The organism is Gordonia sp. 'Campus' (genome assembly GCF_022206305.1).
Taxonomy (GTDB): Bacteria; Actinomycetota; Actinomycetes; order Mycobacteriales; family Mycobacteriaceae; genus Gordonia.
Genome location: NZ_JAKOIW010000031.1, coordinates 1 through 40,394, shown reverse-complemented (window position 1 = coordinate 40,394; position 40,394 = coordinate 1). Strand labels below are relative to the sequence as shown.

The 40,394-nt window shown below is 69.0% G+C and carries 36 protein-coding genes and 1 riboswitch; of the genes, 16 read left to right on the top strand and 20 right to left on the bottom strand.

The window, feature by feature from the left end; translation table 11 throughout:
• Positions 1–273: 273 nt before the first annotated feature.
• Positions 274–678 (bottom strand): DUF3040 domain-containing protein, encoded by a 405-nt coding sequence (locus tag MAY35_RS22090; RefSeq protein WP_238423432.1) that lies wholly within the window; start codon positions 676–678, stop codon positions 274–276.
• Between the two features lie 165 nt (positions 679–843).
• Positions 844–1,317, bottom strand: coding sequence for an SAV_6107 family HEPN domain-containing protein (locus tag MAY35_RS22085; RefSeq protein ID WP_238423431.1), 474 nt, complete (start codon positions 1,315–1,317; stop codon positions 844–846).
• A gap of 395 nt (positions 1,318–1,712) precedes the next feature.
• Between MAY35_RS22085 and MAY35_RS22080 the strand changes: the two genes are divergently transcribed.
• The 3 genes from MAY35_RS22080 to MAY35_RS22070 all read left to right on the top strand — a co-directional run bounded on the left by MAY35_RS22080 (position 1,713) and on the right by MAY35_RS22070 (position 5,071).
• Positions 1,713–2,387 (top strand): N-acetyltransferase, encoded by a 675-nt coding sequence (locus MAY35_RS22080; RefSeq protein WP_238423430.1) that lies wholly within the window; start codon positions 1,713–1,715, stop codon positions 2,385–2,387.
• Between the two features lies 1 nt (position 2,388).
• A complete protein-coding gene (locus tag MAY35_RS22075; RefSeq protein WP_238423429.1) occupies positions 2,389–4,023 on the top strand; it encodes an NAD(P)/FAD-dependent oxidoreductase in 1,635 nt (544 codons plus the stop codon).
• 82 nt (positions 4,024–4,105) lie between these two features.
• A complete protein-coding gene (locus MAY35_RS22070; protein ID WP_238423428.1) occupies positions 4,106–5,071 on the top strand; it encodes a DUF3153 domain-containing protein in 966 nt (321 codons plus the stop codon).
• Between the two features lie 51 nt (positions 5,072–5,122).
• On the opposite strand, the gene metF is transcribed toward MAY35_RS22070, so the two are convergent.
• Entirely contained in the window at positions 5,123–6,100 is a 978-nt protein-coding gene (gene metF / locus MAY35_RS22065; protein WP_238423427.1) for a methylenetetrahydrofolate reductase [NAD(P)H], read from the bottom strand.
• A gap of 11 nt (positions 6,101–6,111) precedes the next feature.
• Between metF and MAY35_RS22060 the strand changes: the two genes are divergently transcribed.
• Both MAY35_RS22060 and MAY35_RS22055 read left to right on the top strand, forming a co-directional pair.
• Positions 6,112–7,299, top strand: coding sequence for a polyprenyl synthetase family protein (locus tag MAY35_RS22060; protein ID WP_238423426.1), 1,188 nt, complete (start codon positions 6,112–6,114; stop codon positions 7,297–7,299).
• Entirely contained in the window at positions 7,296–8,888 is a 1,593-nt protein-coding gene (locus MAY35_RS22055; protein ID WP_238423425.1) for an alpha-(1->6)-mannopyranosyltransferase A, read from the top strand. The genes MAY35_RS22060 and MAY35_RS22055 overlap by 4 nt, the downstream gene beginning before the upstream one ends.
• On the opposite strand, the gene MAY35_RS22050 is transcribed toward MAY35_RS22055, so the two are convergent.
• Positions 8,876–9,241 carry an Rv2175c family DNA-binding protein gene (locus MAY35_RS22050; protein ID WP_238423424.1) on the bottom strand — a complete coding sequence of 122 codons (366 nt, stop codon included), beginning with the start codon at positions 9,239–9,241 and terminating at the stop codon, positions 8,876–8,878. The two genes, MAY35_RS22055 and MAY35_RS22050, sit on opposite strands and share 13 nt — an antisense overlap.
• A gap of 145 nt (positions 9,242–9,386) precedes the next feature.
• Between MAY35_RS22050 and MAY35_RS22045 the strand changes: the two genes are divergently transcribed.
• Positions 9,387–10,625 carry a protein kinase gene (locus tag MAY35_RS22045; RefSeq protein ID WP_238423423.1) on the top strand — a complete coding sequence of 413 codons (1,239 nt, stop codon included), beginning with the start codon at positions 9,387–9,389 and terminating at the stop codon, positions 10,623–10,625.
• Between the two features lie 18 nt (positions 10,626–10,643).
• On the opposite strand, the gene MAY35_RS22040 is transcribed toward MAY35_RS22045, so the two are convergent.
• Both MAY35_RS22040 and MAY35_RS22035 read right to left on the bottom strand, forming a co-directional pair.
• Positions 10,644–12,035 carry a class II 3-deoxy-7-phosphoheptulonate synthase gene (locus tag MAY35_RS22040; RefSeq protein ID WP_238423422.1) on the bottom strand — a complete coding sequence of 464 codons (1,392 nt, stop codon included), beginning with the start codon at positions 12,033–12,035 and terminating at the stop codon, positions 10,644–10,646.
• A 44-nt stretch (positions 12,036–12,079) separates the two neighbouring features.
• Positions 12,080–12,562, bottom strand: a complete 483-nt coding sequence (locus MAY35_RS22035; protein ID WP_238423421.1) for a polyadenylate-specific 3'-exoribonuclease AS — start codon at positions 12,560–12,562, stop codon at positions 12,080–12,082.
• Between the two features lie 104 nt (positions 12,563–12,666).
• Between MAY35_RS22035 and MAY35_RS22030 the strand changes: the two genes are divergently transcribed.
• On the top strand, positions 12,667–14,241 hold the full coding sequence (locus tag MAY35_RS22030; RefSeq protein WP_308192489.1) for a mannosyltransferase: 1,575 nt from the start codon (positions 12,667–12,669) through the stop codon (positions 14,239–14,241).
• 66 nt (positions 14,242–14,307) lie between these two features.
• On the opposite strand, the gene MAY35_RS22025 is transcribed toward MAY35_RS22030, so the two are convergent.
• The 6 genes from MAY35_RS22025 to MAY35_RS22000 all read right to left on the bottom strand — a co-directional run bounded on the left by MAY35_RS22025 (position 14,308) and on the right by MAY35_RS22000 (position 18,938).
• A complete protein-coding gene (locus MAY35_RS22025) occupies positions 14,308–15,018 on the bottom strand; it encodes a 1-acyl-sn-glycerol-3-phosphate acyltransferase (protein WP_238423419.1) in 711 nt (236 codons plus the stop codon).
• Between the two features lie 207 nt (positions 15,019–15,225).
• Positions 15,226–16,209 (bottom strand): ROK family protein, encoded by a 984-nt coding sequence (locus MAY35_RS22020; protein WP_238423418.1) that lies wholly within the window; start codon positions 16,207–16,209, stop codon positions 15,226–15,228.
• A complete protein-coding gene (locus MAY35_RS22015; RefSeq protein ID WP_238423417.1) occupies positions 16,209–16,667 on the bottom strand; it encodes a hypothetical protein in 459 nt (152 codons plus the stop codon). Before MAY35_RS22015 ends, MAY35_RS22020 begins: the two co-directional genes overlap by 1 nt.
• A 122-nt stretch (positions 16,668–16,789) precedes the next feature.
• The gene (locus tag MAY35_RS22010) at positions 16,790–18,040 is read right to left on the bottom strand and encodes an ArsA-related P-loop ATPase (protein WP_238423416.1); all 1,251 of its coding nucleotides are present in this window, start codon (positions 18,038–18,040) and stop codon (positions 16,790–16,792) included.
• A gap of 20 nt (positions 18,041–18,060) precedes the next feature.
• The gene (locus tag MAY35_RS22005) at positions 18,061–18,498 is read right to left on the bottom strand and encodes an SRPBCC family protein (protein WP_238423415.1); all 438 of its coding nucleotides are present in this window, start codon (positions 18,496–18,498) and stop codon (positions 18,061–18,063) included.
• Complete coding sequence (locus MAY35_RS22000) at positions 18,498–18,938, bottom strand: hypothetical protein (RefSeq protein ID WP_238423414.1); 441 nt, start codon at positions 18,936–18,938, stop codon at positions 18,498–18,500. Before MAY35_RS22000 ends, MAY35_RS22005 begins: the two co-directional genes overlap by 1 nt.
• 107 nt (positions 18,939–19,045) lie before the next feature.
• On the opposite strand from MAY35_RS22000, the gene MAY35_RS21995 reads away from it, so the two are divergent.
• A complete protein-coding gene (locus tag MAY35_RS21995) occupies positions 19,046–20,854 on the top strand; it encodes a long-chain fatty acid--CoA ligase (protein ID WP_238423413.1) in 1,809 nt (602 codons plus the stop codon).
• A 57-nt stretch (positions 20,855–20,911) separates the two neighbouring features.
• On the opposite strand, the gene MAY35_RS21990 is transcribed toward MAY35_RS21995, so the two are convergent.
• The 4 genes from MAY35_RS21990 to MAY35_RS21975 all read right to left on the bottom strand — a co-directional run bounded on the left by MAY35_RS21990 (position 20,912) and on the right by MAY35_RS21975 (position 25,463).
• On the bottom strand, positions 20,912–22,036 hold the full coding sequence (locus tag MAY35_RS21990) for a glycosyltransferase family 4 protein (RefSeq protein ID WP_238423412.1): 1,125 nt from the start codon (positions 22,034–22,036) through the stop codon (positions 20,912–20,914).
• Complete coding sequence (locus MAY35_RS21985) at positions 22,036–23,427, bottom strand: hypothetical protein (protein WP_238423411.1); 1,392 nt, start codon at positions 23,425–23,427, stop codon at positions 22,036–22,038. Before MAY35_RS21985 ends, MAY35_RS21990 begins: the two co-directional genes overlap by 1 nt.
• Positions 23,428–23,436: 9 nt before the next feature.
• Complete coding sequence (locus tag MAY35_RS21980; protein ID WP_238423434.1) at positions 23,437–24,474, bottom strand: NlpC/P60 family protein; 1,038 nt, start codon at positions 24,472–24,474, stop codon at positions 23,437–23,439.
• Positions 24,475–24,779: 305 nt separating this feature from the next.
• Positions 24,780–25,463, bottom strand: coding sequence for a C40 family peptidase (locus MAY35_RS21975; protein WP_238423410.1), 684 nt, complete (start codon positions 25,461–25,463; stop codon positions 24,780–24,782).
• A 17-nt stretch (positions 25,464–25,480) separates the two neighbouring features.
• Positions 25,481–25,713, bottom strand: a riboswitch (cyclic di-AMP (ydaO/yuaA leader).
• A gap of 613 nt (positions 25,714–26,326) precedes the next feature.
• On the opposite strand from MAY35_RS21975, the gene MAY35_RS21970 reads away from it, so the two are divergent.
• On the top strand, positions 26,327–28,117 hold the full coding sequence (locus tag MAY35_RS21970; protein ID WP_238423409.1) for a DEDD exonuclease domain-containing protein: 1,791 nt from the start codon (positions 26,327–26,329) through the stop codon (positions 28,115–28,117).
• A gap of 23 nt (positions 28,118–28,140) precedes the next feature.
• Positions 28,141–28,419 (top strand): Lrp/AsnC family transcriptional regulator, encoded by a 279-nt coding sequence (locus MAY35_RS21965; RefSeq protein ID WP_238423408.1) that lies wholly within the window; start codon positions 28,141–28,143, stop codon positions 28,417–28,419.
• 83 nt (positions 28,420–28,502) lie between these two features.
• Here MAY35_RS21965 and trpD read toward each other — a convergent pair whose 3' ends face one another.
• On the bottom strand, positions 28,503–29,573 hold the full coding sequence (gene trpD / locus MAY35_RS21960; protein ID WP_238423407.1) for an anthranilate phosphoribosyltransferase: 1,071 nt from the start codon (positions 29,571–29,573) through the stop codon (positions 28,503–28,505).
• A 22-nt stretch (positions 29,574–29,595) separates the two neighbouring features.
• Complete coding sequence (locus MAY35_RS21955; protein WP_238423406.1) at positions 29,596–30,081, bottom strand: hypothetical protein; 486 nt, start codon at positions 30,079–30,081, stop codon at positions 29,596–29,598.
• Between the two features lie 152 nt (positions 30,082–30,233).
• On the opposite strand from MAY35_RS21955, the gene MAY35_RS21950 reads away from it, so the two are divergent.
• The 5 genes from MAY35_RS21950 to MAY35_RS21930 all read left to right on the top strand — a co-directional run bounded on the left by MAY35_RS21950 (position 30,234) and on the right by MAY35_RS21930 (position 36,306).
• The gene (locus MAY35_RS21950; protein ID WP_238423405.1) at positions 30,234–30,845 is read left to right on the top strand and encodes a heme-copper oxidase subunit III; all 612 of its coding nucleotides are present in this window, start codon (positions 30,234–30,236) and stop codon (positions 30,843–30,845) included.
• 104 nt (positions 30,846–30,949) lie between these two features.
• Complete coding sequence (locus tag MAY35_RS21945; RefSeq protein ID WP_238423404.1) at positions 30,950–31,846, top strand: c-type cytochrome; 897 nt, start codon at positions 30,950–30,952, stop codon at positions 31,844–31,846.
• Positions 31,843–33,003, top strand: coding sequence for a ubiquinol-cytochrome c reductase iron-sulfur subunit (locus tag MAY35_RS21940; protein WP_238423403.1), 1,161 nt, complete (start codon positions 31,843–31,845; stop codon positions 33,001–33,003). Before MAY35_RS21945 ends, MAY35_RS21940 begins: the two co-directional genes overlap by 4 nt.
• Positions 33,000–34,622 (top strand): cytochrome bc complex cytochrome b subunit, encoded by a 1,623-nt coding sequence (locus MAY35_RS21935; RefSeq protein ID WP_238423402.1) that lies wholly within the window; start codon positions 33,000–33,002, stop codon positions 34,620–34,622. Before MAY35_RS21940 ends, MAY35_RS21935 begins: the two co-directional genes overlap by 4 nt.
• 184 nt (positions 34,623–34,806) lie before the next feature.
• Entirely contained in the window at positions 34,807–36,306 is a 1,500-nt protein-coding gene (locus MAY35_RS21930; RefSeq protein WP_374238001.1) for a diacylglycerol kinase family protein, read from the top strand.
• A gap of 90 nt (positions 36,307–36,396) precedes the next feature.
• Here MAY35_RS21930 and MAY35_RS21925 read toward each other — a convergent pair whose 3' ends face one another.
• On the bottom strand, positions 36,397–36,813 hold the full coding sequence (locus MAY35_RS21925; protein ID WP_238423401.1) for a cytochrome c oxidase subunit 4: 417 nt from the start codon (positions 36,811–36,813) through the stop codon (positions 36,397–36,399).
• Between the two features lie 2 nt (positions 36,814–36,815).
• Positions 36,816–37,916 carry a cytochrome c oxidase subunit II gene (locus MAY35_RS21920; protein WP_238423400.1) on the bottom strand — a complete coding sequence of 367 codons (1,101 nt, stop codon included), beginning with the start codon at positions 37,914–37,916 and terminating at the stop codon, positions 36,816–36,818.
• A gap of 404 nt (positions 37,917–38,320) precedes the next feature.
• Here MAY35_RS21920 and asnB point away from each other — a divergent pair, with 404 nt between their 5' ends.
• The gene (asnB, locus tag MAY35_RS21915; protein WP_238423399.1) at positions 38,321–40,246 is read left to right on the top strand and encodes an asparagine synthase (glutamine-hydrolyzing); all 1,926 of its coding nucleotides are present in this window, start codon (positions 38,321–38,323) and stop codon (positions 40,244–40,246) included.
• Positions 40,247–40,394 lie beyond the last annotated feature (148 nt).

Below are 40,394 nucleotides of genomic sequence, written 5' to 3'. Positions count from 1 at the left end.
CAACAGCGCTGACCAGCGGTGCGGATGGGACCGATGAGCCGTATGAGGCGCACGAAATCAGCAGGTGGGGCGAAGTGGGGCAACCCGGTGGGGTGAAGTGGGGCAACCCGGTGGGGCGGAGTGGGGAGACCGCGGCCGCGAGATGGGTCCGCACGGGTGGAACGACGAAAAAGCCGCGCACCTCATGGCGCGCGGCTTGTTTCGGTTATGGGGATGACGTCTGCGGCGGTCGGCGATCAGCCGGACGTCGGAGGACCCGAGATGGTCAGGTGGTCATTCTTGTTCGAACCGGCGGTTGAACCGCTCTTCCATTCGTTCGGACAACTTGCGCTTGGACCCCGACCCAGCCGGGCCGGACTGCTTCTTTCCTCCGCGAGGCGTGGAGGCGGTGGCTTCGGACGAGCCGCCACCCCACAGCGCAAAGAGTCCGGCACCGAACATCACCAGGAAGCCCAGCAGACTGACGATCGGGAACCCGCCGATGCTGATGTCGACGATCAGTCCGCCGACGAGCATCACCAGTCCGACGACGAAGATCGCCGCCGCCTGCAAGCGACGACGACCGCTCGACCTGCCCAGGCGTCGACGTTTGACACTGGACGCAAACTTGGGGTCTTCCGCGTACAGAGCGCTCTCGATCTGTTCGAGCATGCGTTGCTCGTGCTCCGAAAGTGGCACCGACCCTCCTTCTACTGATCCGTGACGCCGACGAAGGTCACCCGCGACCGGAAAGGCGTCTGCGCCTATATCGTCCCATGATACGAGGTGAAACCGACCGCGACCACCATTCCTTGCTGTGGGAATCACCGGTCCGCGTCAGAAGTCGCAAAAGTGTGGCCGGATTCACGCCGTGGCCCCGATCTGCGGCAGCTCCGAACCCGACTTTCCTTGTTCGTACGCGATGATCATGGTCTCGACCCGACGCAGGAAGTCGAGGACGAGCATGCGCATCCCGGCAACGCTGTCGGGGTCGAGTGTGCGGATGATCCCGGACTCGATCTTCATCCGCACCGGCGACAGGGCCGCGAAGCGGGCCGCGATGGGTGCGAGTTCGGGCGCGACCACGCCGATCCGGGTCCAGGCGTTGGAGGTCTTGCGACGGACGGTTCCGACCGGCTCGTGCACGGCCAGCGCCGCACCGGACGCCCGCAGCGCCACGAGGTACAGCTGGCGGAACCGCTCGGCGTCGTCGGTGACACCGTCGGCATTGTCGAAGAGCAGGTGCGCACGCTCGAGGAGGTCACGAGCACGACCGACCATCATCGGGTCGACCCGTGTCGACGGGACGGAAGCGGTGGCGCTGCGATGCCTGGCCATGGCGACCTCCTCTGCGTTGTATGTGTCCGGCGGCAGACGCTTCCCTCGTCCGCCGCCGGACCGTGTCTCTGGATGAACGCGAACAGCTTGCGGAGGCACATTCATCGAACATCCGTTCGACACGTTCAATATAGCTAGGCTGGCGTGTGTCTTCAAGGCGTATGGGAGTCTTCGACGCCCACGGTGTCTCTCCGGACCCGCGGCGCCCGAATCCGCCGGCGAGATGTACAACAACGACCAGCGACGACCCCATTCCCGGCAGAGTCTGCATCATCGGAAGGACAATTCCCGGACGTGGCCCACGAAGCGATGCCTCTCGAGGCGAAGGTCGCGCGCTCGACCGTGCCGGGCGTGCGTGCCGGCGTGGTCGCGACGACACCGAGTACGGGCGTCCGTTGACCGTCCGCGTGGTGCGCCTGCACGGTCAGGACGCGCGAGTGTGGCTCGAACCCGCACTCGACATCTACGTGACGGCCATGAACTATCCGCGCGGCACGGAGATCCACCGTGCGGGCCTGTGGCGCGAGCACATCGCCCGGCCGGGCTGGCATGCGGTGGGCGCGGTGGCCACCGTGTCACCGCGGGAGGCACGCACGATGCCCGCCGCTCGTCGCCGGGTGGGACCCCCGGTCGGCGTCGGGCCCGACGACATCCTCCTCGGCATCGCCTACGGGTACACCGGCGCGACCGGACAGTGGTGGAACCAGCAGCTCCGCGTGGGACTGCGGCAGACCGGGCGGCCGCCGGAGCTGGTCGAGGCGATCGCGCGCGACTACTTCGAACTCACCGAGTTGCACGTACACCCGTCGGCACAGGGTCGCGGCATCGGGCAGTGGCTGCTCGCACGATTGCTCGCCGACCGCCCCGAACGTCACGTACTCCTGTCGACACCTGAGATCCCGGCGGAGGACAACCGCGCGTGGTCGCTGTACCGGCGCATGGGTTTCTCCGACGTCCTGCGCCACTTCACGTTCTCCGGCGACCCTCGCCCATTCGCCTTTCTCGGCCGACCGCTCCCGCTGGACCTCCGTCCGCCGGCAGCCGGCCCACGCACCGGAACGGGGGCATGACGTGCACGGCACCCGGCGCGATGCGATCATCATCGGCGCAGGCCACAACGGCCTGATCGCCGCGGCATATCTGGCGCAGGCCGGGCACGAGGTCGAGGTCCTCGAGCGGGACGAGATCCCCGGCGGCGCGGTGTCGACCGTCGAACGCTTCCCGGGCCACCGGATCGATCGCGGCTCCTCGGCCCACCTGATGATCCGGCACTCCCCCGTCCTCGACGACCTGGACCTGGGCGCCCACGGTCTGCGCTACGTCGACTGCGACCCGTGGGCTTTCGTGCCCGCCACCGCCAGTGCACCGGCCATCGTCTTCCGCACCGACCTCGACGCGACCTGCGCTTCCATCGAAAATGCTTGTGGCACAGCGGATGCCGAGTCGTATCGACGATTCGTCGCGACATGGACACCCCGCGCGTCCTCGGTCATGGACGCGTTCTACCAGCCCGCCACGATGGGTCGGTTCGGCCGCGCCTTCGGCGGCCTCGGCCACACCGCCTCCACTGCTCGCACCGGGTTCTTCGGACAACGCTCCGGACGGGTGGCGAACCTGACCGCCGAACTGATGTCCTCCGGCGACTCCCTGCTCGACGGGTACTTCCGCTCCGAACAGCTCAAGGCGGGCCTCGCCTGGTTCGGCGCGCAGTCCGGGCCGCCGATGAGCGCTCCGGGCACGGCTCCGATGATCGGTTTCGCAGCACTGATGCACCGCATCCCGCCGGGCCGTGCGATCGGTGGCAGCGGCGCGCTGACCGAGGCCCTCGTCCGTCGGATCGGCCACGACGGCGGACGCATCACCTGCGCCGACCCCGCGGTGTCGGTGGCCCGCTGCGGCGATCACTGGCAGGTCCGCACCGCATCCGGTGAACTGCGATGCGCCGCCACGGTCATCAACGCATGCCACATCCTCACGACGCTGGACATGCTCGCGGCGGGCGGCTTCGACGCCGGGGCCATCGACGCCTGGCGACGCACCATCGTCGTCGGCAACGGCATCGGAATGGCGGTCCGACTCGGGACGACGGCGCTCCCCGACTATCAGGGGTTGCCTGCCGACCTGCCGGCGCATGGTGTGCACTCGGCTCTCGGACTGCTGGTCACCGACCGGGCGCAGCTCGCCACCGCATACGGCTCGGCGTCCGCCGGCCTGCTGCCACCCCGCCCGGCCGTCGTCGCGATGAGTTACTCGGCGATCGACCCGACGCTCGCCCCGCCGGGACGCAGCGTCATCAACCTCTGGGCGCAGTGGCATCCCTACCGGCTCGCCGAGGGCGCCTGGTCGACGGCCGGCGCCCGTGCGGCGCAGGCGGTCTGCGACGAGGTCGACAGGTACGCACCGGGATTCGCCGCGTCGATCGATCATCGATACGTGCAGACGCCACAGGATCTCGCGGACGAGCTCGGTCTGATCGGCGGCAACATCATGCATGTCGAGATGTCCATCGACCAGATGTTCATGTGGCGCCCCACGCCGGACCTCTCCGGTCACCGCGTCCCGGGCGCGGACGGCCTGTTGCTCGCGGGAGCGTCGACGCACCCCGGCGGCGGGGTCACCGGCGCCAGCGGTTACATCGCCGCGCACATGGCCTTGAAGCGACAGGCCCGGGCACGCCGGCGCCGGTCGCCGTTCGGCCGTTCCTGACGGACGCGACACCACCGGGCTGTCACGAGCCGGACGCGGCGCGGGCCGCGGGTGCCCCGCGGGCCACACCCGGTCTGGCACGATGAGCACCGTGCGATCGTCGAATCCCCAACAGGGTGCGCCAGAATCCCGTCGAGTCCGGCGGCTGCTGCCGTCCGTGGTGGCCGTCGCGCTCGTCGCGATGTCGCCGCTGATGGCCGGTTGCCTCGAACGCTCCACGACGGTCGGTGACCGGTATTCGGGAAGCGTCATCGTCGCGACCACCCCGGACAATCCTCGCGGGGCCCCACAGCTCGACCTCCCGGAATCGATGGTCGGGCAGGTGTCGGTGACCGACTACCGCGACACGCCCGAACCGGCGGGGGCCTCCGGGTCGTCCGCACCGAGCGGCGCCCCGGCATCCGAATCGCCGGCGCCCTCGAACACCGACGAGGGGTCCGGGGACGGGAACGCCGACGAGGACGATCCCGCCACCAGGGTCGGCACCCGCGCGACGTTCAGCGACCTCACCGCCGGGCAGTTCGGTCAGCTCGGCGACATCATCGCCGACGCCTACGGCGACACCTCACTCACGATGGACCTCACCGCCAAGCGCAGCGGTGAGGTGGTGCGCTTCCGCGGCGACGCCGATCTGTCCGAGCTCGTCCCCGGCCGGGATTACGTCCAGCTCACCGTGACCTTCGGCGGGCCGGTGACGGCCACCAACGGTGACCAGATCGGGGAATCCACCGTCACCTGGACGCCCGCGCCCGGCGAACCGTCCGACTTCAGCGCCGACGCCACCTACCCCGATCCGGCTACCGCCGCCGTCAGCAGCTGGTCGTGGTTCGTCGTCCTGATGTGCGTGATCGTCGTCCTGGTGATCGTCCGCATCGCCTACACCAGGCGGTACCGGGGTCCGCGGCCCGGACGTCCGGTGGCCAACCCGACCACCCCGTCGAACATCTCCGGCGAAGGCCTCGCCGCCGCGGCCGACCCGGGAGCCGACGCTGCGCGCACCGCGTCCGGACCGGGGCAGACACCACCCCCGCCGCCCACGGCGCGGTAGTCCGCCACCAGGGCCGGGACCCCGCCGATCGGTTCGGTCGCGCGTCCCGGGTCAGGCCGGAACGTGCAACGCGGCGTCGATGTCGACGCCGAGCCGTCCGAGGACCTCGGTCGTGGCCTTGGCGAAGTTCAGGCTGCAGAAGTGCAGGCACGGAACGCCTTCGGAGACGAGCCGCTGCGCCATCTCGGTGGCGAAGTCGATGCCGACCGCCCGCACCGCGGCACGGTCCTCCTCCGCGCCGTTGCCCGCCGCCCGGGCGAAGCGCTCCTCCACGTCGGGCGGGATGACCGAACCCGACAGCTGCACCATCCGCCGGGCGGTGGCCAGCGAGGTGACCGGCATGATGCCCGGGATGATGGGTTTGGCGCCCTGCTCGGGGTCGGCCGCCTGGACGCGGTCACGCAGCCGCAGGTAGTGCTCCACGTCGAAGAACATCTGCGTGATCGAGTACTCCGCCCCGGCCCGCAGCTTGCTCACCAGCGTCCGGGTGTCGTGCTCCAGGTCGGGTGACCGGTGATGGGTCTCCGGGAACGACGCGACACCGACATGGAAGTCGCCGAGTGTGTCGATGAGGCGGACGAGCTGTTCGGCGTATTCGACGCCGTCGGGGTGGGCGACCCACTCGCCGAGCGGGTCGCCCGGGGGATCGCCGCGCAGGGCGAGGATGTTGGTGATGCCCTGGTCGGCGTAGGCGCCGACGAGGGCGCGCAACTCGGCGATGCTGTGGTTGACCGCCGTGAGGTGGGCGACCGGCAACAGCGTCGTCTGGGCCGCGAGCTCCCCGGTGATGCGGACCGTCCGGTCCCGGGTCGAGCCGCCGGCGCCGTAGGTCATCGACACGAACGCGGGTGACAGTCGCTCGAAGGTCCGGACCGCGCGCCACAGTCGGGCCTCCGCCTCGGCGTCGCGCGGAGGGAAGAACTCGACGGAGAACGGGACCGGGCCGCGATGCGGTGCGGACAGGCGTTCGACGATCGAGGGTGCCGGAGCGGTTGGGGTCACCCGCACAGTGTACGGAGCGATTCGCATAGCCTGGCAGGGTGACCTCCACGATCCCCACGCCGACGTCGCTCGACGAGGTCCCGGCGGCCGTCGAGGCCGAACTACGGGAGTTCTTCGCCGATGCCGTGCCCGCGGCTGCCGGGATCGCTCCGGTGGTGGGTGAGGCCGCCGAGCTGATCCGGGACTTCGTCCTGCGGGGCGGCAAGCGCATCCGGCCGGTGTTCGCCTTCGCCGGATGGCGTTGCGGCACTTCGTCGCCGCGTCGCTCGGTGCCCAGGGTCGCCGGTTCGGCCGATGCGCCCGACGCCGCAGACGCCCTGCGTGTGTGCGCGGCCCTCGAACTCGTGCAGGCGTGTGCGCTGATCCACGACGACATCATCGACCACTCCGACACGCGGCGTGGACACCCCACCGCCCATCGCGAGTTCGAGTCCAGGCACATCGCGGCCGGGTGGTCCGGGGATCCGGGCTCACACGGCGTCGCCGCCGCGATCCTGGCGGGCGACTTCGCGCTGGCGTGGGCCGACGACCTCGTGCACGGCCATCGACCGGGCGCGGTGTCGACGGGCTCGACCAGCGGACACAACCCGGCCGGCGCCGATGACAACCACCGCAGCCTGCCCGCCGATGTGGGGGCGACGTGGACCGCCATGCGGACCGAGGTGCTCGGCGGTCAGTTCCTCGACATCGTCAACGAGGCCGGTGGCGACGAGTCCACCGAGGCGGCCTATCGGGTGATGGAGTTCAAGACCGCCGCCTACACGGTCGCCCGGCCGCTGGAGCTCGGGGCCCGGCTCGCCGGGGCGCCGGAAGACCTGGTGGCGCAACTCCGTTCGATCGGGCACGACCTGGGCATCGCCTTCCAGCTGCAGGACGACCTCCTCGGTGTGTTCGGCGACCCGGAGCGCACCGGCAAACCGTCCGGTGACGATCTGGCCTCGGACAAGCGCACCGCGCTGCGCGCCATCGCCATCAGACGTGCCGACGACGCCGACCCCGCACTCGGCGCGACGCTGCGTTCCCATCTCGGACGGCCACTCGACGACGACGAACTCCGTTCAGCCCGAACGATCGTCACCGATGTCGGGGCCGTGGCCGAGGTGGAACGCTCGATCGACGACCTCCTGCGGTCGGCACTGGCGTCCCTCGACACCGCCGAGATCGGCGAGGACATCCGCGCCGAGCTGACCGCGGTCGCACACCGTCTCGCCCATCGACAGGCATGAATTCGGCCGTGGCGCCCGGACAGACCCGGGCCGGTACCGGTCGCGGCGATCTGATCCTCGGCGCGATCGGGTCCGGGCTCGTCTGTCTCGGCAGCTTCGGTGTCGGCGACCGGCCGCGCAACTCGCCGGTGCTCACCGACCTCGGGCTCAGCTGGATCACCTACGGGCACGGGAAGAACCTCCTCGGCATCACCTTCTGGCTGGGCGTGTTCCTGATGGTGTTCGCGTGGGTCCGGTTGGGCCGCCGCATCTTCGCCGCGCGACGCGCATCGGGCGAGGCGGCCGCAGATGCCCCCGAGGCCGACGACTCCCCGGCGGTACCGAGTACCCGGACGATGAGCCGGTGGCTCCTGCTGTGGGCCGCACCGCTCTTCGTCGCGGTACCGGTCTACAGCCGCGACGTCTACGCCTACCTCGCCCAGGGTGCCGTGTTCGGGGCGGGATTCGATCCCTACGCCGACGGCCCCGCCCACCTGCCCGGTCCGCTCGTCGACAGCATGGCGCAGGTCTGGGCGACCACCACGGCCCCGTACGGCCCGTTCTTCATGGGGATGCTCCGGGTGGTCACCGAGATCACCGGCGACGATCTCGTCCTCGGCGTGCTCGCCATCCGGCTCGTCCTGCTGCCCGGACTCTTCTTGTCGCTGTGGGCGATTCCACGGCTCGCCCGCAGGTTCGGCGCGTCGCCCCAGGCTGGCCTGTGGCTGGCGTTGTTCAACCCGATGGTCCTCATCCACCTGGTGGCGGGACCGCACGTCGAGTTGCTGATGATGGGTGTCCTGGTGACCGGGATCGCCCTCGCGGTGAGCGGCCGCCACGTCGCGGGCACCGCCGTTCTGGCGCTGGCGGTCTCCATCAAGATCACCGCCGGCATCGCACTGCCGTTCCTGGTGTGGATCTGGTTGGCCGACATCCGTTCCCGGCGCCCGGTCGCCACCCGGGACGTGATGACGGTGTTCGCGTCCGTCGTCGGCATCGCCGTCGCCGTCTTCGGATTCTGGACCCTGGTCGTCGGCCTCGGCCTGGGCTGGCTCACCGGTCTGGGCTGGGCCGATGTGATCATCAACTGGTTCACCATCCCCACGCTGGCCGCACATCTGGTGACCGTGGTCGCCGCGCCCTTCGTCGCCCTCAATCTCCAGCCGGTTCTGGAGGTGACACGCATGATCGGGTCGGCCGTACTCGCGGTGACCCTGGTCGTCCTGTGGTGGCGTCACCGGCGCGATGCGCACGACGCCGTGGCCGGGATGGCGTGGGCGATGCTCGCGGTACTGCTCCTCGAACCGTCGACCCTGCCCTGGTACTACACCTGGGTCCTGGCCATCGCGGTCGCCTTCGACCTCCCGCCGTGGGTGCGCGCCACGGTGGTCGGCGTCTCGACGTTCATGCTCATCGTGTTCCAGCCCGACGACGCGATCGTGTTCTACAAGCCGTTCGAGGTCGCACTGGCGGCCGCGCTCGCGGGGCTGGCGGCCTGGTCGCTCCTGTCCCCCGATCCGCTACGCCTGGGTCGGCTGGGACGGTGGGTGTGGGGCTCGACGCCGGACGACGCCGACAGTCGTGAACCCGTAGCGGGTCAGAAGGCCTGAGCCTGCGCGCGGCGGATGACCTCGCGTGCCGAGTCGGTGTGCAGCGCGGCGGCCGGACAGATACCGAGATCGTCCTGGTCGGTGAACAGCCACGTCATCGCCTCGTCGCGCGTGTACCCGCCGTCGAGCAGCACCCCGACCAGACCGTAGAAGTGCTTCACCACGCCCAGGTCGTCGAAGAACAGGGCCGGGATGGCCGGCTGCCCGTCGCGGGACACGGCGAGCAGGTGATGATCGCGGATCAGGGTGCGCACCCGGCTCGAGGACACCTCGAGTTTCGCGGCGACCTCGTCGAGCGACAGGAGCTCGACATCGGCGGGCAGGGCGTCACGCGAGAGCGGAAGGGAGACCACGCCGAAAAGGGTAACGGGTCATCGCGGTCCGGAGAAACCGCTCGCGCCGAACAGCACCGCTCGCCTTCCCCGGCCCGCGACGCCCGCGAGGGTCATGCGTGGCGCTCACCCCCGACCCTCCGGCGCTGCAGGTAGATTCAGCACCGTGAATTCTCCCGTCGACGCGATGCTCGGGACGGTCCTCGAGGGCCGGTACCGCATCGACGCCCCCATCGCGCGCGGTGGCATGTCGGCGGTCTACCTCGCGGTCGATCTGCGGCTGGGGCGCGACGTGGCGGTCAAGGTCATGGACACGCGCTACTCCGGCGACCCGCAGTTCCTGCGCCGCTTCGAGTTCGAGGCGCGTGCGGTCGCCGGTCTGAAGCATCCCGGACTCGTCGCCGTCTACGACCAGGGCATCGACAACGGCATCGCCTTCCTCGTGATGGAACTGGTCGACGGCGGCAGTCTGCGCGAGTTGCTGCGCGAACGCGGGCCGATGCCGCCGCACGCGGTCGTCGCCGTCGCCTCCCCCGTACTCGGCGGTCTGGGCACGGCGCACGCGGCCGGACTCGTCCACCGCGACGTCAAACCGGAGAACGTGCTGATCTCGGACGAGGGCGAGGTCAAGGTCGCCGACTTCGGTCTCGTGCGGGCCGTCGCGGAGGCCGGGGTCACGTCGGCGAGCGTCATCCTCGGCACGGCCGCCTACCTGTCACCCGAACAGGTCGAGTCGACCCATGCCGACGCCCGCAGCGATGTCTACTCGATGGGTGTGATGATGTTCGAATTGCTCACCGGCAGAACGCCTTTCCATGGCGACTCGCCGCTGCAGCTCGCCTATCAGCGGCTCACCTTCGACGTCCCGGCACCCGGCGACGTGATCCCCGGCGTGCCCGCCGAGTTCGACGAGATCGTGCTGCGCGCCACCGAACGCAACCCGGCCGACCGGTACGTGGACGGGTTCGAGATGCAGCACGCACTGCTCGCCGTCGCCGACGGGTTGGACCTCCCGCCGTTCACCGTCCCGGCCCCCCGTCGGTCGGCCGAGCGACAGACGGTGTCGCGATTCCGCGGGCCGGGAGCCGCTCACGGGACGCGCATGCAGTCGGTACCCGGACCGCACACCCCGGCGTCGGAGGAAGTGCGATCCGCGGATGAGCGTCCGCCCGCCGGGCGGGTCGGCACCCCGGTCGAGGAGTACGCGCCCCGGCGCGAGGCACCGCAGGCGTCGCGCGGCCACGACGTTCGCGACCAGGGATCCCGCCGCGAGGTCGTCGAGCCGGAACTGATCGGCGGCAACCGCCTCGCGGCGCTGGTGTGGATCGTGCTGGTGCTGCTGATGGCCGCGGGACTCGGGGCCGCCGGCTACTGGGTCGGCGCGACGTTCCTCGCGATCGGCTGACCCGGCCGGCGCGGATCGTCAGCCCCGCAGCATCTCCGCGACGAGGAAGGCCAGTTCCAGGGACTGCTGGGTGTTCAGTCGCGGGTCACACGCGGTCTCGTAGCGTCCGGCGAGGTCGAGATCGGAGATCTCCTGGGCGCCACCGAGGCATTCGGTCACGTCCTCGCCGGTGAGCTCGACGTGGACACCGCCGGGGTGACTGCCGAGTGCGCGATGCACCTCGAAGAATCCCTGGACCTCGTCGACGATGCGGTCGAAGTGGCGGGTCTTGAAACCCGTGGACGCCTCGTGGGTGTTGCCGTGCATCGGGTCGCACTGCCAGATGACCTTGTGCCCGGTCGCCTCGACGGCCCCGACGATCGCCGGGAGGACGTCGCGGACCTTGCCGTTGCCCATCCGCGCGACGAGGGTCAGGCGGCCCGGGACGTTGTGAGGATCGAGCCGCTCGACGTATTCGACGGCCTGCTCGGGTGTCGTGGTGGGACCGATCTTGATGCCGATCGGGTTCGAGATGAGCTCTGCGAACGCGATGTGGGCCCCGTCGAGTTGGCGGGTCCGCTCACCGATCCACAGGAAGTGCGCCGAGAGATCGTAGAGAACCTTGCCCTCGCCCTCGGGATCGTCGGCGAGGCGCAGCATCGCGCGCTCGTAGTCGAGGACGAGCGCCTCGTGCGAGGCGAAGATCGCCGCCGAGTTGAGACTCGAGTCGGTGACGCCGCAGGCGTCCATGAAGCGCAGACCGCGGTCGATCTCGGAGGCGAGCGCCTCGTAGCGGGCGCCGGCCGGGGATGTGCGCACGAACTCGCGGTTCCAGTCGTGCACGCGGGTCAGGTCGGCTTCGGCCTGGGTGAGTGCGCGCACGAGGTTCATCGCAGCGGCAGCGTTGGCGTAGGCACGGACCAGGCGGGACGGGTCGTGAGCGCGGATCGCCGCGTCGGCCGGGAAGCCGTTCACCATGTCGCCGCGGTACGACGGGAGCCCGAGCGCGTCGACGTCCGACGACCTCGGCTTCGCGTACTGACCCGCGATGCGTGCGAGCTTGACCACCGGCGTGCTCGCGCCGTAGGTCAACACGACGGCCATCTGCAGCAGCGTGCGGATGTTGCCCTTGATGTGGGGCTCGGTGTTGTCGGCAAAGGTCTCGGCGCAGTCGCCGCCCTGCAGCAGGAAGGCGCGCCCCTCGGCGACGTCGGCCAGCTGGGACGCCAACGTCTGGACCTCCGCCGGCATGCAGATGGGCGGCACCGACTCGAGGACGGTGCGCATCTTGCGAGCCTCGTCGGCAGGCCAGCTCGGCTGTTGCACCGCCGGCCGGCTCATCGCCGCGTCGAAACGCTCCTGCAGGTCACCCGGCAGCGGAGGAAGCTCGGGGAGTTCGTCGATCGGAACGTCTACGGTCCAGTTCACCACCCGATACACAGTAGTGGAGTCCGAGCCGCCGACGCGTCCGCGGGTCAGCGGCGCGACTTCTCGATCGCCTCCCAGCGCCGCAGGTTGTGTCGTGCGTCACTCAGGGCGTCGTGCGCGTCCGACGGGGCCGGCGGCAGCGCGGGACGCCCGGCGGCCTCCCAATGCTGGCGCAGCTCCCGCGTGAACCGCGGGATCGGCCGCGGCAGCGCGGTCATCGGACCCCAGAGCTGACACAGCACCACGTGGTCGTACGCCCCGACCCACGCCCACAACTCGATGTCGGTGCCGTCGGCGGTCAGGAACTCCAGCAGGTCATCGCGGATGCGGCGACGGTCCCGCCAGGCCGACGACGACGGCGACGGCAGCTTCGGCAACACGTTGGCCCGCACCCAGTCACCGGCCCGCCCGGGGTCGAAATCCGTCGACACCGCATAGAACTCGCGACCGTCCTCGCCGACCACCCCGATCGAGACCAGCTCGATCGTGGTGCCGTCCTCGATGAACTCGGAGTCGTAGAAGAACCGCATGCGTCAAGTATTCACACACCCCGCACCCGACCCCGCTCACCGCGCACCGTTTCGCCATACCCGGCCTCTGCTGTCTACCCTGGTATTTCGTGCGCTCCAGGTCTGTGCTGGCGACCGCTTTCCTGGCGGCGTCCATCATCGCGCGGCTCGTCTGGGACACGCTGACCGTGAACGGCAGGAACTTCGTGGACCTGCACGTTTACCGCGACGGTTCGGCGGGTCTCGCCGACGGGTCGCTCTATCTGTTCACCTACGCCGGTGAGACGGACTTCGCGCTGCCCTTCACCTATCCGCCGTTCGCGGCGGTCGTGCTGTATCCCCTGTCCCTGGTCCCATGGGATCTCGTGGCGATCGGATGGCAGCTCGCCACGTTCGCCGCACTGTACGCATGCGTGGTCCTGGCCCTACGCCTGTGCGGGTCGACCACCGATGTCTACGCGATCGCCGCGCTGTGGACCGCGCCCGCGATCTGGTGCGAACCGGTGCGGGTGACCCTGGACTACGGCCAGATCAACGTCTTCCTCATGCTCGGCACCCTGGCCGCCATCACCTGGGCGCGCACCGACCGCGGTGTCCTCGCCGGCGGCGCACTGATCGGGCTGATGGCCGGTATCAAGCTCACACCGGCGATCACCGGACTCTGGTACCTCGCCGTGCGCCGGCCGCTGGGCGCGGCGGCCGCCGCGGCCGCGTTCGTCTTCACGGTGCTCGGCTGCCTGCTGCTCTTCCCCGACGTCACCCGCACGTACTACGGGACCCTCTTCGGCGACGCCGACCGGATCGGCCCGGTCGAGGCCGTGATCAACCAGAGCCTGCGCGGCACCCTGTCCCGCTTTGCCGGGTTCGACGTCGGCACCGGATGGATCTGGGCCGCCGGGGTCATCGTGGCGACGGTGGTGGCGATCGTCGCGTGGCGATCGGTGGCCGACGCACTCGGCGTCTTGCTGGTCGTCCAGTTCCTCGGTCTGCTCATCTCGCCGATCTCGTGGGTCCACCACTGGGTCTGGGTCATTCCGCTCGCGATCTGGCTGGTGCACGGAGCCGGCGCCCGACGCCGCGGCTCACGGGCCGTGCTCGTGATGTGGCTGCTGGTGGCCGGACTCGGTATCCCGTGGCTGCTGCGGGTCACGATCGAATACGGACCCCACCCGCCGGCCGCCCTGGAGGCCGTCCTGGGCGCCGCGTGGCCGGTCGCGACACTCGTCACCATGGGCTGGATGATCGCGACCCGCTCGATGCGCGGGACCGATTCGGTCGACGCACGCCCCGCGGAGGTGGTCGCGGCCGCCGTCGTCGTCGACGACCGGGTCCTGCTGGCGCGCCGGGCCCACCCCGTCGAGTTGGCCGGCAAGTGGGAATTGCCCGGCGGGCGTGTCGAATCAGGTGAGTCGCATGCGGTGGCCGTGCACCGCGAGATCCAGGAAGAACTCGGTGCCGAGGTCGAGGCAGGTGCACCCGTGGGGTCATCGGTGTCGCTACCCGGGGGCCTCACGATGTACGCCTACCTCGCCCGGCTGCGTTCGGGCACACCGGAGGCACTCGAGCATCTCGACGTGCAGTGGTTCACGGCCGACGAGCTCCGGGAGCTCGACCTCGACGAGGTCGTACCCGCCGATCGGGACTGGCTCCCCCACCTGTGCGCCGTTCTCGACGACGCGCGCGTGGGCGGTACCGGCTGAGGCCGGGTGTCCTCAGGCCGCATCCGCGGCGGGGCGTCCTCAGGCCTCGTCCGCGGCTGGGTGTCCTCAGGCCGCGTCGGCGGCGGGCGGCGGCTCCACCGCTGGCGCCTGGCTCTTCAGGCTGGCGGCGTAGACGTCGACGTACTGCTGGCCGGAGAGCTGCATCAGCTCGTACATGATCTCGTCGGTGACCGCGCGCTCGATGTAGCGGTTGCCCTCCATCCCCTCATACCGGGAGAAGTCGAGCGGCGTGCCGATGCGCACGCTGATCTTGGTGGGCCGGGGCAGGATGCTGCCGGGCGGGTTGAACTTGTGGGTGGCGATCATCGCGACCGGGATGACCGGGACACCGGTGTCCATGGCCAGGCGCGCCAGTCCGGTCTTGCCCTTGTAGAGGCGGCCGTCCGGTGAACGGGTGCCCTCGGGGTACATGCCCATCAGCTTCCCGGCGGCGAGCTGACGACGCGCCGCGGTCAACGCGCCCTCGGCGGCCTCGGCGCCGGAACGGTCGATGGGGATCTGGCCGGCGGCGGTGAAGAACCAGCGCTGGAACGCGCCCTTGAGACCGGTTCCGGTGAAGTACTCGTTCTTGGCGAGGAAGTAGATCCGCCGATCCACCATCAGCGGGAGGAAGAAGCTGTCCATCACCGCCAAGTGGTTGCTCGCGAGGATCGCGGGACCGTCGGTCGGGATGTTCTCGTGCCCCTCGATCGTGGGCCGGCCGAGGACCCGAAGAAGCGGACCGATGAGGATGTACTTGAACACCCAGTACCACATGGAACTCTCCTCGCCGCGCACGCCGACCGATGCTGTCACCGTCGGACGACCGGTGCCGCACCCGCGGACCCGGTGGGTACTCCGACGACAAGACCTTACCCGCGTCGAACTCTACCGACCGGCATCGGCATCGGCAGCGGTGTCGGTTCGTTCGACCCGCGCCGAGCCGGGGCCGCGGCGTCGTCGGGCACCCGGCCGCGGTGGGGGCTAGGCGCGAGCTTCTCGTTCACGGTCGGGTACGGACCGGATCGCCTGCCGCGCAACCTCTGCGGCGCCGACCACACCGGCCGTCTCGCCGAGCTGCGTGCCGCGGATGCGGGCGAGCTGACGGTGTCCGGCGCCGGTGACCTGCCGGGCGTAGTGCTCGCGCGCCTCGTCGAGGAACAGACCCGACGCCGCGCCGACGCCACCGGCCAGCACGATGAGGTCGGGGTCGAAGATGTCGGCGATCATCGCGAGCCCCTGGCCCAGGGACGCCGCGAAGCGGGCGAACGCCGCCAGCGCGACGGCGTCACCGTCGGCGGCCGCACCCGCCACCCGCCGGCCGGTCAGCGAACCCGGGTCGGCGGCGACATCGGCGGCGAGCTGGCTACGTCCCCAGTCGCCGTCCGCCAGCAGTTCGACGACGGTGTCCACCAGAGCCGTGCCGCTGCAGTAGCGCTCCCAGCATCCCCGTTTGCCGCAGGCACAGGCACGCCCGTCGGGAACGATCGTCAGGTGTCCGAGTTCCGGTGCGACCCCGTAACTTCCGCGATAGATCTCGCCGTCGATGACGAAGCCCGCGCCGATTCCGGTTCCGATCGCGAGGACGACGGTGTTGTGTCCGCGCGCCGCGGCTCCGAACCGCCACTCGGCGACGGCCGCCGCGTTGGCGTCGTGCTCGGCGAACACCGGGATGCCGACACGGCGGGTCATGTCCTCGGCGACCGGCGACTCGCGCCACGGGAGGTGCGGCGCGAACCGGACGATCTTCCGGTCGGTGGTGAGGAACCCGGCGATCGCCAGACCCACGGCCTTGGCGTCCCAGCGTGAGGTCAGTTCACCGACGAGACGGTCGAGGCAGTGTTCGAGCGCCTGGGCGGTCGGCGGGGTCTGCGCCCGCAGGGTGTCGAGCATCGCACCGCGGTCGTCGACGACCGAGGCGCGCACGCTGGTGCCACCGATGTCGATCCCGATCGTCAAGTCACCCATCAGGTCTCCGCCTCCGGGTCGGCCTCGCGCCGCGGCGGACGCGCCGGTTCGCCAGGTGTGGGGGCCGGTGGACCGATGCGGACCGCGATCGGCTCGTAGTGGCGCGGGGCCGCAGCCGTCGAGGGCGCCGAGCGCAGGGCCTCGGCGATGGCCTCGAGCACCGCGACGACCGCCGCGATCAGGCGGGCGATCAGATCACCGATCTCGGTCAGCAGCGAGGTGATCTCCCCCGAGGCACCTGCCAGCGCGTTCCCCAGCGGCCCGCCGGGCGCGAACGCGCCGAGACCGGCTCCCGCAGCAGCCGCATCCTGCGGTCCGGGCGCGAACATCGCGGCGAGATGGTCGATCTGGGCAGCGAGCCCGAGCAGCAGATCACGCACGGGATCAGCGGTCCCGTCGTGCCGGTCGCGGCCGGACCCGTCGCCGGCCTGCCGGGACGTCTCCTCGTCCGTGCCCATCGGGACCTCCCCTTCCTCGCACTGTCGTCTCGCGTCCGCGCTCGCCCGCCCACGGCTCCGGAGCCTCGGACGCCGTGAGCGGTTCATTCCAGCGAACCGTACCGCGCGGCGCCCGTCGGGTCCTACCTGCGCGGCCACACCGCCGGGTCCGGGACGAACGCGACGTTCAGACTGGCACCGTCCCAGTCGGCGCCGACCACCGTGCACCTCCGTAACACCGACGGAAGCCGAACGGGATGGCGGAAGCCCGAGATGGTCACGAGGAGGTCGTCGCCACTGCGGCCCAGGGCGAATGAGTCCGGATCGGGCAGACGCTGGGGCCAGGACAAGCGGAAGGTCGGATCGGCGTCGCCGGCCTGCCCGTCGTCGCCATCGTCATCGGCACCATCGGCCGGCCCACCGGAGACGACCGCGGCGGCAGCCGAGCCGCGCGGCACACCGTGCGGCTCGGGAAGCGTCACCGACAGCTTGCGCAGACGGGCCACGCGGTCGATGGTCTCGGCCGACGCGTCGACCACCTCGATGCGGACCGAGCCGCCCTCGTCACCCGCCAGGTCGGCCTGCACCATGTCCACGATCGTCTCGGCGGGTTCGCGGCCGACACCGCCGTTGACGTGGATCGAGGCCAGCGGCAGACCCATCAGATCGGCCGCGGCGAGATACTGCGGCGTGAGTCGCCGAGAACGGTCGTCGGCGGCGAGCACGAGGTGCACCGCCACCGCGTGCGGGTCCGCGAACAAGTCCGCGAGGTCGAGACAGTCCCGGTCGATGGCATCCACCGCGGCGATCAGTTGCGCGATCACCGGCCGCTCTGAGGCCGTCGCCAACCTGCGGTGCCGGGGCCAGAAGCGGTTCAGCGCCTGACTCAGTACCGCGCCACCTCGTAGGAACTGCAACGGATCCCCGCACCCGGAACAGTCGACGACGATGCGCTGCCACCGACCGCTGACCGCCTCGTCGCGGATGCGGCGCAGCAGCAGGAAGTCGTCGATCCCGGGGAGCGAGGTGAGCTCGGCGGCATCGATCCCGGCGAGTGTCCCGACACCGGGCAACGCCGTCTTGCTGCGACTCACCGTGTGCTCGAGGACCTCGACGAAGGCCGACCAGGTGCGTTCGGTGAGGTCGAGGCGGTCGAGGGTCAGCAGATGGAGATATCGCGACACCGCGACCGGTTCGTCGGGCTGTCGGTACACCCGCGCCCAGTCGTGCACCGGTGACCAGCGATCGACGGTGATCAGCAGGGTGTGGGCCTCGGTGCCGCCGATCCCCGACCTCGACGGGGTCGTGCGGGATCGGCGTGACGCACCGGGGCGTTGCGTCGCGCCGGCCGCCGCGACCGTGGAGACGCCGGCACCACCGGGGCCGAGCACCACGTGGATGGGTGTGAGATCGATCAGCCTTCGACCCTCTTCTTCAGGTCGAGCAGTGCCGCGTCGGTGATCGCCTTCTCCGCGCGGCGCTTGAGCTGTCCGATCATCGGGATCTGCAGATCCACCATCAGCTCGTAGGTCACCTTGGTGGATCCGGGTACCTGCTGGGTCAACACATAGCGACCCTGCTGGTCTTTCTGCAGATCACTCGACACCAGGCGCCACGACACCGAGGTGCCGGCCGGATCCCAGTCGTAGGCAAGGACATACGTGTCCTGGAGGACGCCCGCGTCGAGAACGAACCGGACTTCGAGCGCGCGTCCGGCATCGTCGGTCCGCAGCACCTCGACCTCACGCGCCGCCGAGACCCACTCGGGGTAGTGCGCGAAGTCGGCGATCACGGCGAGGATCGCGTCGGCGTCGGCGCCGATGACGATGGACCGCTCGGTGTGATCGGCCATCACCGGGCCCCGGACCCGGCCGCCGCGGGATACCCGGTGGCCGGCGCACCGGCGGGCCGGCCGTCCTCGAGGAGTCGTTTGCATTCGAAGGAGACGGTTTTGCCCGTGACGCGTCGTATCCGGTTCTCCTCGGCGAGGGCGTCGGCGCGTGCCCGCGAGTCCTCGGGCAGCCGACCGGTCGGCTCTGCGTGCAGGAAGTAGTGCAGGACGAAACCGTCGAGCACCGCCTCGTTCCAGATCTCCATCGTCCCCGAGACCGGGCCTTCCACACGCCAGCGCACGCCCTGTTCCCCCCGATCCTCGGTGACGGTCAGCCGCAGGTCGGGCCACCATCGGCGCCAGTTGGCGGGATCGCCGATCACGGCGGCCGCCAAGGGCGGTGCCGCCGCGACGAAGACCTCGTCGGCCACCTGGATGCTCGTCACGTCCACTAGCTTCACATACTCGCGTCGACGCAGGGTAGTGCACCCGAAAGCGACGTCGCGAACAGGCGAATCCGGGGCGGGGATACGATCGGCTCATTGTTGTCTACTGGAGGGTAACCACGATGGGCGAGTACAGCGTGCCCGCGACGTTCTCGATCGCCGACGACGAGAACTGCACGAACATCATCTTCGACCTGGCCCGGCGAACGCCCCAGCACATCGTGTTCCGCCAGAAGCAGGGCGACCAGTGGGCACCCATCACCGCCGCCGACGCGGCGGCCCGCATCACCGCGATCGCCAAGGGACTGATCGCCTCCGGGATCAACCCCGGTGACCGGGTGGCGCTGCTCTCCCGCACCCGACTCGAATGGAACCTCTTCGACTTCGCGATCTGGTCCGCGGGCGCGATCACGGTGCCGATCTACGACTCGTCCTCCGCCGGGCAGATCGAGTGGATCATGCAGGATTCCGGCGCCGTGGCGATCGTCCTCGAAGACGACGGGCACCGGGCCGCGTTCGAGTCCATCGACTCCCTCACCGGCCCGGTCACCGTGTTCCAGATCGACCGCACCGACGGCCCGGGCGCCGTCGACGAGCTGGTCGCCGCCGGTGCCGACGTCCACGACGACGAGGTGGCCAAGCGCCGGGCCGGCGTCGGCGCGGCCGAGGCCGCCACCCTGATCTACACCTCGGGCACCACCGGCCGCCCCAAGGGGTGCGAGCTCACCCACGCCAACATGCTGTCCGAGGTCCGCGCGGTCCTCGAAGGCGACATCCTCGACAAGGTCATCGCCCAGGACTCCAAGCGCCTGCTGATGTTCCTGCCGCTGGCGCACGTCCTCGCGCGGGCCATCACGCTCGTGGCGATCGAGGCCGGCGCCGAGGTCGGACACACCAACGACATCCCGCATCTGGTGGACGAATTCGCGGTCTTCAAACCGTCGCTCATCCTGTCGGTGCCACGGGTCTTCGAGAAGGTCTACAACACCGCACGCCAGAAGGCCCACGACGGCGGCAAGGGCAAGATCTTCGACGCCGCGACCGACACCGCCATCGAGTACTCGCAGGCGAGTGAGAAGGGGCAGGTCGGTCTCGCGCTCCGGGTCAAGCACACGGTGTTCGACGCGCTGGTCTACAAGAAGCTGCGGGCCGCCCTCGGCGGCGAATGCCAGATGGCGATCTCGGGCGGGGCGCCGCTGGGAGCCCGCCTCGGCCACTTCTTCTCCGGCATCGGCGTCCCGGTCTTCGAGGGCTACGGCCTCACCGAGACGACCGCCGCGTTCAGCGTCAACACACCATCGGCGTCGCGCATCGGGACCGTCGGAAAGCCCCTGGCGGGCAACGCCGTACGGATCGGCGAGGACGGCGAGGTGCTGCTGCGCGGCGGCGTGGTGTTCCAGGAGTACTGGCAGAACCCGGAGGCCACCGCGACCGCGGTCGAGGACGGCTGGTTCCACACCGGCGACCTCGGCACCGTGGACTCCGACGGCTTCATCACCATCACCGGCCGCAAGAAAGAACTGATCGTGACCGCCGGCGGAAAGAACGTCTCCCCCGCCGGGCTCGAGGACGTCATCCGCGCCAGCGCGCTCATCTCGCAGGCCACGGTGGTCGGAGACGCCAAACCCTTTGTCGCGGCCCTCATCACGATCGATCCCGAGGCCTTCCCCGCATGGAAGGAGCGCAACGGCAAGCCCGGGTCGGCCACGGTCGCCGACCTCGTCGACGACGCGGAACTTCGCGCCGAGGTGCAGTCCGCGGTGGATCAGGCCAACAAGACGGTGTCGAGCGCCGAGTCGATCAAGAAGTTCCGCATCCTCCCGACGGACTTCACCGAGGAGACCGGCGAGATGACGCCGACCCTGAAGGTGAAGCGCAACGTGGTCGTGGAGAAGTTCGCCGACGACATCGAGGCCATCTACCAGAGGTGACGCGGCGCCGGGTTCGGCCCGGAACCGTCTGCGCCGGTTGACATCACAGAACCGACATCAGAGCAACTGGCGCAGGCGGGCCGCCATCTGGGCCCACTGCCAGTTGTCGACGACATGGCGTCGACCGGCGCGGCCCATCTCGGCCGCCGCGGTGCGGTCGCCGAGGATGGCGAGAATCGCCAGGGCCACCGCATCGACGTCGTTGCCGTCGACCGCGGTGCCCGTGACACCCTCCACGATCGTCTCCGGGGCCCCACCGGACAGACCCGCCACCACCGGGACCCCGGTGGCCGACGCCTCCAGGTAGACGATGCCCAGCCCCTCGACATCGAGCCCGCCACCGCGGGTCCGCGACGGCATGGCGAACACGTCCGCGATGTTGTGATAGGCCGCCAGTTCGTCCGCCGGGACCGTTCCGGTGAAGATCACGTCGTCGGCGACGCCTGCGGACACGGCGAGCTCCCGCAGGGTCTTCGCATACGGGCCGCCGCCGACGATGACCAGGGCCGCGTCGGGAAGTGTGTTCCGGATCAGCGGCAGGGCACGGATGAGGGTGTCCTGTCCCTTGCGCGGCACCAGCCGGGACAGGCACAGGATCGTCGGCCGCTCCCCCAGCCCGTGCCGCTCGCGGAACCGTACGCGCAGTTCGGGATTCGGCGCGAAACGCTCGGTGTCGACACCGGGCGGCAGGTATTCCAGCGAGGCGTCGGCGCCGAAGGCCGCGGCGAATCGCCCGCGCGTGTACCGGCTGACGAAGGTGATGACATCGGTGTGCCGACCGATGTGGCCGAGCACCTGACGGGACCCGGGGAGCATCGACCAGCCGACCTCGTGGCCGTGGGTGCTGGCGACGACGCGCCGGGCGCCGGCGCTGCGCATGGCCGGGGCGAGCACCGCGAGCGGCGCGGCCGCACCGAACCACACGGTCGAGATGTCCTCGCGCCTGATGATGTCCGCTGCACGGCGTGCGACCGCAGGCGTGGGCAGCATCAGCGTCGTGGGGTGCCGGTGCACCCGGTACGGGACGACCGCGTCGAACTCGCGATGCGAGTCGCCACGCCATCGCGGTGCATAGACGACGATGTCCTCGGCCGGCAGACGGTCGACGAGGTTCTGCAGATACGACTGGATGCCCCCGGGACGAGGAGGAAAGTCGTTGGTGATCAGCAGCGTTCGCGACATCAGCGGATCTGCCCGGCGAGCCAACGCTGCCAGCCCGCCAACAGCTGATCCCGGCTCACGCCGAGGGCCGCGGTGATGGCGGCGTCCTGGGCGGCGGGAAGGGCCGAGGCCGCGACACCGATGTACATCTTCTTCAAGCGCGCCTCGTCGAATCGATCTGCGACGTAGGCGGCCAGGGACCACGCGCTCTGATATGCCACCTGTGAAGTCTGACCGTCCATCGCGAAGTCGGCATCGGCGGGTGGCGCGGTCGGCCCTGCGCCGGCGCGAACGGCTTCGGCGAGATCGGGAGCCGCGTCGGCCAGTCTGGTGTAGGTCCCCTTGCGCCCGACGTATTCGGCGACACCCTCGGTGATCCAGAGCGGAGCGTCGACGGCTGTGTCGGCCCGCGCGGCGACGTGGGTCAGCTCGTGACGCAGCACGACCGCCAACGTGGGCTCGGCGAGCTCGCGCGCCGCCCGCGTGAGCACGATCCGCTGCCCGGTCACGGAACGTTGCGCGCGGTCGAGGTGGTTGAAGACGGTCGCGGCCGCGGCCGTGCCGATCGCCGCACGGCCCCCTGGCACGAGCGCGGCGAACTGCTCGTCCGTTGCCGTCGGCACCACCACGGCGCGCCGATCCCATCCCTCGCCCCAGAAGGCGGTGACGGAGTCCACGGCGTCGGGAAGCAGGCGGCGCAGTGCGGCCACGGTCGTGGACGTGTCGGGGTAGTGGGCGACCACCGACGTCCCGCCGGCCGTGCCGACGTCGGCGGCCGTCAGTCCGGGGATCTCCCACATCTGCGTCGGTGCGGGGTCGCCGCCCAGCGCCTCCGCGTCTGCCACGAGCCGCCAGTCGTCGCCGTGCCGGGCCACGACGAACTGGGTGCCCACGACGATCTCGGATTCGGCGATCCCCGGCGCCCGCTGACCACCCAGGGCGTACCGCAGTTCCACCGGGACGACCCAGGAGTCGGAGCTACCGCCGGCATCGAGGAGCTGCTGGAGATCGGGGGGTACGAGAACCTCCGCCTCCTCGGTGGGCGCGAGCTGATACCTGAAACGCCCGAACCGCAGCGGCCCGTCCCGGCCGCTTCGCGACGGGAACGTCGGTGCCCGGAGATTGGCGGCCGCCGTGACGAAACGGTCCTTGAACACCGGGGTCGCGGAGACATCCAGCAAGGTACCGATCGACCGCACATCGCCGGAGGACACGGCCTCGGTGAGCGCGTCGAGGAGTCGGGTCACACCCTCCGCGCGATCCCGCTCGTAGACATTGACCTCGGTGCTCGTCGTCGCACCTTCGGAAGGGCGCTGACCGGCCGGCGCCCCGGTGCCGCATCCGGCGGCCACCGCGACGACCAGGACCGCAGCGGCCAGTGCCGGGCCGGGTCGCCCGTGCAGAGAGCGCATCGTCTCCGACTAGAACCGGCGGGCGGAGTCGTACGGGCCGGCCTCGTCGAGGGGTACGACCTTCACCGGGACGCCGAAGGTCGAAGCATGGATGACGTAGCCGTCGCCCACGTACATACCCACATGGGTCGCGTCCGGGTAGTAGATGACCAGGTCGCCTGGCTTGAGGTCGTCGCGTTCGACGGGTTGTCCGCCGGCCCGCTGCGCCTCGCTCGAGCGCGGCAGGGTCTTGCCCGCCTGGCGGAACGCCCACACCATGAGTCCCGAGCAGTCGAAGGAATTCGGACCGGTGGCACCCCAGACATACGGGTCGCCGATCCGGGTGAGTGCGGCCTGGACCGCGATCAGTCCGGCGGCCGTGCCCTTCGGGACCAGACGCGGATCGAAGTCGAAGGTCGGGCCACGGAGAGCGGCGAGCTGCTTGCCGGTCATCGACTTGTAGATGGCCCGGATCTGGATTGCCTGCAGCTGCAGATCGGCCTGCTTGGTCTGGAGGTCACCGCGCACCCGTTCGGCGCGGGAGACCGCCTCCGAGGCCGCGACGGCGGTCTGCTCGGCGTCCTTCTTGGCGACGGCCGTGCGTGCCCGGACCTTCTTGATGGCCGTGAGGTCGGCGGACGCCTGCCGCGAGATCATGTCGAGCCCCGACATCTGGTCGAGCAGTGCCTGCGGCGAATCGCTGATCATCACGGCGTAGAGCCCGCTCACCCGCGCGCCCTGATAGCTGGCGCGCACGATCGCGTCGACCCTGTTCTGGTAGACGGCGAGCTGGGCGCGGCTGGTGTCGAGCTTCTGCTGGGCGTCTGCGGCGGCCTGCTTCGCGGCCGTGACTATCCCGCGCTGCTTGTCGTACTCGATCTTGGCGTTGTGCATCGCCTCGGTGGTCTTCTCGGCGTCGATGCCCAGCTGTTTGTAGCTCTGGAGCAACTGATCCGCCGAACGCGCGGGGACCGCGCGCGCGTCCCCGACCCCGCCGGCCACCGTCGGAACGAGGGTCGCGAGCGCCGCCAGCAGACAGATGGCAAGCATCAGCGGACCCGATCGCATGTGCGGTCGCATCCCGCGAAGCCGCCCCTCCCCGGATACCACGGTCTTACTCACTCCCTCGTGCTCGTCGTCCCGAGCATGTCGTCGTGCTGAGCATGTCGTGCCGAGAATGCCGTACGGCCGAGGTCGTCCTCAGCCGTCCGGCGAACCTCCCCGATGCGGTTCGGTGGATGTGCCGACCACCCTAGGGCGCCGACCCTCCCCCAGGACTGGATCGGGCGGATCGCACCGTTGCGCGACCCGCCCGTCCAGACTCTCGTACCCGGTCTGCTCGTCGTACTCAGTCTGTCGTGTTCAGTTGTGACTCAGTAGCGGCGGATACCGGTGAGCGTCCACTCCTTGACGGCGTCGCGCTTGACCGGGGTCCCGTAGTTGGACGAATGGACGAACTGACCGTTGCCGACGTAGATGCCGGCGTGTCCGCCACCGTTGAAGATCATGACGTCGCCGGGCTTGGCGTCGGAGTACGACACCGCGCGTCCGCCGCCGAGCTGGCCGTAGCTGTCGCGGGGGATGGTCTTCCCGGCCTGCTTGTAGGACCAGTAGACGAGACCCGAGCAGTCGAATGCGTTGGGGCCGGCCGACCCGTAGGAGTACGGCGAGCCGATCTTGCTCTCGGCGGCCTTGACGGCCTTCTGGCCGGCAGTCAGCTGAGGCGCGGCGAGCGGTCCGCCGCCACCGGGGCGGAACTGCTGCGGGATCTGATCCGGCGCGATGCCCGGCACGGTGAACTGACCCAGGTTGGGGATCTCGACCGTGGCGGCGGGCGACTTGGCGACCGGCTTGGCTTCGGGGGCCTGCTTGACCTCCGGGCCCTGCTGTCCGGGCAGAGCCGGGATCTCGAAAGTGCCCAGCGGGGTGTGGACCGGGGCGGCAAGCGCGGGGCCGGCTGCAGCGGCGAGCGAACCGAGCGTGATCGATCCGGCGATCACCGCCTTCTTGGCAACCGTGCTACCGCGATTGGGCTGTTCCAAACGATGTTTGGCCACGAAGCGAGTTCTCCTTCAATTTCTCCCTCTACCGCCGACCGAGTTAGCTGTCGGGTTCGGGCCGGAAGAGTGGCCCTACGCATCTTTCGCGCATGACGTATCCCATGGACACGTATGCGTGGCAACGCGATTCACCCCGATTCGGTACGTGATCCTCGGCCGCACATCAGTGGTGATGCGCTCCGACGATTCCGCCCGAAGGTTGTGGTTCCCCGGTTCGCCCGTGAGGGCGATTGAGCGGTGACTACTGCGGACCACTTCTGTTGAAGCGGGACGCTCCGCAAATGTCTCAGAAAGGTTACGAAATCGGATGCGCTCTGTCCACTAGGCGTCGGAGAGCCAAACCTCACCTGATTCTCAGCCGGCCCGCAGGATGGTCACAGATGCCGGTCGATGTGTGCCCTGAGCTGCCTTTTTCGCCGATCTTGCAGATCGTGCAGCAGCACTCGTCACCATTGCAGCGTCCTCGAAAACGCCGATTGCGAGGTCCAGCTCGGCGTCGTCGTCGAGACCCCCGGTCGTTACCGAAACTCCATCTTCGTAGGGCACATCGTCCCAGCTCGGGCCGCCAAACAGCACTGTCATCATGCACCCGTCGCATGCGACGGGGCGGGCCGGGCAACGGGCGCAGTCGACGTACATGGTGTGATCTCCATCTCATCTGGTCGTCCGGGGCCGCGTCGGCTCCGGTGTCGGGCTGGCAGGTCGTGAGAACACCGCTTTTCTCACGTCGAGGTGGAGACTAGGACCGGACACCGACAAGTCCGTCGAACAGCGATCGACACACGCGTCACACCGGCCACATCACGCAGGCGGCCGCCCTGCCGCAGAGCCTGTCGGTGCATCGAACTAATGTTCGCCCCGTGACGCAGACCAGCGTGGCGGGTTCCACCACGGGCCAGCTGACCTTCGCCGACCTCGAGGCCGCCGATCAGGGCGCCGCAGGAGAGTCCTCGAACGAGTTCAGCGATCGATCCCTGTTCGACACCACACTCGTCGTCGTCGACCTCGAGACCACCGGGTCAGACCCCGCGCGCGATCGCATCACCGAGATCGGGGCGGTGAAGATCCGTGGCGGTGAGGTCATCGGCGAGTTCGCCACCCTGGTCGACCCGGGACGTCCGATACCTCCGCAGATCGTCACCCTCACCGGCATCACCACCGCGATGCTCACCGATGCCCCACGCATCGAGTCGGTGCTGCCTTCGTTCTTCGAGTTCGCACGCGGCTCGATCCTGGTGGCGCACAATGCGCGCTTCGACATGGGATTCCTGCGCCAGAACGCCATTCGGCTGCAGCTGCCCTGGACCTTCAGCCTGAGCCTGTGCACGGTGACGATGGCCCGCCGCATCCTGTCGCGCGACGAGGCGCCGACAGTCAAGCTCAGCGCCCTCGCCGACCTCTTCGACGTCTCCGTCCGGCCCACCCACCGCGCACTCGACGACGCCCGCGCCACCGTCGAGGTCTTCCATCGGCTGCTCGAACGCGTCGGCAACCAGGGCATCGCGACGGTCGGCGAGCTGACGTCATATCTGCCGCGCGCCAACCCCCGGCTGCGCGCCAAACGCGCCCTCGCCGATCACGTTCCCGCCCGGCCCGGCGTCTACCTCTTCCGCGGGCCGTCGAACGAAGTCCTCTATGTGGGCACCGCCGTCGACCTCCGGCGCCGGGTCCGTTCCTATTTCACCGGGAGCGACCCGCGCCGTCGGATCGCCGAGATGGTGCTGCTCGCCGAACGCGTCGATGTGGTCGAGTGCTCGCACGCGCTCGAGGCCGCCGTTCGGGAACTGCGGCTGCTCGCCGCCCACGCGCCCGCCTACAACCGCCGGTCCACCCAGCCGTACAAGGGATGGTGGGTGACGCTGACCGAGGAACGCTTCCCGCGCCTCAAGGTCAGCCGCACCCCCACCGACGAGTCGGTCGGGCCGGTCGGCAATCGCGCCGGGGCGGCGACGGTGGCCGACGTCATCGCGGCGGCCGCCGGGCTGCGCACCTGCACCAAACGATCCGGCGCCCGCGGGTATCACTGGTGTGCCACCACCGACGGTGTCCGCCAGCCGGGTTCGTGTCGGGCGTCGTCGGCGCAACCCCAGACCGTCCCCGACTACCTGCCACGTGTCACCGCCGTACGACGCCTCATGCGCGGTGAGGCCGACGATCTGCTCGACGGCCTCACCGAACGCCTCGCCGACCTCGCCGAGGCACACATGTTCGAGACCGCGGCCCGGCATCGCGACCGCCTCGCCCTCACCATCGACACGCTCGCGCGGTGCCAGCGCCTCGGCGCCCTGTGCTCGATCGCCGAGATCGTCATCGCGAGGTCCGACGGCGAGCACGGGTGGCAGTTCGCGGTCGTCCGCCACGGACGTCTCGCCGCCGCCGGGCGCGCACGACGCGGCGTCGCACCCATGGCGGTCGTCGACGCTCTCATCGCCGCCGCGGAGACGGTCATCCCCGGTCCCGGCCCCTTGCGCGGTGCACCCGCCGAGGAGGTGGGCCTCATCTATCGCTGGATGACCGAACCGGGGGCGCGGATCGTGTCGACGACCGACCCGGTCGCCCTGCCGGCAGGTTCGGCCGAGCGTCGGCTCTGCTGGTCGCAGTCCGCGCACGACGCCCGTTCGGTGCGGCCGCGGACACGACGGGCGAGCTGATCGCCGCCGACTAGGCTTGCGCCATGATCACCGCCATCGTCCTCATCCAGGCCGACATCCACCGCATCCCCGAGACGGCCCAGGCGGTCGCGGACATCGCGGGTGTCGAAGAGGTGTATTCCTGCGCGGGCGATGTGGACCTCATCGCGAAGATCCGCGTCCGCGACCACGAGCAGATCGCCACGGTGGTCACGGGCAAGATCAACCGGCTGCCGGGCGTGCTGAAGAGCGCCACCCACATCGCGTTCCGGAGCTACTCCAGCTCCGACGTCGAGGGCGGCTTCTCCATCGGCGAGAACTGACGCCGATCACGCTGCGCCCCCGGCCTTTCGAGGTCCTTGCCGTTCGGCGCCCCGTGGTTGCGGCACTCAGCGCCGGCCCCTGATCAGGCCTGCGTGGCGAGAGAGTTGCTGAGCGCCGCCCATCGATCGAGCAGGGACGCCGCCGCACCGCTGTCGATCGCCCGGGCCGCCCGCTCCTTCGCGACCCCGAGGGCGTTCGTCAACTCCGCCGAGTTCATCGGTGCCTCCTGTTCGAAGGCGACGATCGCACCCGCGGAGTTCAGCAGCACGGCATCGCGCACCGGTCCGGTTGTTCCCGCCAGGAGTTCCCGCGCGATGGCCGCATTGGCGGTCGCGTCGCCACCCTGGAGCGCCGACAGTTCGACGCGGGCGATCCCGAGATCCGTCGGGTCGAGGCTGAGCTCGTTGACCTCGCCCGCGACCACCTGCCACACCGTGGACGTCGTGGTCGTCGTCAGCTCGTCGAGTCCGTCGTCGCCCCGGACCACCAGCGCGGAGTTGCCGCGTTCGGCGAAGGCGCGGGCGAGCACCGGGGCGAGGTCGGCGAACGCGCACCCGATCAGGCCCCGCGAGGGCGTCGCCGGGTTGGTCAACGGACCGAGCACGTTGAACACCGTCGGTATGCCGATCTCCTTGCGCGGCGGACCGGTGAAACGGAATGCGGGGTGGAATACCGGCGCGAAGCAGAACCCGATGCCGAGTTCGTCCACGCACCGCGCCACCGAGGCCGCGTCGAGGGAGATGTTCACACCGAGCGCCTCGAGGACATCGGCACCGCCGCTCTTCGACGACGCGGCACGATTGCCGTGCTTGACCACCGCCACACCCGCCGCCGCGATGACGATCGCGGTCATGGTCGAGATGTTCACCGTGTGTGACCGGTCGCCGCCGGTCCCGACGACATCCACCGCCGGACGGCCGACCTCCACGAGCGTCGCGTGGTCGAGCATCGCCCGGGACAGGCCGATCAGTTCGGCAGGAGCCGCGCCCTTCATCTTCACCCCGACGCCGAAGGCCGCGATCTGGGCACCGGTCGCACTGTCGGTCATGATCTCGTTCATCGCCCACGCCGACTCCTCGGCGTCGAGGTCGAAGCGGTCGGTGATCTTGCCGAGGATCTGCGGCCAGGTGAAGGCGGACTGTGCGGTGCTCACAGCCAGAGAGCCTAGTGCCTGCTCAGCCGGGCGGACGTTGGAGGACGGCCCAGCCGCGTGCGGCCCCGCCGTGCCGCGAACCGAGGCTGGCCATCCGTGACCTCTCCTGTGACAGATGCATCGCGTCGAGCAGTTGCACACGGGCCACCATCAGCAGCACCAGCCCGTCGGCACTCGGGACGGGAAGAGGCCCCCAGCGCTCGTCGTCGACCCGTTCGTACCCGTCGAGGGCGGCGACACCGGCAGCCGCGTCCACGCGTTCGGACGGGATCTCGAGGTGATGACGCAGGATCACCTCGTCCTCGGCACGCCAGGACGACGCGTCGAGCGCGGTCGAACTTGCGACCGCGTCGTCCTCCGAACCGGCCACCTCGACGACCTCATCGGCCAGCGAGAGAGGGCCCGCCTCGGCACCCGACCGCAACCGCGAGCGCAACCGCGCCAGGCGCCCCTGGGCGACGATGCGCCCGTTTAGATCCCGGCGCCCGGGAGAAGCCGAACTCGACATGAACACACCGTAGCCAGCGCGGCCCCCGCAGCGGCTCCGAAGGACACGCCGACGGCCCTCCGGCAGGCCCTTGACCAGCACCGGGAGAATTGATCGAGGTCAATTTCCGACCCGGGTGGCCACCGCTTACTACGAACCGTCATACTTCACTTGTGACAAGCGCTGTAGGTACCTCAGGAACAGCCATCACCTCGCGCGTGCACTCGCTGAACCGGCCCAACATGGTCAGCGTCGGCACGATTGTGTGGCTGTCCAGTGAGCTCATGTTCTTCGCTGGCCTCTTCGCGATGTATTTCGTCGCCCGTGCCAACTCCGCGGTGGGATGGCCGCCGCCACCGACCGAGCTGAATCTCGCCCTCGCCATCCCGGTGACGACGGTGCTGATCCTCTCGTCGGTGACGTGCCAGATGGGCGTCTTCGCCGCCGAGCGCGGCGACGTCTTCGGCCTCCGCCGCTGGTATGTACTCACCCTGGCCATGGGCACGTTCTTCGTGTGCGGCCAGGCGTACGAGTACTACCACCTGGTCGAGCACGGCACGACGCTCTCGTCGAGCGCGTACGGGTCGGTCTTCTACATGACGACCGGCTTCCACGGCCTGCACGTCATCGGCGGTCTGATCGCGTTCGTGTACCTGCTCATCCGCACCAAACTGTCGAAGTTCACCCCGGCGCAGGCAACCGCCGCAATCGTTGTCTCCTACTACTGGCATTTCGTCGACATCGTCTGGATCGGGCTGTTCGTCACGATCTACTTCATCCGATGACACCGGCGACAGCGCGAACCGCAACACCCGACGCGGTCCGCTCCCCGAATACAGAGCGCAGCTCGCTCTAACACCAGTCCGTCCCGCTTAGTAGAGAGTCACAGATGAGTTCATCTCCACCGCGTCCGTCGGATAGCGGCACCGAGGTCGGACCCGATGCATCGGCCCGACACTCCTCGGCACGTGACGCCGGCCGCCGCGCCAAGGCACGACGCAAGCTCCGCCGACGCGCAGGCGGCACCATCGTGCTGCTGGCCGGCCTCGTCATGGCAGGCGTGCTCGCCTCGGTCCTGACCCCCGAGCCCCAGGTGGCGGTCGCCGACGAGAGCAATGCCGCGATGATCGACGACGGGCGCAAGCTCTACGAGACCTCGTGCATCACCTGCCACGGCTCCAACCTGCAGGGCGTTCCCGATCGTGGTCCCGCACTGCTCGGCGTGGGCGACGCCGCCGTGTACTTCCAGGTGTCGACCGGTCGTATGCCCGCGGCACGTGGTGAGGCACAGGCACAGCGCAAGCCCGCCAAGTTCACCACCGAGCAGATCGACCAGCTCGGCGCCTACATCCAGGCCGAGGGCGGCGGACCCCAGGTCCCGCGCAACGCCGACGGCACCGTCGCCGAGGGTTCGCTCCGCGGCGAGAGCATCGGACGAGGCAGCGAGCTGTTCCGTCTGAACTGCGCGTCGTGCCACAACTTCACCGGCCGTGGTGGCGCGCTGTCCTCGGGCAAGTACGCACCGAACCTCGACGGCGTCAGTGAGGCACAGATCTACACCGCGATGTTGACCGGTCCGCAGAACATGCCCAAGTTCTCGAACCGCCAGCTGGATCCGGAAGAGAAAAGGGACGTGATCGCCTACGTCAAGTACGCCACCGAGGCCAAGCCGAGCGGCGGACTGGGACTGGGCGGCTTCGGCCCGGTCAGCGAGGGCATGGTCATGTGGTTCGTGGGCGTCATCGCCATCGTCGCAGGCGCCATGTGGATGGGATCTCGAGCATGAGCGCCAACGACAAGAACAACGGCCCGTCGCGCGACGAGCTGGAGGCGATGAGCACCGAGGAGCTCGTCAAACTCGGTACCAATCTCGACGGCGTCGAGATCATCCATCGCAGTGAGCGCTACACCGTTCCCGGCACCAAGGTCGAGAAGCGCGCCGAGCGTCAGGTGGCCATCTGGTTCACGATCGCCGGCATCTCCGCGCTCGCCTGCCTCGGAATCTTCCTGTTCAACCACTGGGAGTTCGCCCTGCCGGACGACCCGGATTACTGGTGGTACACCTTCAACACCCCGCTGTTGGGTGTGACCTTCGGCCTGTCGGTGCTGTCCATCGGCATCGCGATGATCCTCATCACCAAGAAGTTCATCCCCGCCGAGATCTCCGTGCAGGATCGTCACGACGGCGGTTCGGCCGAGGTCGACAAGAAGACCATCGTCGGTCTCCTGCAGGACACGGGCGCCACCTCGACCCTCGGTCGTCGCAAGATGATCATCGGTTCGGCCGGCTTCGGCCTCGGCGCGTTCGCCGTCACCGGCCTGGTCGCCTTCCTCGGCGGCTTCATCAAGAACCCGTGGGCCGAGGGCCCGAACTCGCCGCTGTGGCATTCGGGTTGGTCGCCGATCTACAACCCGAAGGACGCGCCCAACGAGACCATCTACCTGCGTCGCGACACCGGAAACCCGTACCAGGTCGCCCTGGTCCGGCCGGAGGATCTCGATGCCGGCGGTATGGAAACCGTCTTCCCGTGGCGTCGCTCGGACGGCTTCGGTGAGAGCGAGCACTCCCGGCACAAGCTGATGGAGGGCCTCCACGAGGTCCGCAACCCCGTCATGCTCATCCGCCTGCGTCCCGAGGACGCGGCCCGCGCCGTCAAGCGCAAGGGCCAGGAGAGCTTCAACTACGGTGACTACTTCGCCTTCACCAAGGTGTGCAGCCACCTCGGTTGCCCCGCCTCGCTGTACGAACAGCGGAGCAACCGCATCCTGTGTCCCTGCCATCAGTCGCAGTTCGACGCACTCGAGTACGCCAAGCCGATCTTCGGTCCGGCCGCCCGGGCACTCGCACAGCTGCCGATCACGGTGAACAGCGAGGGCTACCTCGTTGCGGCAGGCGACTTCATCGAGCCCGTCGGACCGGCATTCTGGGAGCGTAAGTCATGACCATCGCCGAACGGATCGGCACGCAAGCCGAAGAAATGGACTCGCGGTATCACCTCGCCGCGGGCATGCGTCGCCAGATCAACAAGGTGTTCCCCACCCACTGGTCGTTCATGCTGGGTGAGATCGCGCTGTACAGCTTCATCATCCTGCTCGTCTCGGGCGTCTACCTGTCGCTGTTCTTCGACCCGTCGATGACCCACGTGGTCTACGACGGCGCGTACCAGCCGCTCAACGGCGTCATGATGACCAAGGCCTACGAGACCACCCTGGATCTGTCCTTCGAGATCCGCGGCGGCCTGTTCGTCCGCCAGATCCACCACTGGGCGGCTCTGCTGTTCGCGGCGTCGATCATCATCCACATGGCGCGCATCTTCTTCACCGGTGCGTTCCGCCGTCCGCGTGAGGCCAACTGGATCATCGGCTGCCTGCTGCTGATCCTGGCGATGTTCGAGGGCTTCTTCGGCTACTCGCTCCCCGACGACCTGCTGTCGGGCACCGGCGTCCGCGCCGCGATGAGCGGCATCGTCCTCGGCATCCCCGTGGTCGGTACCTGGATCCACTGGGCGCTGTTCGGCGGAGACTTCCCCGGCGACATCATCATCCCGCGCCTGTACGTGCTGCACATCCTGCTGTTCCCGGGCATCATCCTGGCGCTGATCGGTGCGCATCTCGCGCTCGTCTGGTACCAGAAGCACACCCAGTTCCCCGGCCCGGGCCGCACGGAGAAGAACGTCGTCGGCGTCCGCATCATGCCGGTGTTCGCCGCCAAGGCCGGCGCCATGTTCGCCTTCGTCACCGGTGTCCTGGCCGTGATGGCGGGCGTCTTCCAGATCAACCCGGTCTGGAACATCGGCCCGTACAACCCGGCGCAGGTGTCCGCGGGATCGCAGCCGGACATCTACATGATGTGGACAGACGGCCTGATACGTCTGTTCCCCGCATGGGAGCTGTACCTGGGCAACTACACGGTCCCGATGTCGAACTGGGTCGTGTTGATCATGACGATCATCTTCGGCGTCATGTTCGCCTACCCGTGGATCGAGAAGAAGCTCACCGGCGACGATGCACACCACAACCTGCTGCAGCGTCCGCGTGACACCCCGGTGCGCACGGCGATCGGTGCGATGGCGTTCTCGTTCTACATCCTGCTGACCATCGCGTGCATGAACGACATCATCGCGTTCAAGTTCCACATCTCGCTGAACGCGACCACGTGGATCGGTCGAATCGGCCTGATCATCCTGCCGCCGTTGGTCTACTTCATCGCATACCGCTGGGCGATCTCGTTGCAGCGCAGCGACCGTGAGGTCCTGGCCCACGGCATCGAGACCGGAATCATCAAGCGGCTGCCGCAGGGCGAGTACATCGAGGTTCACCAGCCTCTCGGCCCGCTCGACTCCCACGGACACCCGATCCCGCTCCCCTACGAGGGTGCGGCCCTGCCGAAGCGGATGAACAAGCTCGGCTCCGCGGGTGCACCGGGTACCGGTTCGATCCTCACGGCCGACCCGCTCGAAGAGCAGTTGCGCAACGTCGAACTCGAACACGAGATCGAGGCAGGCGAGCGCAAGGCCCTGCGCGAGTTGCAGGCCAAGGGCGGTAATCCCTTCACCGAGTAAGTCTCTCGGCGAAAGTTCCACGTACGACCCACAGCGGGCCGTCGAGCACCATCAGGGTGGCACGACGGCCCGCTGTGTTCGTTGTCGGAACGGTTCCGGCGCCGCGAGCGGTCCTCCTCACTCCACCCGGCTCGGCCCCTCCCCCACCCCGCTCGGCTGCCTCCGATGTGGCACCGTGGACGCCATGCGCCCGTTTCGCCCCCGAAGTTCCGGTCTCACCCAGATCACCCGTGGGATGGGCACTCTCGATGCCGAGGTCTACGACTCGATCGCGCGCTCACCCAGTCCGCTCCTCGACGCGTCGATGCCTGCGCTGTCTCGCGCGGCCGACCACTCGAAACTCTGGATGGCCATCGCCGCGGGTCTCGCTCTCTCGGGGCGACCGTCGCTGCAGCGCGGAGCGGCCCGGGGCATCTCCTCACTCGCCGTGACGAGTGTCGTGGTCAACCAGGGTGCCAAGCGCATCCGACGCCGCGACCGTCCTGCCACCGCCCTGATCCCCGGACCCCGGCTCGGGCGTCGCAGCCCGACGTCCAATTCGCTGCCCTCCGGACACTCGGCCAGCGCGGCGGCATTCGCGGTCGGTGTCGCCGTGGAGAGTGCCCCCGCCGGATTGCTGTTGTCGGCGCTGGCCGGGCTCGTGGGGCTGTCCCGGGTGGCCACCGGCGCCCACTACCCCGGCGACGTGGCCGCGGGACTCGGCATCGGCGCCGCGATCGCCACTGTCGGGGCCCGCGTCGTGCCACCCATCAGCGAACCCTCCCTGTCGCCGGCGGCGCCCAGCGTCGTCGACGTGGCCCCCAACCCCGACGGTGCCGGGTTGGTCGTCGTGGTGAATCCGGGGTCCGCGGACGGGCGAGGTAGACGCGTGCTCGATGCCATCCGCGAGGCGCTGCCCGCCTCGGAGATCGTGGAACTCGACGAGGGCGACGACATGGCGGCGGTGTTCGACGACGCCGCGCGTCGGGCGCAGATTCTCGGCGTCGCGGGCGGCGACGGCACCGTGGCCTGTGCCGCAGGCGCGGCGATCGCCGCCGACGTGCCCATCGCGGTCTTCCCCGCCGGCACCTTCAATCACTTCGCCCGCGACATCGGCTGTGCCTCGGTGCATTCGACGATCGATGCGATCAAGGCGGGTTCGGCGTCCCGCGTCGATGCGGTGTGGCTCAACGACACCCGGCTCATCCTGAACACCGCGAGCATCGGTGCGCATCCGCACTTCGTCCGTGTCCGCCGCCGGTTGCAGAACCGCATCAGCCGTCCACTGGCCACAGCTGTCGCCGTCCTGCAGGTGCTCCGCAACGACCCCCACGTGCGGATCGAGGTGGAAGGACGCGTGTTCGATGCCTCGCTGTTCCTTGTCGGCAATTCGCTGTACCAGCCGACCGGGTTCCTGCCTTCTCGTCGCGCTCGCATCGACGACGGCCTGCTCGATGTACGCATCCTCGAGACGAGCCACCGGTGGGCCACGGTCCGGCTGCTCGGCTCACTGGCAGCCGGCAGGTTGCAACGGTCGCATCTCTACCACGAGATGCAGGTGCCCGAGTTCGGCTTCCGGGCCGTCGACGGGCCGGTCGCCGTCTCGCACGACGGGGAGGTCGAACAGTCGTACTCGCAGGCGGACTTCCGAGTCGCCTATCGCATCCTGAAGGTCTACCGCCCGGTTGTCGCCGGCCGTCGCTGACCCGTACACAGGCGTCTCATCCACCTACGAAGAAGCGCCCCACCGGAGATCCGGTGGGGCGCTTCTGGCTGATCTGAGAGGTAGGACGCCTCAGTGCTTCTCGGGTCCCACGTGGTACTCGAAGACGAGCCCGGCCGCGGTGCCCATGATGACGAACGCCGCGAAGATCGCCAGCCAGAAGTTGCCGGTGGCGAATCCGACCGCGAAGGTCGAGGCGCCGAGGGCGATCAGGATGGGCCACCACGAGTGCGGGCTGAAGAAGCCCAGTTCGCCTGCACCGTCCTCGATCTCGGCATCTTCGTAGTCTTCCGGACGGATCTCGACCCGTCGGGCGACGAAGCGGAAGAAGGTGCCCGCGATGAGCGTCAGACCCGCCGCGAAGAACAGGCCGACGACGCCGACCCACTCGATGCCCTTGCTGGTGAAGCCCGTGAACAGCGTGTACGCGACGCCCGTCAGAAAGAAGAAGGCGGTCAGCATCTCGAAGAGGCGTGCCTCGATCTTCATCGTCAGCTCACTTTCTTGGTGCAGTTGGCGAGGGTCGGATCGTCCGGGTTGCCCGTGGCACCGACGGAGCCGTCGGTGGCGCGACGCGTGTCGAACGGCACCGTGGTGACCGACTCGGGCGCCTGGCAGATCGAGGCGAGTGCCTCGGCGTTGGTCGCCGTCGGGTTGGCCTCACGGAAGCGGATGTAGCTGTCGAAATCCTCGGGGGCGACCGCACGGACCTCGAAGTTCATCATCGAGTGGTACGTGCCGCACATCTCCGCACAGCGGCCGACGAAGGCGCCGGTCCGGTCGATCGACTTGATCTGGAAGACCGGGTCGGTCGCGTTCTGCGCCGGGAACGGGAAGACGTCGCGCTTGAAGAGGAATTCCGGCACCCAGAACGAGTGGATGACGTCGGCCGAGGCGATGTTGAACTCGATCCGCTTGCCGGTCGGCAAGACCAGCACGGGGATCTCCGACGACGAGCCGACGGTCTCGATCTTGTCGAACTTCAGGTAGTCGCGGATGTCGTCGTCACGTCCGCCTGCGGGCAGCGGGACCTCACCGTGCTCGCCACCGTGGTCGCCGCCGCTGGCGTGTTCGCTCTCGCCGCCGCTACCGGTCTGGGCCTGGACCTCGAACGGGTTGCCGTTCTGCTCGAAGCCGTTGTAGGTGGTGCCGTCGGAGAACTCGACCTGGTTGTAGCCGAACTTCCAGTTCCACTGGAATGCCGTCACGTCGACGACGACCTTCGAGTCGTCGTTCTTGCTCTCGACGTTGTTCTGCACGATGACCGTGAAGTAGAAGAGCACGGCGATGATCACGAACGGGATCGCCGTGTAGGTGAGCTCGAGCGGCACGTTGTACGCGGTCTGGCGCGGGAACACGCCCTTCTTCGCGTCGTTCGCGCGGTGGAACGTGATCGTCCAGAAGATCAGCGCCCACACCAGAATGCCCATGACCAGGGCCGCGATGACCGACCAGGTCCACAGATCGACCATCTCCTTGCCGTCGGGCGTGACGCCCTCGGGCCAACCGAAACGCATCGCCTCACTGGCGTCGCAACCCGACATCAGCAGTGCGCCGAGGCCGAGAGCTGCGACGAATCCCAGCCGCTTCATCGTCCGCGACGCTGATGAGACACGCCTCGCTCGGGGCCGTCCACCGTGTGCCAATTTCACGCCTTCCTGCTCGCTCACCGGCGCCTTCGCGCCGAGGTGAGTGCATGCCACATGACCTGCCCGGGCAAGGTCCTGCCGTGGATACACAGCAATTCTTGCACCTAGTACTACGCAGCGTAGACCAACCCGCGGAACCTTTCGTGATCGGGGTTTGATCCGGCCGTGTCCGCCTCTGCGGCCCGGTCCCCTCGGCCGTCCGTACTCGTCGAGACCCCCGTTGTCGCCGCATCGTTCCGGTCACCACGCCAGGTGGGGAAACACCGCGGGACTTCAGGCATACTCGGTCCCGACCCCGGCGTGCCGGGACGGATGCGTGGACGGCAACTGAACGGAGAGAACAAGACGTGTGTGGTCTGCTCGGCCTGCTGACTTCCGACGGAAGGGCCGCCGATGTCGTCGACGCGGTGGCAGTGGCCTCACACTGCATGCGGCATCGTGGCCCCGACGAACCCGGCACCTGGCACGACGACGACATCGTGTTCGGCTTCAACCGCCTCTCGATCATCGACATCGAGCACTCGCACCAGCCGTTGCGCTGGGGACCGCCGGAGAACCCCGACCGGTACGCACTCGTGTTCAACGGAGAGATCTACAACTATCTGGAGATCCGCGCCGAACTCGCGCGAGACGAAGGTGTGCTGTTCCGCACCGAGGGTGACAGCGAGGCGATCGTCGCGGCCTTCCACCATTGGGGTCCCGATGCCGTCCGACGCCTGCGCGGCATGTTCGCGTTCGCCATCTGGGACACCGAGAACCGATCGCTGTTCCTCGCGCGCGACCCGTTCGGCATCAAGCCCCTGTTCGTGGCGTCCGGCCCGGGCGGTCTCGTCTTCGGCAGCGAGAAGAAGAGCCTTCTCGAGGTCATCGAGCGCATCGGATTGTCCAAGGAACTCGATCCCCGGGCGATCGAGCACTACACCGTCCTGCAGTACGTCCCCGAACCCGAGACGATCCACGCCGACATCCGGCGGCTGGAGTCGGGCTGTCACGCCACCGCGACCCCGGGCAGCCCTCTCGCGACGCGGCGATACTTCACCCCGCAGTTCGGCGTCCGCCCCGTCACCGACGCGACCCGCCAGAAGCGTTACGACGAGATCGCCGATGCCCTCGCCGATTCGGTCGCCAAGCACATGCGCGCCGATGTGACGGTCGGGTCGTTCCTGTCTGGTGGCATCGACTCGACGGCGATCGCCGCGCTCGCGATCCGGCACAACCCCGACCTGATCACCTTCACCACCGGGTTCGAACGGGACGGGTATTCCGAGGTCGACGTCGCCGCCGAGTCCGCCGAGGCCATCGGCGCCCGTCACGTCGTGAAGGTCGTCGGCCCGTCGGAGTTCATCGAGTCCATCCCGTCGATCGTCTGGTACCTCGACGACCCGGTCGCCGATCCGGCGCTCGTCCCCCTGTACTTCGTGGCCGCCGAGGCACGCAAGCACGTGAAGGTCGTGCTCTCCGGCGAGGGAGCCGACGAACTCTTCGGCGGGTACACGATCTACAAGGAGCCGCTGTCGCTGGCGGCGTTCGACCGGCTACCGGGCCCGCTGCGTCGGGCCGCGGGCAAGATCTCCGACCGGATTCCCGAGGGCACCCGGGGCAAGAGTCTCCTGCATCGGGGGTCACTGACCCTCGAGGAGCGCTACTACGGCAACGCCCGCAGCTTCGACGACGCCCGGCTGCGCGCGGTGCTACGCGACTACCGCCCCGAGTGGACCCACACCGACGTGACCGCGCCCATCTACGCGATGAGCGAGGGGTGGGATCCGGTGGCGCGCATGCAACATCTGGATCTGTTCACCTGGCTGCGCGGCGACATCCTGGTGAAGGCCGACAAGATCACCATGGCCAACTCCCTCGAACTGCGCGTACCGTTCCTCGACCCCGAGGTCTTCGCGATCGCCGAGGGACTCCCCCACGACGAGAAGATCGCCCACGGCACAACGAAGTACGCGCTGCGCAAGGCACTCGAGCAGATCGTCCCGGCACACGTGCTGCACCGCAAGAAGCTCGGCTTCCCGGTGCCGATCCGACACTGGCTGGCCGGCACCGAGATGTTCGACTGGGCGCACGAGACCATCGCGAACTCGCAGACCGATCACATCTTCGACAAGAACGCGGTCATCGCGATGCTCAACGAGCACCGAGAAGGTGTGGTGGACAACAGCCGTCGCCTCTGGACCGTGCTCATCTTCATGGTCTGGCACGGCATCTTCGTCGAGGGCACGATCGTCCCCGACATCGTCGACCACACCTATCCGGTCCGCGTCTAGACCCGCACGGCACCCGCATCCCGCCGACGCACTCGTGTCCCGCCCGGCGCCGAAATCCACCCCGGAAATCCACCCTGCAGCGACGACCCGGCGACGATATGTCGTCGGCTCCGCTACTGAGGGCGGTTGTCGGGGGCGGTTCTCGGGG

Coding starts and splice junctions, on each gene's coding strand:
- MAY35_RS21955 (WP_238423406.1), bottom strand. CDS start 30,081: ATGTCGAGTTCGGCTTCTCCCGGGCGCCGGGATCTAAACGGGCGCATC.
- MAY35_RS21990 (WP_238423412.1), bottom strand. CDS start 22,036: ATGTCGCGAACGCTGCTGATCACCAACGACTTTCCTCCTCGTCCCGGG.
- MAY35_RS22005 (WP_238423415.1), bottom strand. CDS start 18,498: ATGGCCGATCACACCGAGCGGTCCATCGTCATCGGCGCCGACGCCGAC.
- MAY35_RS21925 (WP_238423401.1), bottom strand. CDS start 36,813: ATGAAGATCGAGGCACGCCTCTTCGAGATGCTGACCGCCTTCTTCTTT.
- MAY35_RS22015 (WP_238423417.1), bottom strand. CDS start 16,667: ATGGGCACGGACGAGGAGACGTCCCGGCAGGCCGGCGACGGGTCCGGC.
- MAY35_RS22070 (WP_238423428.1), top strand. CDS start 4,106: ATGAGCACCGTGCGATCGTCGAATCCCCAACAGGGTGCGCCAGAATCC.
- MAY35_RS22055 (WP_238423425.1), top strand. CDS start 7,296: ATGAATTCGGCCGTGGCGCCCGGACAGACCCGGGCCGGTACCGGTCGC.
- MAY35_RS22085 (WP_238423431.1), bottom strand. CDS start 1,317: ATGGCCAGGCATCGCAGCGCCACCGCTTCCGTCCCGTCGACACGGGTC.
- MAY35_RS21930 (WP_374238001.1), top strand. CDS start 34,807: ATGCGCCCGTTTCGCCCCCGAAGTTCCGGTCTCACCCAGATCACCCGT.
- MAY35_RS21920 (WP_238423400.1), bottom strand. CDS start 37,916: ATGAAGCGGCTGGGATTCGTCGCAGCTCTCGGCCTCGGCGCACTGCTG.
- MAY35_RS22020 (WP_238423418.1), bottom strand. CDS start 16,209: ATGGGTGACTTGACGATCGGGATCGACATCGGTGGCACCAGCGTGCGC.
- MAY35_RS21995 (WP_238423413.1), top strand. CDS start 19,046: ATGGGCGAGTACAGCGTGCCCGCGACGTTCTCGATCGCCGACGACGAG.
- MAY35_RS22035 (WP_238423421.1), bottom strand. CDS start 12,562: ATGCGGTTCTTCTACGACTCCGAGTTCATCGAGGACGGCACCACGATC.
- MAY35_RS22025 (WP_238423419.1), bottom strand. CDS start 15,018: ATGTGGTACTGGGTGTTCAAGTACATCCTCATCGGTCCGCTTCTTCGG.
- MAY35_RS21980 (WP_238423434.1), bottom strand. CDS start 24,474: ATGCGATCGGGTCCGCTGATGCTTGCCATCTGTCTGCTGGCGGCGCTC.
- metF (WP_238423427.1), bottom strand. CDS start 6,100: ATGCGAATCGCTCCGTACACTGTGCGGGTGACCCCAACCGCTCCGGCA.
- MAY35_RS21935 (WP_238423402.1), top strand. CDS start 33,000: ATGACCATCGCCGAACGGATCGGCACGCAAGCCGAAGAAATGGACTCG.
- MAY35_RS21985 (WP_238423411.1), bottom strand. CDS start 23,427: ATGCGCTCTCTGCACGGGCGACCCGGCCCGGCACTGGCCGCTGCGGTC.
- MAY35_RS21965 (WP_238423408.1), top strand. CDS start 28,141: ATGATCACCGCCATCGTCCTCATCCAGGCCGACATCCACCGCATCCCC.
- MAY35_RS21945 (WP_238423404.1), top strand. CDS start 30,950: ATGAGTTCATCTCCACCGCGTCCGTCGGATAGCGGCACCGAGGTCGGA.
- MAY35_RS21940 (WP_238423403.1), top strand. CDS start 31,843: ATGAGCGCCAACGACAAGAACAACGGCCCGTCGCGCGACGAGCTGGAG.